At 60.1% G+C, this 57,671-nt stretch carries 46 protein-coding genes and 4 pseudogenes (1 of these 50 running past the window's edge); 13 read left to right on the top strand and 37 right to left on the bottom strand.

What is annotated here, in order from left to right; all coding sequences use genetic code 11:
• On the bottom strand, positions 1-666 hold the 5' portion of the coding sequence (locus ACIP1X_RS11740; protein WP_400752165.1) for an MFS transporter. 609 nt of this gene lie to the left of the window's left edge; 666 of the gene's 1,275 nt are visible here — the first part of the coding sequence; the start codon lies at positions 664-666; its stop codon lies off the left edge, out of view.
• 118 nt (positions 667-784) lie between these two features.
• On the opposite strand from ACIP1X_RS11740, the gene ACIP1X_RS11735 reads away from it, so the two are divergent.
• Complete coding sequence (locus ACIP1X_RS11735) at positions 785-1,687, top strand: LysR substrate-binding domain-containing protein (protein WP_400752162.1); 903 nt, start codon at positions 785-787, stop codon at positions 1,685-1,687.
• A gap of 143 nt (positions 1,688-1,830) precedes the next feature.
• Here ACIP1X_RS11735 and ACIP1X_RS11730 read toward each other — a convergent pair whose 3' ends face one another.
• Positions 1,831-2,268 carry an excinuclease gene (locus ACIP1X_RS11730; RefSeq protein WP_400752159.1) on the bottom strand — a complete coding sequence of 146 codons (438 nt, stop codon included), beginning with the start codon at positions 2,266-2,268 and terminating at the stop codon, positions 1,831-1,833.
• 260 nt (positions 2,269-2,528) lie between these two features.
• Between ACIP1X_RS11730 and ACIP1X_RS11725 the strand changes: the two genes are divergently transcribed.
• The gene (locus ACIP1X_RS11725; RefSeq protein ID WP_178124146.1) at positions 2,529-2,780 is read left to right on the top strand and encodes a DNA-binding protein; all 252 of its coding nucleotides are present in this window, start codon (positions 2,529-2,531) and stop codon (positions 2,778-2,780) included.
• Between the two features lie 172 nt (positions 2,781-2,952).
• Here the strand turns inward: ACIP1X_RS11725 and ACIP1X_RS11720 are convergent, their stop codons facing one another.
• From ACIP1X_RS11720 to ACIP1X_RS11620, 21 genes are all read right to left on the bottom strand, one after another.
• Complete coding sequence (locus tag ACIP1X_RS11720; RefSeq protein ID WP_159811642.1) at positions 2,953-3,756, bottom strand: hypothetical protein; 804 nt, start codon at positions 3,754-3,756, stop codon at positions 2,953-2,955.
• 25 nt (positions 3,757-3,781) lie between these two features.
• On the bottom strand, positions 3,782-5,008 hold the full coding sequence (locus tag ACIP1X_RS11715) for a beta-ketoacyl-ACP synthase (protein ID WP_159811643.1): 1,227 nt from the start codon (positions 5,006-5,008) through the stop codon (positions 3,782-3,784).
• Complete coding sequence (fabG, locus tag ACIP1X_RS11710; RefSeq protein ID WP_400752157.1) at positions 5,008-5,736, bottom strand: 3-oxoacyl-ACP reductase FabG; 729 nt, start codon at positions 5,734-5,736, stop codon at positions 5,008-5,010. The genes ACIP1X_RS11715 and fabG overlap by 1 nt, the downstream gene beginning before the upstream one ends.
• Positions 5,729-6,193: a hotdog family protein gene (locus tag ACIP1X_RS11705; protein ID WP_400752155.1), complete on the bottom strand. Its 465-nt coding sequence runs from the start codon at positions 6,191-6,193 to the stop codon at positions 5,729-5,731. Before ACIP1X_RS11705 ends, fabG begins: the two co-directional genes overlap by 8 nt.
• Positions 6,190-7,386 carry a beta-ketoacyl-[acyl-carrier-protein] synthase family protein gene (locus tag ACIP1X_RS11700; RefSeq protein ID WP_400752152.1) on the bottom strand — a complete coding sequence of 399 codons (1,197 nt, stop codon included), beginning with the start codon at positions 7,384-7,386 and terminating at the stop codon, positions 6,190-6,192. Before ACIP1X_RS11700 ends, ACIP1X_RS11705 begins: the two co-directional genes overlap by 4 nt.
• Complete coding sequence (locus tag ACIP1X_RS11695; RefSeq protein WP_400752149.1) at positions 7,383-7,979, bottom strand: hypothetical protein; 597 nt, start codon at positions 7,977-7,979, stop codon at positions 7,383-7,385. Before ACIP1X_RS11695 ends, ACIP1X_RS11700 begins: the two co-directional genes overlap by 4 nt.
• Complete coding sequence (locus ACIP1X_RS11690; protein ID WP_400752146.1) at positions 7,979-8,704, bottom strand: class I SAM-dependent methyltransferase; 726 nt, start codon at positions 8,702-8,704, stop codon at positions 7,979-7,981. The genes ACIP1X_RS11695 and ACIP1X_RS11690 overlap by 1 nt, the downstream gene beginning before the upstream one ends.
• The gene (locus ACIP1X_RS11685) at positions 8,701-9,948 is read right to left on the bottom strand and encodes an NAD(P)/FAD-dependent oxidoreductase (RefSeq protein WP_400752143.1); all 1,248 of its coding nucleotides are present in this window, start codon (positions 9,946-9,948) and stop codon (positions 8,701-8,703) included. The genes ACIP1X_RS11690 and ACIP1X_RS11685 overlap by 4 nt, the downstream gene beginning before the upstream one ends.
• Positions 9,935-11,098, bottom strand: coding sequence for a sodium:proton antiporter (locus ACIP1X_RS11680; protein ID WP_400752140.1), 1,164 nt, complete (start codon positions 11,096-11,098; stop codon positions 9,935-9,937). Before ACIP1X_RS11680 ends, ACIP1X_RS11685 begins: the two co-directional genes overlap by 14 nt.
• A complete protein-coding gene (locus ACIP1X_RS11675; RefSeq protein WP_400752138.1) occupies positions 11,095-13,434 on the bottom strand; it encodes an MMPL family transporter in 2,340 nt (779 codons plus the stop codon). The genes ACIP1X_RS11680 and ACIP1X_RS11675 overlap by 4 nt, the downstream gene beginning before the upstream one ends.
• Positions 13,418-14,020 (bottom strand): outer membrane lipoprotein carrier protein LolA, encoded by a 603-nt coding sequence (locus ACIP1X_RS11670; RefSeq protein ID WP_400752135.1) that lies wholly within the window; start codon positions 14,018-14,020, stop codon positions 13,418-13,420. The genes ACIP1X_RS11675 and ACIP1X_RS11670 overlap by 17 nt, the downstream gene beginning before the upstream one ends.
• The gene (locus ACIP1X_RS11665; RefSeq protein WP_400752133.1) at positions 14,017-14,442 is read right to left on the bottom strand and encodes an acyl-CoA thioesterase; all 426 of its coding nucleotides are present in this window, start codon (positions 14,440-14,442) and stop codon (positions 14,017-14,019) included. Before ACIP1X_RS11665 ends, ACIP1X_RS11670 begins: the two co-directional genes overlap by 4 nt.
• Complete coding sequence (gene hutH, locus ACIP1X_RS11660; RefSeq protein ID WP_400752130.1) at positions 14,435-15,979, bottom strand: histidine ammonia-lyase; 1,545 nt, start codon at positions 15,977-15,979, stop codon at positions 14,435-14,437. Before hutH ends, ACIP1X_RS11665 begins: the two co-directional genes overlap by 8 nt.
• A complete protein-coding gene (locus ACIP1X_RS11655) occupies positions 15,960-16,907 on the bottom strand; it encodes a glycosyl transferase (protein WP_053116682.1) in 948 nt (315 codons plus the stop codon). The genes hutH and ACIP1X_RS11655 overlap by 20 nt, the downstream gene beginning before the upstream one ends.
• Positions 16,904-17,638 carry a glycosyltransferase family 2 protein gene (locus tag ACIP1X_RS11650; protein WP_400752127.1) on the bottom strand — a complete coding sequence of 245 codons (735 nt, stop codon included), beginning with the start codon at positions 17,636-17,638 and terminating at the stop codon, positions 16,904-16,906. The genes ACIP1X_RS11655 and ACIP1X_RS11650 overlap by 4 nt, the downstream gene beginning before the upstream one ends.
• 119 nt (positions 17,639-17,757) lie before the next feature.
• Complete coding sequence (locus tag ACIP1X_RS11645; RefSeq protein ID WP_400752124.1) at positions 17,758-19,437, bottom strand: AMP-binding protein; 1,680 nt, start codon at positions 19,435-19,437, stop codon at positions 17,758-17,760.
• A complete protein-coding gene (locus tag ACIP1X_RS11640) occupies positions 19,434-19,979 on the bottom strand; it encodes a hypothetical protein (RefSeq protein WP_159811654.1) in 546 nt (181 codons plus the stop codon). The genes ACIP1X_RS11645 and ACIP1X_RS11640 overlap by 4 nt, the downstream gene beginning before the upstream one ends.
• Positions 19,976-20,230, bottom strand: coding sequence for an acyl carrier protein (locus tag ACIP1X_RS11635; protein WP_053116686.1), 255 nt, complete (start codon positions 20,228-20,230; stop codon positions 19,976-19,978). The genes ACIP1X_RS11640 and ACIP1X_RS11635 overlap by 4 nt, the downstream gene beginning before the upstream one ends.
• Positions 20,231-20,239: 9 nt before the next feature.
• The gene (locus tag ACIP1X_RS11630) at positions 20,240-20,515 is read right to left on the bottom strand and encodes a phosphopantetheine-binding protein (RefSeq protein WP_053116687.1); all 276 of its coding nucleotides are present in this window, start codon (positions 20,513-20,515) and stop codon (positions 20,240-20,242) included.
• A complete protein-coding gene (locus tag ACIP1X_RS11625; RefSeq protein ID WP_400752121.1) occupies positions 20,493-21,305 on the bottom strand; it encodes a lysophospholipid acyltransferase family protein in 813 nt (270 codons plus the stop codon). The genes ACIP1X_RS11630 and ACIP1X_RS11625 overlap by 23 nt, the downstream gene beginning before the upstream one ends.
• The gene (locus tag ACIP1X_RS11620) at positions 21,281-22,006 is read right to left on the bottom strand and encodes a beta-ketoacyl synthase chain length factor (RefSeq protein WP_400752118.1); all 726 of its coding nucleotides are present in this window, start codon (positions 22,004-22,006) and stop codon (positions 21,281-21,283) included. Before ACIP1X_RS11620 ends, ACIP1X_RS11625 begins: the two co-directional genes overlap by 25 nt.
• Before the next feature lie 356 nt (positions 22,007-22,362).
• On the opposite strand from ACIP1X_RS11620, the gene ACIP1X_RS11615 reads away from it, so the two are divergent.
• The gene (locus ACIP1X_RS11615; RefSeq protein WP_053116690.1) at positions 22,363-23,133 is read left to right on the top strand and encodes a ParA family protein; all 771 of its coding nucleotides are present in this window, start codon (positions 22,363-22,365) and stop codon (positions 23,131-23,133) included.
• A 131-nt stretch (positions 23,134-23,264) separates the two neighbouring features.
• Here the strand turns inward: ACIP1X_RS11615 and trxC are convergent, their stop codons facing one another.
• Positions 23,265-23,699 (bottom strand): thioredoxin TrxC, encoded by a 435-nt coding sequence (gene trxC / locus ACIP1X_RS11610; protein WP_400752116.1) that lies wholly within the window; start codon positions 23,697-23,699, stop codon positions 23,265-23,267.
• Between the two features lie 235 nt (positions 23,700-23,934).
• On the opposite strand from trxC, the gene ACIP1X_RS11605 reads away from it, so the two are divergent.
• Positions 23,935-24,204 (top strand): AbrB/MazE/SpoVT family DNA-binding domain-containing protein, encoded by a 270-nt coding sequence (locus tag ACIP1X_RS11605; protein ID WP_400752113.1) that lies wholly within the window; start codon positions 23,935-23,937, stop codon positions 24,202-24,204.
• Positions 24,204-24,566, top strand: a complete 363-nt coding sequence (locus ACIP1X_RS11600; protein WP_159811659.1) for a type II toxin-antitoxin system PemK/MazF family toxin — start codon at positions 24,204-24,206, stop codon at positions 24,564-24,566. Before ACIP1X_RS11605 ends, ACIP1X_RS11600 begins: the two co-directional genes overlap by 1 nt.
• Positions 24,567-24,572: 6 nt before the next feature.
• Here the strand turns inward: ACIP1X_RS11600 and selO are convergent, their stop codons facing one another.
• The 5 genes and pseudogenes from selO to ACIP1X_RS11575 all read right to left on the bottom strand — a co-directional run.
• Entirely contained in the window at positions 24,573-26,036 is a 1,464-nt protein-coding gene (gene selO / locus ACIP1X_RS11595) for a protein adenylyltransferase SelO (protein WP_400752111.1), read from the bottom strand.
• Between the two features lie 48 nt (positions 26,037-26,084).
• Positions 26,085-29,438 (bottom strand): mechanosensitive channel MscK, encoded by a 3,354-nt coding sequence (mscK, locus tag ACIP1X_RS11590; protein ID WP_400752108.1) that lies wholly within the window; start codon positions 29,436-29,438, stop codon positions 26,085-26,087.
• Positions 29,439-29,472: 34 nt separating this feature from the next.
• Positions 29,473-31,214, bottom strand: a pseudogene (locus ACIP1X_RS11585) (potassium/proton antiporter).
• 275 nt (positions 31,215-31,489) lie between these two features.
• Positions 31,490-32,089, bottom strand: a pseudogene (locus ACIP1X_RS11580) (methyl-accepting chemotaxis protein); the annotation flags it as partial.
• A 303-nt stretch (positions 32,090-32,392) separates the two neighbouring features.
• Positions 32,393-33,049: pseudogene (locus ACIP1X_RS11575) on the bottom strand (MCP four helix bundle domain-containing protein); the annotation flags it as partial.
• 341 nt (positions 33,050-33,390) lie between these two features.
• Between ACIP1X_RS11575 and ACIP1X_RS11570 the strand changes: the two are divergent.
• The 3 genes from ACIP1X_RS11570 to ACIP1X_RS11560 all read left to right on the top strand — a co-directional run bounded on the left by ACIP1X_RS11570 (position 33,391) and on the right by ACIP1X_RS11560 (position 35,957).
• Positions 33,391-33,621, top strand: a complete 231-nt coding sequence (locus ACIP1X_RS11570) for a hypothetical protein (RefSeq protein ID WP_159811663.1) — start codon at positions 33,391-33,393, stop codon at positions 33,619-33,621.
• Complete coding sequence (locus tag ACIP1X_RS11565) at positions 33,618-33,920, top strand: cell division protein ZapA (RefSeq protein ID WP_053116699.1); 303 nt, start codon at positions 33,618-33,620, stop codon at positions 33,918-33,920. Before ACIP1X_RS11570 ends, ACIP1X_RS11565 begins: the two co-directional genes overlap by 4 nt.
• Positions 33,921-34,019: 99 nt before the next feature.
• The gene (locus tag ACIP1X_RS11560) at positions 34,020-35,957 is read left to right on the top strand and encodes a methyl-accepting chemotaxis protein (protein WP_400752105.1); all 1,938 of its coding nucleotides are present in this window, start codon (positions 34,020-34,022) and stop codon (positions 35,955-35,957) included.
• A gap of 201 nt (positions 35,958-36,158) precedes the next feature.
• On the opposite strand, the gene ACIP1X_RS11555 is transcribed toward ACIP1X_RS11560, so the two are convergent.
• Positions 36,159-37,961 carry an acyl-CoA dehydrogenase gene (locus tag ACIP1X_RS11555; RefSeq protein WP_400752102.1) on the bottom strand — a complete coding sequence of 601 codons (1,803 nt, stop codon included), beginning with the start codon at positions 37,959-37,961 and terminating at the stop codon, positions 36,159-36,161.
• A gap of 283 nt (positions 37,962-38,244) precedes the next feature.
• A pseudogene (gene putA, locus ACIP1X_RS11550) lies at positions 38,245-42,197 on the bottom strand (trifunctional transcriptional regulator/proline dehydrogenase/L-glutamate gamma-semialdehyde dehydrogenase).
• 460 nt (positions 42,198-42,657) lie between these two features.
• Here putA and putP point away from each other — a divergent pair.
• The 4 genes from putP (at position 42,658) to ACIP1X_RS11530 (ending at position 47,866) form a co-directional block, all read left to right on the top strand.
• Entirely contained in the window at positions 42,658-44,142 is a 1,485-nt protein-coding gene (gene putP, locus ACIP1X_RS11545; protein WP_400752101.1) for a sodium/proline symporter PutP, read from the top strand.
• A gap of 349 nt (positions 44,143-44,491) precedes the next feature.
• Positions 44,492-46,507 carry a type VI secretion system tip protein VgrG gene (locus ACIP1X_RS11540; protein WP_400752098.1) on the top strand — a complete coding sequence of 672 codons (2,016 nt, stop codon included), beginning with the start codon at positions 44,492-44,494 and terminating at the stop codon, positions 46,505-46,507.
• On the top strand, positions 46,497-47,210 hold the full coding sequence (locus ACIP1X_RS11535; protein WP_400752096.1) for a DUF4123 domain-containing protein: 714 nt from the start codon (positions 46,497-46,499) through the stop codon (positions 47,208-47,210). Before ACIP1X_RS11540 ends, ACIP1X_RS11535 begins: the two co-directional genes overlap by 11 nt.
• Before the next feature lie 335 nt (positions 47,211-47,545).
• A complete protein-coding gene (locus tag ACIP1X_RS11530) occupies positions 47,546-47,866 on the top strand; it encodes a hypothetical protein (RefSeq protein ID WP_400752094.1) in 321 nt (106 codons plus the stop codon).
• Positions 47,867-47,963: 97 nt separating this feature from the next.
• Here ACIP1X_RS11530 and ACIP1X_RS11525 read toward each other — a convergent pair whose 3' ends face one another.
• Complete coding sequence (locus ACIP1X_RS11525; RefSeq protein ID WP_400752091.1) at positions 47,964-48,380, bottom strand: hypothetical protein; 417 nt, start codon at positions 48,378-48,380, stop codon at positions 47,964-47,966.
• Positions 48,381-48,710: 330 nt separating this feature from the next.
• Between ACIP1X_RS11525 and ACIP1X_RS11520 the strand changes: the two genes are divergently transcribed.
• The gene (locus ACIP1X_RS11520) at positions 48,711-49,550 is read left to right on the top strand and encodes a 23S rRNA (adenine(2030)-N(6))-methyltransferase RlmJ (RefSeq protein ID WP_053116708.1); all 840 of its coding nucleotides are present in this window, start codon (positions 48,711-48,713) and stop codon (positions 49,548-49,550) included.
• Positions 49,551-49,659: 109 nt separating this feature from the next.
• Here the strand turns inward: ACIP1X_RS11520 and msrA are convergent, their stop codons facing one another.
• The 5 genes from msrA to ACIP1X_RS11495 form a co-directional block, all read right to left on the bottom strand.
• On the bottom strand, positions 49,660-50,325 hold the full coding sequence (msrA, locus tag ACIP1X_RS11515; protein WP_053116709.1) for a peptide-methionine (S)-S-oxide reductase MsrA: 666 nt from the start codon (positions 50,323-50,325) through the stop codon (positions 49,660-49,662).
• A gap of 205 nt (positions 50,326-50,530) precedes the next feature.
• Positions 50,531-53,227 carry a putative bifunctional diguanylate cyclase/phosphodiesterase gene (locus ACIP1X_RS11510; protein ID WP_400752088.1) on the bottom strand — a complete coding sequence of 899 codons (2,697 nt, stop codon included), beginning with the start codon at positions 53,225-53,227 and terminating at the stop codon, positions 50,531-50,533.
• 253 nt (positions 53,228-53,480) lie between these two features.
• Positions 53,481-54,878, bottom strand: coding sequence for an alkaline phosphatase D family protein (locus ACIP1X_RS11505; RefSeq protein ID WP_400752085.1), 1,398 nt, complete (start codon positions 54,876-54,878; stop codon positions 53,481-53,483).
• Positions 54,879-55,144: 266 nt separating this feature from the next.
• Complete coding sequence (gene aceF, locus ACIP1X_RS11500; protein ID WP_400752083.1) at positions 55,145-57,106, bottom strand: dihydrolipoyllysine-residue acetyltransferase; 1,962 nt, start codon at positions 57,104-57,106, stop codon at positions 55,145-55,147.
• Positions 57,107-57,117: 11 nt separating this feature from the next.
• The coding region (locus ACIP1X_RS11495; protein WP_400752080.1) for a transketolase-like TK C-terminal-containing protein at positions 57,118-57,671 on the bottom strand (554 nt) is incomplete at its 5' end.

Below are 57,671 nucleotides of genomic sequence, written 5' to 3'. Positions count from 1 at the left end.
ACGTGAACGGAAATTGCGCGACTCCGGAAGAATCTTCCAGAACACCGCTGCGGCAATCATCGCCAGACCGCCGATCACCAGCATCGCCGTGTGCCAGCTGACGAAGTCGATCAACACGCCGGTGATCAAGCGCCCGCTCATCCCGCCAATCGCGTTGCCGCCGATGTACAAACCCATCGCCAGGCCGATGTGCTGCGGGTGAATCTCTTCGCTCAGATAAGTCATCGCAACGGCGGCCAAACCGCTCAGCGACAGGCCGATCAGCGCACGCATGATCAGCACTCCTTCCCAACTCGGCATCATTGCACTGGCCATGGTGCAAATCGCTGCGGCGAAAAGCGCAGTCACCATCACCGGTTTGCGCCCGACCCGATCAGAAATCGGTCCGGTGATCAGCAGACCAATAGCGAGCATGCCGGTGGCGACCGAGAGGATCAGGCTGCTCTGCGCGGCGTTGATCGAATATTCGTGGGACAGCAGCGGCATCATCGGCTGCACGCAATACAACAGCGCAAAGGTCGCGAAACCGCCGCTGAACAGCGCCAGCACCGTGCGCATGAACATCGGCGTGCCTTTCTCGATGTAGATCTCTTGCAGCTCGGCGACGACATCGTCCGCTGCGGCAGGCGGAACTTCATGGGCTAGGGGCGCGACAGCAGTTTTCACTTCAGACCTCGGAGGGCACAGCCAGGCAGGCAATGAAAAAATCATATAGCTGGCTATTGTTTCTATCCAATATATTGTTCGACCTGTTTGATAGCTTTTACGACCTAATGGGGTTTTCATGGAATTGCGTCATCTGCGCTACTTCATCGCCGTCGCCGAAGAACTGCACTTTGGCCGCGCCGCACAGGTGTTGGGCATCTCGCAGCCGCCGCTGAGTCAGCAGATTCAGGCGCTGGAACAGGAAGTCGGCGCGCGGCTGTTCGAACGTACCAATCGTCGGGTCGAACTGAGCGAGGCCGGGAGATTGTTTCTCGAAGAGGCGCGGCTGGTGCTGGCGCAGGTCGATAAGGCAGCGGATGTCGCCCGACGTGCACAACTCGGTGAACTGGGCGAATTGAAGATTGGCTTCACCTCGTCGGCACCGTTCAACTCGACGATTCCGCAGGCGATCTTTTCCTTTCGGCAGCGTTTTCCGGCAGTGCACCTGAACCTGCGCGAGATGAGCAGCACGATGGTTGCCGATGCGTTGGTCGATGAGTCGATTGAAGTCGGCATCATGCGCCCGCTTGGATTGCCGGATTCGCTGAGCGTGGTCGAGTTGATGCGCGAACCGTTGGTCGCGGTGCTCAGCTCGAAACATCCGCTGGCGCAGGGCTCGGAGGAGGGCTTGTTTCTCGCGGCGTTGGCGCATGAGCCATTCGTGTTCTTTCCGCGTAGTTACGGCAGTGGTCTATATGCGCAGTTATTGAGCCTGGCGCGTGACGCGGGGTTCAGCCCGCATTTTGCGCAGGAGGCGGGTGAGGCGATGACCATCATCGGCCTGGTGGCGGCGGGGTTGGGCGTGTCGGTGATGCCGGCGTCGTACCAGCGCATGCGCATTGACGGCGTGGTCTATCGGCCGTTGCTCGATCCGGAAGCGGTGACGGCGGTGTGGCTGGTGCAGCGCAAGGATCAGAAGTCGCCGATGGCCAAAGCGTTTGTTGAACTGCTGACGCGTAAGGTTGAGCCATTGAATGGGTGATGGCTGCCGGCCTCTTCGCGAGCAAGCCCGCTCCCACATTTGGAATGTGTCATGCACAAAATTTGTGTTCAATGAAGAACCAGTGTGGGAGCGGGCTTGCTCGCGAAGGGGCCGCTAGCCACACCAAAAACGTCTCGGAATGTCTACGGCAACCGCACCAAATCCCCTTTCAACGCCACCCGTGTCACAAAAATCCCCGCCCGACACTCATAAGTATTCAAATCCTTGCGCACATGCTGGTCGTAATAACTGACGATATTGGTCACCGCGTTCGCCCCGACCCGCTTGGCATCGGCCTGCAGCTTGATCAGATTCGACTGCAACACCCACTCGCAGGAATCGTGATCACTCTTGTTGAAACCGTTGGTGCTCAAATCACTGACCACACCCCGGCGCAGCAACTGCTGAGTGCCCTGCGGGCCATTACCGACCAGATAAAACTTCACACTGCCATCCAGCCGCCCGGCGCGAATCGCGTCCGAAAGCACGGTTTCGAATGGCATGTACATGAGGTTGGTGGCATGGCTGGCGCTGGGCAGCAGGCCAAAAAGCGCGACGGCGATCATGGCTTTCACTTGCATGGTCATCTCCTTGACGATGAAAGAGAACCGCGAGTGCTCGACCGACCGGGCCCGCCGTTCCGACAGGCGCGATGCGAAGGCCTGCGAGAACGAGTGTAGATGCTGAAAGAAATATTTGTGGTTAGGGGACAAGCTGGTGCGTGATTCCTGGACTACAGAGAGTCAGTGTTTTGCCTACAGAAATTCAGGAAACAGCTGTCTTGAGCTAATAGCTGAGCGCCCCTAGTTTGTCAGGTGTCAGTAATCATCCAAAAGTAGCCATGACTGAAGAATTCAAAAATTGGGACTCTGCCGATTATTTGCTGACGGATGAGGACTTTGAGGCTTATCTGGAAGTCTGTTTGGAAGAGGCCGGCGGCGATGCTGCGATTATTGTTAAAGCGTATGAAACGATTGAGCGCGCGCGTCGAAGACTTCAGCCACTAAGTGTTCCCTTTGGGGCTTGTGAGACTCTGAGGAATTCTGGTCAACCAGCCATCTCAGAGCCAGACAGGGAGTCGACCTGTTTGTGAAAGTGCACCCCTGTGGCGAGGGGATTTATCCCCGATGGACTGCGAAGCAGTCCCCAGAACTGGGGCCGCTACGCGACCCATCGGGGCGGTGCGACGTTTCGCTAAATCCCCTCGCCACAGGATTGCATTCATTCAGCCACCCAGCCGTTCAACCACTGAGCCACTCACTCAGTCAGTCGACGTGAGCAAGGTCACCCCTCAACGCCACACTCGACACCACCATCCCCGCACGGCACTGAAACTTCTCGGTGTCTTTGTACAGATCCCGCTGATCCACGCTGGCGATGTTGATCACCGCGTTGGCGTCGGCTTTTTTCGCGGCGTTCTGCAGGGTGGCCAGTGCCGATTGCAGGGCCCAGAAGCAGGCGTCTTCGTCGGATTTGTTTGAACCGTTGGTTTTGCGGCTGCTGCTCACGGTGTCAAGTTTTCGTACTTGCTTGGGCAGGGTTTCGCCGGCCAGGTAGAACTTCACGCTGCCGTCGAGCAGGCCGGCGTCGGTGGCGCGTTTGACGCCTTCGCGAAAGCTCAGGTAGGTCGGTTCGTCAGCGCCTTGTTTGATAATGCCAAGGTTGTTGACCGCTTCGATGTCCGGGTTGATCGACAGCTCTTTGAGCACGTTGTCGCGCAGCCGATTGACCCAGCGGTTGTAGTTGCCGTGGATCTTGCCGTCCTTGGCGTCGAGGCCGTAGCTGCTGCGGTAGTCGATTTCGAACGAGGTCGGGGTAAACGGGATATCGACTTCGGCGTGATGGCGACCGCGCACGGTGATCGCCGCTTTGATCATGCCCGGGCGCACCGATTGCACCACCCACTGACGATCGTTCAGCGCGGTGACGATGGCGCGGCTCATCTGTTGCTGGGTGAAACCGAGGTTCGGCGAAAACTCTTCTTTAGCGTTGTACACCGGTTTGCTGGTGCAACCGCCGAGCACAAAGGCCAGTGCCAGCAGTGCGGCGATGCGGTGAAACTGAGTCATTCCCTTTACTCCAAACGTGTTGCGGTCAGTGCCAGCGGCGGAAAATCAACGAGGTGTTGACGCCACCAAAAGCGAAATTGTTGTTCATCACGAACTCGTGGTGCATCTGGCGGAATTCGCCGCGCAGGTAATCGAGCTTGCCGCAGTGCGGATCGACCTCGTCGAGGTTGAGCGTGTGCACGTACTGGTCGCGGTTGAGCATTTCGATGCTGAACCACGACTCCAGCGCCCCGCAGGCCCCCAGCGTGTGACCGAGGAAGCTTTTCTGCGAGCTGATCGGCATGCGTTCGCCGAACAAACTGCTGGTCGCTATTGTTTCGGCAATGTCGCCCTGTTCTGTAGCCGTGCCGTGACCATTTACATAACCGATGGCGTCCGGTGTCAGCCCGGCGTCTTCCAGCGCCAGCTCCATGGCGCGGCGCATGGTCACTTGCTCGGGGCGAGTGGTGTGCTGGCCGTCGGCGTTGCTGCCGAAACCGACGATCTCGGCGTGGATGTGCGCACCGCGTGCGAGGGCGTGTTCCAGCTCCTCAAGCACCAGCATGCCGCCGCCTTCGCCGATCACCAGACCGTCACGGCCCTTGTCGTACGGGCGTGGGCTGGTCTGCGGTGCGTCGTTTTTCAGGCTGGTGGCGTAGAGCGCATCGAAGACCATCGCTTCGGTCGGGCAAAGTTCTTCGGCACCGCCTGCAAGCATCAGCGGCAAACGGCCAAACTTGATCGCCTCGTAGGCATAACCGATGCCCTGGCTACCGCTGGTGCAGGCGCTGGACGTCGGGATCAGGCGCCCGGTGAGGCCGAAGAAGATGCTGATATTCGCGGCGGTGGTGTGCGGCATCATCCGCACGTAGGAGTTGGCGTTCAGCCCCTCGGCCACCGAGTTGAGCAGCATGTTGCCGAACGCTTTGATCTCGTCGGTGCTGCCGGTCGACGAGCCGCAAGCGACGCCCATTCGGCCGTCCTTGATCATCGCGTCGCCGAGCAAACCAGCATCGGCCAAGGCTTTTTCCGCCGCGCCGACCGCCAGTCGCGAAACCCGGCCCATGCTGCGCAGCTGCTTGCGCGTCCAGTGCGCTGGCACGACGAAATCATCGATTGGCCCGGCCAGACGCGTGTTGAGTTCGCTGAAGCGATCCCACTCGTCCATCCGGCGAATGCCGCTGCGGTTGGCCGCGAAGTTGCCGGCGATGGTCTGCCAGTCGCTGCCCAGCGAAGTGATGCCGGCCATGCCGGTGACGACGACGCGCTTCATCAGCACAAGCCTCCGTTGACCGCCAAGACCTGGCGGGTGATGTACGAGGCTTCCGCCGACATCAGGAAATTCACCGCACTGGCCACCTCTTCAGGGGTGCCCATGCGTTGCGCGGGGATCATTTTCATCAGTTCTTCCACCGGCACGTTTTCGTCGAGCATCGCCGTATCGATCAGGCCCGGCGCGACACAGTTAACGGTGATTTTGCGCTTGCCCAGCTCGATCGCCAACGCCTTTGCAGCGCCGATCACGCCAGCCTTGGAGGCACTGTAATTGACCTGGCCACGGTTGCCGATCAGCCCCGACACCGAGGTGATGCAGACAATGCGACCGGCGGCGCGGCGGCGGATCATCGGCATCATCACCGGGTGCAGAACGTTGTAGAAACCGTCGAGATTGGTGCGCAGCACCACGTCCCAATCATCATCGCTCAGCGCCGGAAAGGCGCCGTCGCGGGTCAGGCCGGCATTCAGCACCACGCCGTAATAGGCGCCGTGGGTTTCGACGTCGGCTTCGAGAATGGCCTTGCAGGTTTCGCGGTCGGCGACGTCGAATTGCAGGATGCGCGCCTTGCGCCCCAGCGCTTCGATTTCAGCCTGAACGCCTTGCGCCTCAGTCACGCCGCTACGGCAATGCAAGACGATGTCGTGCCCGGCCTGCGCGAGGCGCAAGGCGATGGCGCGGCCGATGCCACGGCTGGAGCCGGTGACCAGTACGGATTCAGTCATCGTTCGACTCCTTTGTCTGTTGCAGATATTGAGTGGCTTCGGGCGGGCGAAACACGTTGAGCCGGGCGCTGGCATGGATGCCGTCACCGTGGATATGGCATTCGAAGACGCCCATGCCGTTGTCGTCTTCCAGCGAGCGCAGGCCATGAATGGACAGCTCGGTACCGGCAGGAAACGTCTCGACATTGCACTCGAATTTGCGTGTGCCGAGCAGAAAACCCAGCTCCACCGGATTGCCTTTTTGTCGCGCGTGGCAACCGGCGAACGCAGCGACGCTTTGCGCCATCAATTCGACGCCGACCCACGCCGGCAGGCTGCCGTCGTGCAGGTTGAACAGGCCTTCGGACTTGACCGTGAGGCGGGTGTAAATCTGCTCATCGTCGAAGCGCTCGATGCTGTCGATCAGAATCATGTCGCCGGCATGGGGCAGCAGTTCGGCGAGCGGCCAGTCGGTCATGGGGCGTCTCCGAGAATCAGGCTGACGTTGTTGCCGCCGAAGGCAAACGAGTTGCTCATCAGGTAGCGGGGAGCAATGGACGTCAGGCGTTCGCTGGCGGTCACCCACTTCAGCGCTGGCAGCGCAGGATCGGCCTGACCGTCCCAGACGTGCGGCGGCAACGCGTGATCCGGGTTGTCGGCGCTCAGGCTCAGCCAGCAAAACGCCGCTTCGAGCGCACCGGCCGCGCCGAGGGTGTGGCCGGTCATCGGTTTGGTCGACGAGCAGGCGACACCTTCGGGGAAGAGTGTGGCGACGGCCAGACTTTCCATGGCGTCGTTGTGTTGGGTGGCGGTGCCGTGCAGGTTCAGATAGCTGATTTGCGTGGCTTGCAGCTGCGCGCGGCTCAGGGCTTTCTGCATCGCTTGCAGAGCGCCGCGACCGCTCGGCTCCGGCGCGGAAATATGGTGCGCGTCCGAGCTGGCACCGGCGCCGAGCAGGGCAATGGCGGGGCCGTCGTGAGCCTGTTTGCTCATGACGAACAACACCGCCGCCTCGCCGATATTGATGCCGTTGCGGTTGGCCGAGAACGGATTGCAGCGTTCGCCCGACACCGCTTCCAGCGACGAAAAACCGTTCAACGTCAGCTTGCACAAACTGTCGACGCCGCCGCACAACACGGCGTCGCACAAGCCCAGATCGAGCAGGCGCTGGGCGCTCATCAAGGCGCGGGCGCTTGAGGTGCAAGCGGTGGAGATCACGTACGCCGGGCCGCTCAGTTGCAGCCAGTCGGCGAGGAAATTCGCTGGCGCGCCGAGTTCCTGCTGACGGTAATCGTATTCCGCCGGGAACTGCTGCTCGCGAATATAGTGCGCCAGGCCACGGCTGGCCTCGTCGATGCCCGAGGTGCTGGTGCCGAGCACCACGCCGATGCGGTCGCGGCCGTAGGTCTGGATCGCTTGATCGATGTCATCGCGAATCTGTAGCGCCGCTTCCAGCAACAACTGATTGTTGCGGCTGCTTTGATCGGCGAGTGCTGGCGGGATCGGCGCCAGTTCACCGTGTACGGCGGCCACCGGCAATTCACGCTCCGCCACCCAGCCGGATTCGCGGCGCATGCCCGAGCAGTCGCCGGCGAACAGGTTGCGCGCGACTTCTGACTTGTCGCGACCCAGCGCGCAAATCACGCCGAGGGCATTCAGGTAAGCGGTCATGGCGTCGAGTCACCGAGCGGAGAAACGCGATAGTGCGGGCCTTGGGGCAGGTTCAATTCGAAGCTCAACGGTTGTGAATAACGGATGTCCCAGCGCGCTGGCAGGGAACGTTGCCCGGTCTGCTGTTGGGCAGAAGGGTAATTGCGCAACAGCTCTGCGGACGGGGTCAGGGCGAACAATAGCGCGGCGAACAGCTCGCGGGCCTCCGGGTTCGGCGGCAGCAGACCATCGGCCTGCCAGCGACCGTCGATCAATTGCTGACGCGCCTGAGGAATACCCAGCGGATCCATCATCGACCAGCGAATACCGGGGCCTTCGCGCTGGATTACCAGCAGCCAGTCCTGGCGTTCCTCGGCTTGTTGGCGCTCGATGTGCAGTTGCAACGGCAGCGGCAGAGTCGGGTTGCCCGCCGGCAGCGGCGCCTGGCTGGCGCAGGCACTTAACAGAAATATTGCGCCGACCATCACCATCCGCAGCACTGCGATCACTGTGGGAGCGAGCCTGCTCGCGAAAGCGTCGGCACATCCAACATAGAGGCTGGCTGACCCGCCGCCTTCGCGAGCAGGCTCGCTCCCACAGGTTATGTGTCGCATCAACGATCACCTTCACGCGGTTTACGCGCTACGACGTTGACCAGCGTTTCCTCTCGCTGCCCGAACGGTTTCGGTTTGCGCACCCCAAACCGCTCCAGCAAGCCAAAATCCTTCGACCGGCTCCACCACAAATACGGGTACGACACATTGCGCTGGGCAAACTCAAACCCTTGCCCGCGAATCATCTCCAAATACTGCGCCGCACTCTTCTGCACATGCATCGGATGGCGGAACAACCAGCGAATCACCCAGGTATCAATGTAAGCCTCGGTCGATTCGGCAAACAGCAGATAACCGCCCGGTTTCAGAACCCGGTAAAACTCGGCCAGCGCTTTTTCCTGTTCAACCAGATGATGGAACGTCTGATGACAGAACAGCAGATCAACACTCGCGTCCGGCACATTCAGCGTCGCGCAGTCGCTGCCGATCAGCTCAACATCGAGGCCCAGACGCGCCGCTTCTTCGCCGCTCAACTCCAGGCTGTGCGGATCGGCGTCAACACCGATCAAACGCTGTGGGGCGAAGGTCTGGCGCAGGTGGCCGAACGACTTGCCCTGACCGCAACCGGCGTCGAGCAGCACCGGATGCTCCGGCAGCGCTTCGCTGAACAGTCCGCGCAAATCATTGATCGCCACGCGCAACACATGGTGTTGCCAGGTGTGGCTGCGCAGGAACCAGAAACCGAAGCGGGTTTCCTCGACGTAGCTGTCGCTCAAGTAATTCATGTGGCGTCCTTTGCACAGAGTTCGGAAATCATCTTCAAGCGGCGACGGGCTTCGCTGACGAACGGGTTGCGTTCGTCCCAGGCGTAACCGGCGAGGATCGAGCTGATCATGCGGCGGATGTCGGCCTGGCTGTCTTCATAAAAAATCACGTCCTGAAAGGTGCCGGCGTACCAGCCCTCGACGTAGCAGCGGAACGTGTCGACGCCACGTTTCAGCGGTTCGGCGAACTCGCGTTGCCAGTCGACCGCTTCACCTTGCAACTGACGGTGCAGCACGGCGGCGGCCATGCTCGCCGAACGCATGGCGATGGTCACGCCAGAAGAGAACACCGGGTCGAGAAATTCGGCGGCGTTGCCGAGCAAGGCAAAACCCGGCCCGTGCAGGGTTTTCACGTTCGCCGCGTAGCCACCGAGGGTGCGCGCCGGGGTGTCCCACACCGCGTTGTTCAGCACGCCGGCAAGGCTCGGGGTTTCAGCGATGAAGCTGCGCAGGCAGGCATCGAGATCGCTGTCACGGCCCTTGAAGTGTGCTTCGGCCGCGACCACGCCCACCGAGCAGCGGCCGTTGCTGAACGGGATCGTCCAGAACCACACATCGCGATGTTCGGGATGGGTGGTGACGAGGATTTTTTCGCGGTCGAAGGCCGGGTTGTCGATGTGATCTTCGACGTGGGTGAACACCGCTTGGCGCACCGGAAAATTCGACGGAGCTTCCAGATCCAGCAGTCGCGAAAGCACACGGCCATAGCCGCTGGCATCTAGGACGAAATCCGCTTCGACGCGGTATTCACGGCCGTCCTCGCGACGCACGTCGAGTTGCGGTTTCGGCCGGTCAAAATCGACACTGACGATGGCATCGCCGTAACGGATTTCCACACCTTGCAGCGCGGCTTGATCGGCCAGCAACTTGTCAAAGTCGGCGCGCTGCACCTGGAACGTGGTGGGCTTGCCGTTGGTAAAGGTGTCGCCAAAGTCGAAAGCGCTGTAGCGCTCACCCCAGGCGAAAGCAGCGCCGTTTTTGCGCTGGAATCCAGCGGCATTCACCGCGTCGAGCATGCCCGCTTCTTCGACAAAATCGAGGCAATGGCACAGCAGGCTTTCGCCGATGGAGAAACGCGGAAAGTGCTGGCGTTCGATCACCAGCACATCGTGGCCCTGGCGTTTGAGCAGGGCGGCAGCGATGGCGCCGGACGGGCCGGCGCCGATGATCACGACCTGACGGGATTCCATTTCAACGATTGGCACGTGAACTCCGGGGCAGGTGGTTTTTGATGTCCAGCGGTGCACGGTGCAGGCCGATCAGCGCCGGCAGCAGCGTCGCCATCAGGCCCATCAGCATCAGCGCGAAGTACAGCGCCGGGGTGATGAGCTGTTGTTGCAAGAGCAAATTGAGAAATACGATCTCGCTCAGGCCGCGAATGTTCAGCAGTACGCTTTCACGCCAGCGGCTGGCGCCTTCAAACGAGGCGCCGGCCCAGCCGAGGCCGAGCCAGTTGCCGAGCAGTTTACTGGCAATCGGCAACAGCAGCAGCGCCGCCCACTGCAGCGGGCCGAGGCTGGCGAGGGCGCTGTGCACATCGATCTGCACGATGCCGAAGGTGAGGATCAGCGGGATCGCGATCCACGTCTGCAAACGGTTCATCCAGCGCGCCGGCAACGGCAGCACCAGCGGGATTTTCAGCGCGGCCATGCACAGCAAATAACCGATGCCGAAAATCAGCGCGTTGAGTTTGTAATGCTCGGCCATCACCAGCAGCGCGAAGAAACCGAGGCTGTAGGTCAACGGTCGGCGCACGCCGAACAGGCGCAGCACCAACGGCACACCAGCGAGCGCCAGCGGCAGCAACAGGCTGCTCAAGTGCAGGCTACCTTGGGCGAGGCCGAACAGCGTCCAGCAAGTCAGATCGATGAGGATCGCGGTTTGCACCAGACGCCGGGTGGCGGCGGGCGGGTAATCGATGTGGCGCAAGTACAGGTACAGCACCGGAATCGCAGTAATTGCGAACACCAGGCCGATCGCCAGCGAGTTGAGCCACGGTTGCGCCGGCAGCAGCCAGTAAGCCGCCGCCAGTCCGCAGATGAATGGCACGAGAAAACTCGGCAGGGCGATTTTCACGCTCTGGCGATCGAGTTTCAGATCGATCACATCGCTGAGGATATGCCCGAGCAGCAAGGCAAAACTCAGGCTGTAGAGGTTTTTCAGCCACTCCGGCGCGATCAGTTCCGCACCGCTCAGTTGCCAGCCCGGTTCGATCCAGAAGTACATCAGCAGCGGCAGGCCGAAGCTCGCCAGCAGCAACTGGCTGACAATCGGGATCAGGCCGAAATATCGACCGACACGGGTGGCCACGGCGAACAGCGCCAAGGCCAGCAGCCAAAAGCCGACGACCATCATGCTGCCGACTCCGCGACGGTTGCCGTGTGGGCGTGACGCCCGGCCCACGGCGCGAGCATGAAACTGAAGGCCAGCCCAAGGCTTACCGACAAACCGAAATTGCTCACCGCCGGGGTGCTGGAGACCGCGAGCAAACCGAACGACAGCCACGTCGTCAGCGCTGCCAGCAAGGTGCCGAGCAGGCTCACCGCGGCGCCGCCAACCTGTTCACGCATAAGGATCGCGTAGTCGACGCTGATCGCCGTCACCAGCAGCAGGCCGAACAGGCTGAACAGGGTCAGCGGCTGACCGAGCCAGCCAAGACTGGCCAGACTGCACAGCGCCGCGAGCAAGGGCAGGGCGACGATGCGCAGCGCACCGCCGAGGCCGAACGGCAGCATCAGCACCAGCACGATCAATGCGCAGGAGGCGAGTTTCAGCTCCGCAGCGCTGATCTGCGTGGCGGCGAAAACGTCGTTTAATTCACCGAGGCGATCGACCAGTTGCACCCCCGGCAGATCCAGCGCCTGCACGCGCAACAGCGCCGGATTGTTCAGGCCTTGCAGGCTGGTCATCGCCGCCACGCCGTCCTCGGTCGGGCCGAGCCAGAGCGTGCGATAAGGTTCGCCGAGCGGGCCGGCTAGGGCGGTGTCGATGTCTTCGGCCGGCACGGTTTGCAGCTGTTGCAGTTCGCTTTGCAGCGCAGCGAGCGGCACGCCGAGGTCGAGCAGCGGCTGCCAGTATTGCGGCAGTTGATTAAGCGCCTGGCGGACTTTTTCCTGCTCGCTCGGCGGGCTGACCAGTTGATCGAGGGCCAGATAGCCTTGCAGCTTGTCGAGGTTGACCAGTTGCTCCAGACGCTCGCTCAGCGCTGCCTGACGCTCGAGCAATTGCTGCTGATTGGCGGCGCGTACGAGGAAAAACTGGCTGGTCGGCTGATAACCGGTGATGCGCGCGATGGTCTGCGCCTCATCGGTCAGACGCTGCGGTGCGCCAACCCATTGGCGAATGTCGTTCTTGCTTTGCAGCTGCACCAGACCGCCAACACAGAAGGCGATCAACAGCGCCAACAGCACTGGCGTGCGCACGCGTTCGAGGAGTTTTTCCCGTAGCGTGATCAAGCGCTCGGCGAGCGTCAGCGGCCATTGCGCCGGGCGTAACTCGAGGTTGTTGAGCAGCGCCGGCAGCAGGCACACCGCTGACAGATAAGCACCGAGCAACCCGGCCGCGGAGAACACAGCGATTTGCGTCAGCGCCGGGAACGGTGTCCACGCCAGCGCCAGATAACCGATGGCGCTGGTGATCAGGCTCAAGGTCAGCCCGGACAAGGTCAGGCGCAAGGCCGGCCAACTGCGCCACGGCTTCAGGCTCCAGCTCTTCGACAGGTAGTGCAACGGATAATCCACCGCCACGCCGATCAGACTGGAGCCGAGCACCAGCGTCATCACATGCATATGACCGAACAGCGCCACGCAAGCGACGGCACCGAAAAGCATGCCGACCAATACCGGCACAAATGCCAGCAGCACACGCCAGCGCCGAAACGCCAGCAGCAGCAACAGCAGAATGCCGACCGTTGCCCCGCCGCCAACCCAGGTCATTTCGCGCGTCGCTTGCTGCTGACCGTTGGCCGCGTAAAGCAGACCGCTGGCGGCCAGCAATTGCACGTCATTTTTCGCCGCTTGTTCGCGGCTGTGCTGCAGCAGATCCGCGACTTTAAGCGGCAGGTTCATGTCAAACGCATCGCCAGTGGTGCGCGCACGCAGCATCACCCAGCTCTTGCCGTCGGCATCGGCAATCAATGCGCCGCTGCCGATGTCGAGTTGCACCGAACCGTGTTGCGGCTGGCTGTTCTGGATACGCCCGGTCAGGCCCAGCCAATCGTCCGGACTCGGCACCAGGCTGAAACCGCTGAACGGATCGAACAGCGCCTGCACCCGCTGATGAATAAATACATCGGGATGTTCGGTGAGCAGTTGCTGATCGTCCGCCGAGAGCATCGCCAAGCGTCCTTGCAACAACTGCGTGCGCAGCGCCGGCAGATCCGCTTGCAGGTTCCACTGCACTTTCTCGAACAGACCGCTGGCCTGCCATTGCTCGCCGAGCTTCTGCGCCATGTTGACCGCTTGCTGGCGATCGGCGTGGCCGACCAGCACCAGCATTTCGCGATTCAACGGTTCCTGCATGCGCTGTTCGGCGCGCAGTTCGAGGGCGTCCGGGTTAGTGCCGGGCACCAGTTCCATCAGGTTCGCCGACAGCGGCGCACCGTCGCGCCACTGCCAACCGGCCAGCGCAACAACAGCGAGCAGCAGCATCAGAAACAGCCAGGGCAACCTGCGTTCACTCGGCAAAGTCATGTTGCTCCGTGTCGCTCAGCGGTTGGGCGGCGCTGCTGTCCTGCATGCGCAGCACGGTGCTGTCGCCCTGGGTTTCCAGCAGTTCGATGGTTTGCACCAAGGCGCCACCGTCGATGTTGATCTGTTTGAACACTTGCTTGAGCAGCAGCGAACGCGGGGTCAGTGACAGTTTCCACTGCTGCGCGTCGCCGCTCAGGGCCAGTTCGAAATCCCGTTGCAGGCCGCTGCTGTCACCTTGCAGCACCGCGAGAAACAGCCGGTTCTGATCGGCCCCGGCGCTCTTGTTTGGCAGCATTTGCCAGCCATTGTCGTCGCGGCGGGCGATGCCGTTGGCGGTGATGCGGTAGTCCTGCTGCAGCGGGGTTTTTAGTAGCCAGAGCAGGCCGTGATTCTTCGCCAGCACAAAACTGCCCTTGCTGATCAGCGGTTGCGGCAGGGCGCGCAGGTGTTTTTCCTGAATGAACTGGCCGTGGATCACGTCCGGTTTCGCCAGTTGTTCGCTGAGTTGTTGCAGGTCGAAGGCGTTGGCCAGTGCCGACATCGACAGCAGCGCCACTACGCTCAGGCTTTTCACAAAAACATTCATCGCAGCATCCTTTCCACGGCGTCGGTGAAGACTTTCGGTGAAGCCAGCTGCATTTCGCGGCTGCTGACTTCGACGGCGACCTGCACCGAGCTGGCGCGGGTCAGGCGTTCGCCGCTGTGCAGGTCGGTGATCAGGTAATTGATCTTCAGACGGTTTTCCCACTCGACCAGACTGGCGCGCACATTCAGGCGCTGCCCAAACACCGCGCCGCGCACGTAGCGCAATTGCAGGTCGATGATCGGCCAGGCGTAACCGGACTCGACCATGTGCGTGTAGTTGTGGCCGATTTTGTCCAGCAGCGCGCAGCGCGCGACTTCCAGATACTTGACGTAATGCCCGTGCCAAACCACGTGCATGGTGTCGACGTCAAAAAACGGCACGAAGATTTCGGTGTCGGCGTGAAGCACTCCGGCGCTACGCATGCAGCCTCCAGTGTTGAGCGGCGATGCGTTGCAGGCACAGGCGCAGTTCGCCTTCCAGCGCACGATCCTCGATGACCGGCGGGAAGTCTTTGGCCAACTCTTCGTGCATTGCCGCCAGCGACGGTGGCAGCGGTCGTGCGTCTTCGGCCTGAGCGCGTAGCCACACGCCTTGATTGGCGGCGAGCAGGGTCGCGGCGGCGACTTGTTCGGTCAGCTCCAGCACGCGAATCGCATCGCGGGCGGCAATGGTGCCCATGCTCACTTTGTCTTGGTTATGGCACTCAGTGGAACGCGAGAACACGCTGGCCGGCATGGTGTTTTTCAGCGCTTCGGCGGTCCAGGCGCTGGTGCCGATCTGCACGGCTTTGAAGCCGTGGTTGATCATCGCGCGATCTGCCGGCGCGCCGGACAGGTTGCTCGGCAAACCATGGTTGTAGCGTTCGTCGACCAGCAGCGCGAGTTGCCGGTCGAGCAGGTCGGCGACGTTGGCCACGAGGTTTTTCAGGCTGTCCATGGCGAACGCGATGTGGCCGCCGTAGAAGTGCCCGCCGTGCAAAACGCGCTCGGCTTCGGCGTCGATGATCGGGTTGTCGTTAGCGCTGTTCAGTTCGATTTCGATGAACGAACGCAGCCAGTTCAGGCTGTCGGCCAACACGCCGAGCACGTGCGGGGCGCAGCGCAGCGAGTAGCGATCCTGCAAGCGATGCAGTGGCGCCGTCGGTGCGTCGATCGCCAGATCCTTGCGCAGCCACGCGGCAACCTGCATTTGTCCCGGATGCGGTTTGGCGGCGAACAGACGTTCGTCGAAATGCTCCGGATTGCCTTGCAGCGCGACGACGTTGAGCGCGGTGATCCGTGTGGCCAGTTGCAGCAGATAATCGGCGCGGGCGAAGGCGAGGCAGGCGAGGCCGGTCATCACGGCGGTGCCGTTCATTAGCGCCAAGGCTTCTTTCGGGCGCAGCACCAAAGGTGTCCAGCCGAGTTCGCGGTGCACATCGGCGGCCTGACGGCGCTCGCCACGGAACATCACTTCACGCTCGCCGGAAAGTGTCGCGGCAACGTAGGACAGCGGCGTCAGATCGCCGCTGGCGCCGACCGAACCTTCTTCAGGAATCAGCGGCAGAATGTCGTATTCGAGAAACGCGTGCAGCCGCTCGAGCAGTTCCACGCGCACCCCGGAAACGCCGTGACACAACGACTGCAAACGCGCCGCCAACACCGCGCGGGTTGCTTGCGCGTCGAGCAGTTTGCCGAGGCCGCAACCGTGAAAGGTGTAGAGGTGACGCGGCAACGCTTCGACGTGATGCAGCGGCACCGCGACCACGCAGGAATCACCGTAACCGGTGGTCACGCCGTAGATCACGCCTTCCTTGTCCAGCAGCGAATCGAGGAACCGCGCGCCTTTGGCGATGCGCTCGCGATACTCGGCGTCGCTCTGCAAGTGCACGGGCGCCTGACGATTGGCCAGGGCCAGCACGTCTTCGATGCGCAAAGGGCGTTCGCCGAAGGTTACCGGCTCATGGGTTGGCGTCGTCATCGGTCTTCCAGAAAGGGTAAAAGTTGAACCATTGGCGCGGTGCTTCGAGGCAATAGTGACTCAGGCGCTGGGCATAGCGGGTGGCCCACTGATGAATGACCTGCTCGCGCTCGCTGCGCTTCCAGGTTACCGCGTCGGCGAACGGTTCGAGGGTCAGGCGATAGTGACCGTCCGCTTGTTTCAGGCACATCAGCAGATTGACCGGGCATTTCAGCAGGCCGGCCAGCAGCCACGGTCCTTGCGGAAACGGCGCCGGGTGACCGAGAAAATCCACGGTCACGCTGCGCCCGCCGTGCAGCGGCACGCGGTCGCCGGCAATCGCCAGCCACTCGCCGCGCTCAAGACGTTCGTGCAGTTGCAGCATGATCACCGGGTCGAGTTCGCTGACCTGAATCAGGCGCAGATTGGTCGCTCCAGCCTCGCCCAGCAAACGGTTGAATTGCTCGGCGTGCTTGGTGTGCACCAGCACGTTCATGGTGACCTTTTCGCCGATCTCCGCCAGCGCGCGGCAGACTTCGAGATTGCCCAGATGCGCGCCGACCAGCAGTTGCCCGCGTGTGCCGCGCAACTGATTACGCAGCAGCGCCGGGTCGATGATTTCGATCTGTTCAATGCTGAGCTTGCCGTTCCACACGTCGAGTTTGTCGAGCATGGAGTCGGCGAACGCCATGAACTGACTGAACACGCGCCAGTGGCTTGGGCGCAAGTCATCGCGCTGGCTCCACTCGGCCAGACGTTGCTGGAATTGCCAGGCACTGCGCCGCGCGGTGCGACCGAACAGGAAAAAGTACAAAACGATGCCGTAGAGCAACGGGCTGAGCAGGCGTCGACCGAGGACTTTGGCGGCGAACGCGGTGAATTTCATCAGCAGGAAGCTGCCGCGTTCTTCGCGGTCGGCCCAGTGCTTCTTGTCGGTTTCGCCGGTCATGCGCGCCACCGTCGCCAGAGGATCACGGGAAAGCGCAGCAACATGCCGAAGAACAGCCGTGTGTGCATGCTCGAAATCAGCGCGTTGTCGTGGAACAGGCGGAAGTGCGACACGCCGTCGAGCGGGTAATGCACGCTGGTTTGCAGCCAGCGCATCGGCTGATTCCGCCACGCCAGGCGGACGAGAATATCCGAGTCGAAATCCATGCGTTTGCCGACTTTTCTTGAGTCGATCACCGCCAGTGTCGGGGTCAGCGGATAGACGCGAAAGCCGCACATCGAGTCGCGGATTTGCAGCGACAACGTATTGATCCACACCATGACGTGGGTCAGGTAGCGCGCGTACAACCGGCCCTTGGGCACGCTTTCGTCGAACAGCGGATAGCCGCAGATCATGGCGTTGGGATGTGCGCGGGATTCTTCAACGAAGCGGGCGACGTCGTGCAAGTCGTGCTGGCCGTCGGCGTCGACCTGCAAGGCATGGGTGAAACCCAGCAGCGCGGCTTCACGCAGACCCGTCATCACCGCACCGCCCTTGCCTTGGTTGGCGGTCAGGCGCACCAGATGCACGTTGTCGCGTTCGGCCAGAGTATCGAGGAGTTTTGCGCAGGAGGGCTTGCTGGCGTCGTCGACCAGAATGCATGGCAGATCTTGCGCAAGCAGAGCATCGACCACGGTACCGATGGCAGTTTCGTGGTTATAAACCGGGATCACGGCGCAAGGGTTATGCATGCCGTTTCTCCACTGGAAAATTGCAGTGATTGCTTCGCGAGCAGGCTCGCTCCCACATGAGATCGCGGTTTCTGTAGGAGCGAGCCTGCTCGCGATTGAGTGCGCAGCACTCACCAAGGTCAATCATGCTCTACACCCAAAAGAATCCGCCCACTGGAGCACGTCGCCGTGTCATTGCGATAAGCGAAATACACCTTGCTGCGCTCCGGATCAAAACGCAGGTGCAGCTGAATCTCATCACCCGGCCGCACCAGTTGCTGGAACTTCAGCACTTCCATCCCGGCAAACGGGCCGCTCAGATTCAGCAACTGCCGCCCAAGGTTAAGTGCCCATTCCACCTGCACCACGCCCGGCAATACCGGCGCCTTGGGGAAGTGGCCGCTGAAATAAGCCAGATCCGCCGGCACGCTCAGTTGCAAACTCCATTCACCCTCAGTCTCGACCTGCGACAGCACTTCCGGCGCTTTCGGACGCGGCGCCATCAACAGTGCTTCAACCTCGGCCTGGGGCAGTTTGCCCTGGCTGTTCAGCGGCAATTGCCGCACCAACCGCCAGCGTCGCGGCAGGGCCAGCGCTTCACAGTGTTGGCGCAAATGCTGGCGCAAAGTTTCGGTGAGGCTGCGGCGGCCATGTTCACGCAACGCAAACAACCCCGAATCGCTGAGCACCAGCAAGGCGCCAAGGGACGCGCGGTTTTCCTGCACCACGCCAAGCCGCGCTTCGGCAACCCAGTCGTGAGCGACCAAGGCCTGTTCCAGCATCGGCAAAGAAATACGTTTTTCTTCGAGTTTGACGATGCGATCCAGCCGTCCCAACAACTCGAAACGACCATCGGCAGCAATGCGCGCCGCGTCGGCGGTGTGTTCGACATGGCCGGCAGGCAGATAAGGCGAAGCGATCAACAGCGCGCCCTCGCTGTCCTGGCTCAATTGGACACCGGCGAATGGTTGCCAGAGTTGTTCACCCTGACGCCAGGCAATGCCGCCGGTTTCCGAGCTGCCGAGGATTTCCGTCGGCCATTGCTGCAAGCGTTTTTGCAGACTTTGCGCAGCCTCAAGTGGCAACGCGCCACCGGAGGAAAATACCCGCCGCACCGCGCTCAATGCAGGCCAATCAAGGTTGTCGCCCATGCGCTTGAGTAGCGCCGGGCTCGCGACCCAGGCGAAGGTCGGATGTTCGCGGCTGGCGCGCTGCATGTCTTCCGGGAAGGCCAGTTGCTTGCGCACAAACGGGCGCCCGGCGCACAGCGGCCACAGCACGCGAAACAGCAAACCATAGATGTGTTGAGTGGCGACGCTGCCGATGATGCAGGCTTCACCAAGATCCGCGCCCCACAGTTGCTCCAGCGCTTCAACTTCATTGGCCAGTTGGCGCAGGGTTTTGTCGATACGCTTGGGTTCGCCGCTGGAGCCGGAGGTACACAGGCTCAGCTGACATTGTTCGAGATCCAGCGCCGCAGCGGGTAATGCCCGCTGCTGAAAGTCAGTCAGGTGCGCGTCTTCGGCGTGATCGGTCAGCCACAGATCGACTTCGCTCGACCAGCGCTGGCGAGTTTGCGGTTGCAAGTCCGACGGCAACAACACGCTGACGCCGGCGCGCCACGCTCCGAGCAGGGCGATGGCGAGATCGGCGGCGTCTTCCAGGTGCACGGCGAGGCGCTTCACGCCCTGCGCTTGCAGGCCGGCGGCAACGCTCAGCGCCTGTTCGCACAGTTGCGCGTGATCGAGTGCCGGCGCAGCGCAAATCGCCCGCGCCGGCAGGGCCTTGAGCAACAACTGCTCAAGTTTTATCCAGTTCATGTACGGCCTCTTACCCGTTGTCGTATTAGCCATTCAATGGCAAACATCAGGCCGATCAATCCGTAGGAGATCAGGCCGGTGTACAACATCCACCAATTCAGCGGCGCCCACAGGGTCAGGAGGGCGGCGCACAAACCGTTGCAAAAGAAAAACACGCTCCAGGCCACCGTGACCTTGCGTGTGTAGCGAATCGCGATGTCCGGCAGCTCTGGCTCACGCAACCGCGCCAGTCGCTCGACCATCGGCGGCCCGTATTTCAGGCTCAGGCTGAACAGCACCAGCATGAAACCGCTGATCAGCACCGGGTACCAACGCAGTAACAGCGGACTGTCGAACAGCGCCAGCAACAGGCAGAACACGATCGCCACGCAAGCCATCCACAGGCTGCCGGGTTTGCGCTCGCCGGTCAGGGCGCGCGCGAGCCACAAGCCGCCCAATAGCAGACCGAACTGCCACGGGGCGAAGTGCTCCATGCCGAAATACACCGCAAAGGGGTACAGCAGACCGGCCAGCAGCAGGCCCAGGCCGATCAATCGGCTCATGCGGCCGGTTGAACCAGACGGTAAACCGCCTCGACCACGTCACCGACGGTGCGCACGGTCTTGAACTCTTCGGCGGCGATTTTCTTGCCGGTCTGGCGTTTGATGTGATCGATCAGATCGACCGCGTCGATGCTATCGATTTCCAGATCCTGATACAGGTTGGAATCCAGGCTCACGCGGGCCGGATCCAGTTCGAACAGCTCGACCAAGGCATCGCGCAGGGTGTTGAAAATGTCGTCACGAGTTTGCATGGTCCGGTCTCAAGCTGCCTGTTTTGCCGTGACGAAGGCCGCAAGGCTCGCCACGTTGGTGAAATGGTTGCGGGTGTCTTTGGCGTCGGCGTCGATTTTGATGCCGTACTTTTTCTGGATCGCCAGACCCAATTCCAGCGCGTCGACGGAATCCAGGCCCAAGCCTTCACCGAACAGCGTTTGTTCGTCACCGATGTCGTCGGCGCTGATGTCTTCGAGGCCGAGGGCGTCGATGATCAGCAGTTTGATGTCACGCACCAGGCTAGGGGTGTTCAGTTCGCTCATCTTCGGCGAGCTCCTTGATAAAGTAAGAATGCAAATAATCGTTGAGCTTGCGCGAGGCTTGCGGGGCGGGCCCCTGCGCGGCGAAGGTCTGTGGATCTATATCGGCCCCGACCCGAAAACTGAAGTGCACACGACGGCGCGGGATGCGATACCACGGCTCGGCTTTGGTCAGGGTGGTCGGGTTGACCTTGATGATTACGGGCGTGAGGATTTTCGCACCGCGCAGGGCAATGGCTGCGGCGCCCCGATGAAAGGCTGGCGGCTGTCCCGGCTGAGTGCGGGTGCCTTCGGGGAAAATGATCAGGCTCTGGCCGTTTTGCAATGATTCTGCGGCGGCGTCGAGCATGTCCATGCTGCCGTCATTGCTGATGTATTCAGTACGGCGCAGCGGGCCTCGGGTGAAGGGGTTTTCCCACAGGCTTTTCTTCACCACGCAATTGGCCTGGCGCACCAGGCCGATCAGAAACACCACGTCGATCAGCGACGGATGGTTGGCGATGATCATTTGCCCCGGTCGGCCGAGGCGTTCGGCGCCTTGAATGTCGTAGGTCAGCACGCCGGTGCGGGCCATGAACTGCACAAAAAACCAGAACAGGCGACTGACCATCTGCCGCGCGCGTTGGCGATGAACCAATGCGTCGCCGGGCAGGCAGCCGAGAATCGGGAATACCACCAGGCGCAGGCACAGCCCGCCGAGCCCGAACAGGGCGAAGCTTGCGGCGGTGGCCAGCAACCGCCAGTAATAGGCGTCGCGGTTTTTCTCGGTCACGGGTTGCGTTGCCAGGTCCATACACGATTTTTCCAGGCATGTTGGCAAAGGGTTTGCTGGCCGAGCAGGGTACGCAACAGATTGAGCGCGTGGGGCCACTCCGATTTGGACAGTGCTTGCGGGGTGCTGTTCAGGGTCAGCCGCCAGTCGGTACCGGGGGTTAGCAACAGACCCAGCGCGTAAGGGAACGGCACGTCATCAATCCACTGCGAATAGGCTTGCGGCGGTTGTTCCTCGGTGATCACCAGCAACACGGCCGGGGCGCCTTCATTCAGCAGTGCCGCCGCTTCGAGCATGCCGTGTTCGAGGCCGTCGCCCGCTGCGGCAAGGGCGGTCATTTCGCTGGTTTCGCCGCGCATGATCGACCACAGACCGATGATCGCGTTGTGCACTGACAGGCTGAACTGGGTGGGGGATAGCGGCTGGTCGGTGGCCAGATCGCTGAGAATTTCGTACGTGCGCGGGGTTTCGCCGTGGCGCGAGACAAATACCAACGGCAGGTTTTCCCGCCCGTCGGCGAGTGGCCAGCCAACGCTGAACGCCATCCGCGCCAGTCGACTGAGACGGCGCCGCTGCATGGCCGGTAAAAACGACACATCGGGCGCGGCATCACTGCTCTGAAGCACGACCGGTTGTCGGCTCCAGGCCTGCCAAGCGTCCACGCTGTCGAGCCCGGGAGCCCACGCGCGCCATTGGGCGATGTTGAAGTTGATCACGGACATTCATCCCGCCCCTGCGGGCTTTTGTTGACGCATTTAGCCACCAAAGCCGCAGCGGACTTGGCGTGGCGCTTGGCGCCGGGTGGCGCGCATTATCCCGGTGCGACGGGCGTGTAGCAAATGCTGGTTACATTTTGCGCAATGAAATGTACTGGCTGGTTTGCGGTAAAACTGTCATTTGGCCATTATCCAGATTGGCGCGGGCCTGTCTGTCGGGGATCTCGTCAATCGTCGGCAGTTTTTACTGAGACTGCAGACGGAAGTTTGCACCTGACTGTGTAGTCCATGTCCGATGAGGTAGCGAAGCGAGGCCGCGCGCATCTACACTCGGTCATTCTTTGATACACGGAGGTTTTGTCATGCGGCGCGTGGTGTTCAATCAGAAAGGTGGTGTAGGCAAATCCAGCATTGCCTGCAATCTGGCGGCGGTCAGTGCCAGCGAGGGTTATCGCACGTTGTTGGTGGATCTCGATGCCCAAGCCAACTCCACTCAGTATCTGACCGGGCTCACCGGCGACGACATCCCGATGGGCATTGCCGATTTCTTCAAGCAGACGCTGTCTTCCGGGCCGTTCTCGAAGAAAAACCAGGCGGATATCTACGAAACCCCGTTCGACAACCTGCACATCATCACCGCCACCGCCGAACTGGCCGACTTGCAGCCCAAGCTTGAGGCCAAGCACAAGATCAACAAGCTGCGTAAGTTGCTTGATGAGCTGTCCGAGGATTACGACCGGATTTATCTCGATACGCCGCCGGCGCTGAATTTTTACGCGGTATCAGCACTGATTGCCGCTGATCGTGTGCTGATTCCCTTCGATTGCGACAGCTTCTCGCGTCAGGCTTTGTATGGGCTGATCGCGGAAATCGAAGAGTTGAAAGAGGATCACAACGAAGGTCTGGAAGTTGAAGGCATCGTGGTCAACCAGTTCCAGGCCCGGGCCAGCCTGCCGCAGCAGATTCTCGATGAATTGATTGCCGAGGGATTGCCGGTGCTGCCGGTGTACTTGACCAGCTCGGTGCGCATGCGCGAATCCCATCAGGCCAGCACGCCGCTGATCCACCTCGATCCGCGACACAAACTGACCCAGCAATTCGTCGAACTGCACAACCTGATCGAAGGGCACTGATCTTTCAAACAATCCACAAATCCCCTGTGGGAGCGAGCCTGCTCGCGAAGAGGCCGGTACTTTCAACACATATGTTGACTGAACGGACGCTTTCGCGAGCAGGCTCACTCCCACATTCGATCTACGGTGGGTCAGATGCCCTGGCTACGCAGCCACGCCAGCAACTGCGGCAACGGCAACGCGCCACTCTGTCGCGCCAGCTCTTTGCCGTTCTTGAACAGAATCAAACTCGGAATCGAGCGAATCCCCAACTGCGCCGACAACTGCTGATTCGCCTCGCTATCCAGCTTGGCCAACCGACACTTGCCCGCCAACTGCACCGCCGCCTGCTCGAACACCGGCGCAAACGACTTGCACGGCCCACACCACTCCGCCCAGACATCCACCAGCAACGGCAGATCACCTTTGATCTGACTGGCGTAATCGCCTTGCTTGAGTTCGAAGGGTTTGCTCAATAGCACCGGGGATTTGCAGCGACCGCATTTCGGTTGATCGGCGAGGCGCTCGGACGGGATGCGGTTGAGGCCGTTGCAGGCGGGGCAGGGGATGAGGAGTGGGCTGGTCATGATGGGTTCTCTAATAGGCAGTCTATAGGGCTGATTTGGAGTCGATCTGCCAATTTATCAATGTCTCAACTGCTCACAGTTTTCTCAAAGCATTCCGGGATCGATGGCTAGTCTGAAGGCCAATTCAGCGTTTTACGCTTGTCGTGAGGAGATCGCTTTGTCTTTATCTGCGTGCTACTTTTGTTGCACTAACCGAGAGTTCGATGATCTCTCTGCATCAAATCGGAGCGACATAATGTCCGTAACTTCCAAAATTCGCCGCCAAGGTGGCGCTGCCATCATTACAATTCCGCCGACGCTGTTGAAGCTATTGCATTTGGAGGTGGGGGCGCAGCTTGAGCTCAACGTCGTTGACGGTGAATTGATTGCCCGTCCCGCTGCGCCTCCTGCTCGTAAGCGTTATACCTTGTCCGAGTTACTCGAAGGCGCAGAGGAATTGCAGAAACTGAACGTCCAGACTGCTGAAGCTCTTGATGGTGGCCCTGTTGGCCGGGAGCTGGGTTGATGGTGCGCAGACAGCCTCCACAGCGGGGTGACGTCTACTGGATTGATCCAAATCCCGTCGCAGGGCGGGAAATGAAGGACAGGCATCGCTTTGTGGTGATTACGCCCAGAGAAATCAACGCATTGGGTGTCAGCATGACGGTGCCTGTTACTAGTGGTGGGAATTTCAGCCGGAATTTGGGTTTGGCAGTGGCCATTACTGGCCACGAAACCAATGGTGTAGCGGTGTGTAATCAGGTTCGGAGTTTTGACATCGAACAACGGGTGCGAGACGGCACGGCCAAATTCATTGAGCGATTGGATGACGTGACAATGTCTGACATTGTCGACCGTGTGATCAGTGCAATCGATCCGCTAAGCTGAAACGCCTCACGAAGAACAACTAATCTCCAAATGCTTCCCCCACTCCGGTGGCCGCTCGGCATAACCTTCCATCCCCGGCTGTTCTTCAAACGGTTTGCTCAGCACCGCGTGCAGCCGGCGCACCTCTGAGTAATCCCCTTGCTCCGCCGCGTCGATAGCTTTTTGCGCCAAATAATTACGCAGGATGTACAGCGGGTTAACCGCATGCATCCGCGCGCGGCGCTGTTCTTGATCAGGAACGCCATCGCGGGCAACCCGGGCGATGTAGCGTTCGCCCCAGGCGTCGAAGCCTTTGATGTCGACGAAGTCGTCGCGCAACTGAGCGACTGCCTGCGGAGGTGAGTCCTCGCCGAGTCGGCGGAAGAACAGCGTGTAGTCGACGCCGCTGTTTTGCATCAGTTGCAGCAGATCTTCGAGCAGTTTCTGGTCGTCGTCTTCTGCGCTGGTGAAGCCGAAGCGGCGGCGCATCAGGTCGAGGTAGTGCGCTTGGAACAGTGGCAGGTACAAGCCGAGGGTTTCGCGCAGGGCTTCGACGCTGATGAATGGCGTCAGTGCCTGGGCCAATGCGCTGAGGTTCCACTGGCCGACCGGCACCTGATTGCTGAACGAGTAGCGGCCCTGATCATCCGAGTGGTTGCAGATGAAGTTAGCGTCGAAGTCGTCGAGGAAGGCGAACGGGCCGAAGTCGAAGGTGATGCCGAGGATCGACATGTTGTCGGTGTTCATTACCCCGTGGCAGAAGCCGTAGGCCTGCCATTTGGCGATCAGTTCGGCGTTGCGCTCGACGATCTCGCGGAACATCGCCAGATACGGTTCCGGCTGCTCGAGGCATTCCGGGAAATGCATGGCCAGCACGTGCTCGCCGAGTGCTTTCTGCTGTTCGGGGCGTTTGGTGTAATAGAAATATTCGAAGTGGCCGAAGCGGATATGGCTCGGCGCCAGACGCAGCACCATCGCCGCGCGTTCCTGCTTTTCGCGCCAGACCGGGGTGTCGGAGCCGATCACGCAGGCTGCGCGCGAGGATGGAATGTTCAGCCCGAACAGCGCTTCAGAGGCGAGGAACTCGCGGATCGACGAGCGCAGCACCGCGCGGCCATCGCCCATACGCGAAAACGGCGTCTGACCAGCGCCCTTGAGGTGCAAGTCCCAATGCTCGCCCGCTGCGTTGTAGACCTCGCCCAGCAGCAGTCCGCGACCATCGCCCAGTTGCGGCGTGTAGCCGCCGAATTGATGCCCGGAATAGACCATCGCGCGCGGCTCGGCATCGGCCCACAACTTGTGGCCGCCAAACAGTTCAGCAAATTCCTGGGTTTCAGCGGTGGCCGGATCGAGATCCAGCAGGGCCAGGGCCGCAGGGCTCGCCACGACCAGACGCGGATTGTCGATCGGCTCGGGCAGCACATGGGCGGAAAACGCGTCACCGAGGCGGGCGAAGCGATTGTCGAAGGTCAGTTCGTCGAGGGCTTTCAAGGGCCTGCTCCAGCAGAATGTCCGAGCATTCTGCTGGGAATAGACCGGTTAGTCGAGTTTGGCCGGCGGCGGCTCTTGCAGCGGTTTCTGATCGTCGGCGACCGGCACGATGGTTTTCGTTTCAGCCTCGACCGGCACCAACTTGTATTCCTGACCGTGGAGGTTTTTCAGGTAGACCTCCATCTGGCGGAACGAGATGTTGATGTGCTGCTTTTTGAACTCGCGGTTGATGAAGCGGTTGACCTCATCGAGCACCGGGTTACGGTCGCCGAGGTCGCGCACATGCATGCGCAACTCATGGTCGAGCGTGCTTTCGCCGAAGTTGAGGAAGTACACGTGCGGCTCGGGTTCCTTGAGCACGCGTGGGTTTTCGCGGGCAGCCTTGAGCAGCAATTCTCTGACCAGATCGAGATCGGAGCCGTAATCGACGCCGAGTTTCAACGTGACCCGAGTGATGGTGTCGGTCAGCGACCAGTTGATCAGTTGCCCGGTGATGAACGTCTTGTTCGGGACAATGATGTCCTTGCGGTCGAAGTCAGTGATGGTCGTCGCACGAATGCGGATCTTGCTCACTGTGCCCGACAGGTTGCCGATGGTGATGGTGTCACCGATCCGCACCGGACGTTCGAACAGAATCATGATGCCGGAGATGAAGTTCGCGAAGATCTCCTGCATACCAAAACCGAGGCCGACCGACAGCGCCGCCACCAGCCATTGCAACTTGTCCCAACTGACGCCGAGGGTCGACAGCGTCGAGACGAAACCGACACCGGCGATCACGTAGGACAGCAGCGTCGTGGTGGCGTAAGCACTGCCCTGCGCCAGATTGAGCTTGGACAGCACGAACACTTCGAGCAAGCCCGGCAAGTTGCGCGCGAGGGCGAAGGTAATGCCGATGATGATCAACGCGCCGAGCATGTCGCCGATGCTGATCGGCACCATGCTCATGTTGGCACCGGTGCCGCTGGTGTATTCGTAGAGGGTGATGTTGTCGAGGTACGAGAACACCGAAATCAGATCCGACCAGACCCAGTACAGCGCCGCGATAAAGCCGCCGAGCAGGGCCAGACGGATCAGGCGCAGGGATTGTTCGTTGACCTTTTCGATGTCCAGCGTCGGCTCTTCGATCACCGCTTCGCCGTCGCCAGCCTCTTTCGCTGCCTGACGTTTGGCCAGGGCGCGCTGGTAGGCCAGGCGCCGTGCGGCAACGCTCAGGCCACGGACGAACGTGGCTTCGATTACCAGCCAGAACATCAGCAGGTAAAGAGTGTTGATCAAGCGGTCGCTGAGTTTCAGCGCGGTGTAGTAGTAGCCGAAGCACACCGCGACAAATAGGGCGATCGGCAGCAGGGTGAACATCACCCCGACGGCTTTGCGGAACAGCGAAGCGTTCTCATGGGTCGGGCTGCTGATCAGCAAACGACTGAGCAACCACGCCATCAGCGCGTAGCAGGTCAGCACCACCGGCATGCCGAGCACGTCGTCAGCCAGCGCCGCCGGTTGCAGTTCGGCGACCGCGACAATGGTCACCAACGCCATCACCACCAGGCCAAGTCGACGAATCCAGCCCTGAAGGAATTCGACTTGAGGTTTTTCCCAGCGGAAGTGCAATTCCGCCACGCCACCCGGCGCCAGAATCCGGTAGGCGGTATAGAACACCAGCCACGCCTGACCCATTTGGAGCAGCGCCGCGCCCATGTTGGCGTTCTGTCCGCGCGCGTCGATCTGCAGCGCCAGGCCGCACAGCGCCAGACCCAGCGCCACCGGCATTGCCAGCAGAATATTGATCAGGATCGCCTGCGGCGTGTGCCATTGACTGTCGCGCTTGAAGTGGCCGATGTCCTGGTGAACCTTATTCAGCTTGCCGTACAGGGCTTTGCGTCGCCACAGCAGGGCGCCGATCAACAGCGCCAGAGGCAAGAACAGCAGAGGCCGCTGGACGAGGCCTTCGGTCAATTCGCTCAGGCTTGATGCCCACGGCAGCGTATCGACCTGGCGCTTGAGACGCTCCGACACACCGCGCATCCATTCAAGATCCAGCGGCTTGTTGCTCGGGATCCAGAACATCTGCTCATCAAGAGTTGCGCGCAAGCTTTGCGCGGTGCTCAGCAATTGTTTCTGGTTGAGTTGCAGGGTGATCGATTCGTTGAGCACCGCGCTCAATTCGCGGTTCAGCCGCTCGAGCAGGTCGGCGCGGGTATTGGCCAGTTCCAGCAGGCTTTTGCGCAGTTGCGGGGTGACCTGATCCGGCGGCTGAGTGGCGAGCAGGTTGTCGACGTAGGTAGTCGGACTGCTGAGCAATTCACGCTGCTGACTGACTTCGAATTGATACAGACGGATGTCGGCGATCTGATCCGCCAGGTCGCGGTCAACCTTAAGGCGCGGCAGGGCCTGTTTCTGCTTATAGAGGATTTTCGACAACAGCAGGCTGCCCTTGAGCACGTTGATCTGCTCGTCGAGGGCGGAATCGCTCTGGGTCAGGCTGTCGAGCTGCTGTTTGGTCTGCAGGTTCTGCTGAGTGACTTCGTTGAGGCGGTCGGTACTTTTCAACAGGTAGTCGGAGAGCTTGAGGTTGGCCGTGCTTTCGCTGGCGAGCAGGCTGCTGCCGCCGGCCTTTTGCGCTTCGATCGACTGCTGGGTCACGGTCTCCTGCGACTGCGCCAGACGCTTCTGGTTGATCAGGGTTTGCAGTTCCTGAATCTCACGGTCGAGGCGGTCGGACTTCTCCGAGAGCAAGTCATGCTGGGCATTGCCCAGATCCTGCAACTGGCTGTTGCCCGCCAGCTCCTGACGACGCAACGGGATCAGCGCGTTCAGTGCGGCCAGTTCAGCGTTGAGTTGATCACGCTGCTCGGCGCTGACGGATTTGCCCGCGTCCTTGCCGGACTTGAGGATGTTGTTGATCTGCTGAATGCGCGTCTGGCTGGCGGAGATTTCCCCCTGCGCGCGCTCCGGGCGAGTCTGCGCCGTGATGATCAGGCTGTTGGCGTCGGCCAGAGCCTTTTGCAGATCACTTTGCTGCGTGGAGCGATCGGTGAGGATTTGCTCCAGCTGCGGGATCGTTTCGCGGGGGAAACGCTGCGCTACCGGCACCACGGTCGTGGCTTTGAGGCGCGTCAGTTCGCGGGTGTTTTCGATGGTCTGCTTGGGTGCGGTCGCCAGTTGCTGCTTGAGGTCGATCAGCTTCTGTTCGTAATCACGCTGATTGTTCAGCTGATTGAGGGTGTTCTGCAGAACGGTTTGCAGGGTCTTTTTGTCGGCATCCGGCAGTTTGCTGTCGGCAAGTTTGTCCAGGCTGGCCTGGACGGCATCGCTGGACGGTGGTTCGGCGGCATACAGCGGGCCGACAGTAAGACTCAGGCCCAGCAGGGCCGCGGCGAAAAAGGAGCGCAGGGTAGGCATAGAGACCGGTCAAGCAAGTGATAGTGGACGCAGTTTAGAGGAAGAGTCCGGGGCCCGGGCGACTTCCTTCGGGAATCTGACGCCCACTTTGCCGATCTTGTTCCCGTCCATGACCGCAACCGTCCAGTGGGTGTTGTTCCACTCCACCTGGTCGCCAACGATCGGTGCGCCGCCGACTTTCTGCGCGATGAAGGCGCCCAGGGTCATGTCCGGATCGATGCCCTCGGCCGGCAGGCCATACAGCGCTGCAACCGCTTTAAGCTGGGCGTCTCCTTCGAGCACGAAGTCGCCGAAGAAACGCAGATCGAGACCGCGTTGTGGCGCCTGGCTGAACAGTTTTCCGAGGGCCGGCAAGTTGTGTTCGTGGCCGATAACACACAGCAAATCATCGACTTCCAGCACCGTACTACCCGACGGATGGAGCAGTTGCTGACCTCGAAACAGGGCTGCGATGCGGGTGCCTTCGGGCATTTTCAACTCGCGCAGGGGTGAACCGATGCACCATTTCTCCGCGCCGAGCTTATAAACGAACAGCTCCCACTCGCTGGTGACATGGACTTCCAGCGCCGCCCGGGAAATCGGCGCAGGCTCCGGCGGCACCGTCACCTTCAACAATTTGGCGACCCACGGCAGGCTTGTGCCCTGCACCAACAGCGACACCAGCACGATAAAGAAGGCGAGGTTGAAGTACAGCTGCGCATTCGGCAGCCCGGCCATCAGCGGGAACACCGCCAGAATGATCGGTACCGCGCCGCGCAGGCCAACCCAGGAAATAAAGGCTTTTTCGCGACCGTGGAAGGCTTTGAACGGCAGCAGACCGACCATCACCGACAGCGGTCGCGCGAACAGAATCATCCATAGCGCCAGACCGAGGGCGGGCAGGGCGATCGGCAGCAAATCATGCGGCGTCACCAGCAGCCCCAGCACAAGGAACATGCCGATCTGCGCCAGCCACGCCATGCCGTCGAGCATGTGCAAAATACCGTGACGGCTGCGCACCGGGCGGTTGCCAATGACCAGCCCGCACAGATACACCGCGAGGAAACCGCTGCCGTGCAAGGCGTTGGTCAGGGCGAACACTACCAGACCACCGGCGATCACCAGAATTGGATAGAGACCGGCAGCCAGGTTGATGCGGTTGACCAGTTGCAGCATCAGCCAGCCACCACCAAGACCGATCACGCCACCGATGCCGAACTCGCGAATCAGGTGGGTCAGCAGGCTCCAGTGCAGGCCGGTCTGGCCGCTGGCGAGCATGTCGATCAGGGTCACGGTGAGAAACACCGCCATCGGATCGTTGCTGCCGGATTCGATTTCCAGGCTGGCCGTAACCCGTTCGTTCAGGCCTTTGCCGCCGAGCAAGGAGAACACCGCTGCGGCGTCCGTCGAGCCGACGATGGCGCCGATGAGCAGGCCTTGGATCAGGTTCAGGTCGAACAGCCATGCGGCGGCCATGCCGGTCAGCCCGGTGGTGATCAACACCCCGACCGTCGCCAGCGATAACGCCGGCCACAACGCCACGCGGAAACTCGAGACCCGTGTGCGCAAGCCGCCGTCGAGGAGGATCACCGCCAGTGCGAGGTTGCCGACCAGATAGGCCGTTGGGTAGTTATCGAAAATAATCCCGCCGCCATCAACCCCGGCGGCCATGCCGACTGCGAGGATAATGACCAGAATCGGGATGCCGAGACGGGAGGAAAGTGAGCTGACGAGAATGCTTGCACCTACCAGCAACGCGCCGATCAAGAACAGGCTGTTGATGGTCGTCGCATTCAAAGGCAGTACTCCAGAAGCGTAAAGACGGGCACAAACTGACCATGCAGTCTGCGTGCCAGCGATTCTAACCTGTTGAAATGTGATGCTGTCAAAAAAACCCTCACCCTAGCCCTCTCCCAGAGGGAGAGGGGACTGACCGAGGTGTCTGTTCGAGGTACGCCGACTTGCAATATCGAGTCGAACTCAAAATCTGAAAGGCCCCCAATCTGCTCCCTTTCCCCCTCTCCCTCTGGGAGAGGGCTGGGGTGAGGGTGCTTTTGCTTTTGATCAGTGAGTCAGAGGCTAAACCGCCCAACCATGTTGTTCAGATCCAGCGCCAACCGCGACAGCTCATTACTCGCCGCGCTTGTCTGATTGGCCCCGGTCGCTGATTGCACCGACAAATCACGAATATTCACCAGATTACGATCCACCTCACGCGCCACCTGCGCTTGCTCTTCCGCCGCGCTGGCGATCACCAGATTGCGCTCGTTAATTTCAACAATGGCAGTGTTGATCGTATCCAGTGACATCCCCGCGCCGCGAGCAATGTTCAGCGTCGACTCCGCACGTTCGGTGCTGTTGCGCATCGAATCCACCGCGTGTTCGGTGCCGCTCTGAATGCTGCCGATCATCCGCTCGATTTCGCTGGTCGACTGCTGCGTGCGATGCGCCAAGGCGCGCACTTCATCCGCCACCACCGCAAACCCACGACCCGCTTCACCAGCACGCGCCGCTTCAATCGCCGCGTTCAGCGCCAGCAGGTTGGTCTGATCGGCCAAACCACGAATCACGTCCAGCACCTTGCCGATGTCTCGGGATTCATTGGCCAGATCACCGATCAACGATGCTGTGCTCTGCACATCGGCGCTCATGCGTTCGATGGCGCTGACGGTTTCCTGCACCAGATCACGGCCATCGCCGGCCGACGTTGTAGCGTTCTTCGAGGCTTCCGAGGTGCTCACCGCGTTGCGCGCAACTTCTTCCACGGCGCTGGTCATTTCGTTGACCGCGGTGGCCGCTTGTTCGATTTCGTTGTTCTGCTGCACCAGGCCGCGTGCGCTTTCGTCGGTGACGCTGTTGAGTTCTTCCGCTGCCGACGCCAGTTGCGTGGCCGACCCGGAAATCCGCTGCAAAGTGTCGCGCAGCTTCGATTGCATCTTCGCCATCGCTGCCAGCAAGCGCCCGGCTTCGTCGCTGCCATCGGCCTGAATCGGCTGCGTCAGGTTGCCTTCAGCGATGGTTTCCGCCGCTTCCAGTGCCTTGGCGATTGGCTTGGTAATGCTGGCGGTCAGCAACCAGGCGAACAACAACGTCAGTGCAGTGGCAATCACCAGCAGGGTGACAACCAGGTCGAACGCCGAAGAATATTGATCCGCCGCTTGCTGATTGGTGTCGACGGTTTGCCGGGTGTTGATCTCCAACAAACGGTTGAGCACGGTGTTGACCGCTTCGGAGTTGGTCAGCAAGTCGGTGTTGAGCAGGTTGCGCAGTTCATCCACCTGATTGTTGCGCGACAGGGTTCTCATCCGGTCTTCGATCTGGCGGTACTGGCTCAGCAACTGTACGTATTGATCGTACGCCGCACGTTCGTCGGGGCTGCTGATAAACGGCTCGTAATCGCTCTGGGCCTTGCGGATCTGCTGGTTGCGCATGTCCAGCAAGTCCATGGTTTTCTGCTGCACGTCCGGTTCGCGGTTGACCAGCAAACGGTACGACAGCACCCGCAGGCGCAGGGTCAGTTGGGTGAATTCGTCGAGGCTCTTGATGCTCGGCACGCTGCTGTTGGTGATGTCTTCGGTGGCGCCGCGAATTTTGCTCATCTGATTGAGCGCGAACACGCCGAGGATCAACATCAATGCGCCAATCAGGGCGAAACCGGTGAACGCCCGTGGGGCGATGTTCATATTGCGAAGGGACATGGAGGGTACCGAGAAGGGCCGCATCCATGCGGGCTAAAACTGCTGAATGGATGACTTATCGGTCATGCGACTAAAGTCTTGAGGGGCTGCGCGTATTTGTCGCAGAGGGCGCTCGGCGACGAAGTGCAGGAACAAGATCGGCAAATCACAGTCTTTAAAGCTCGCGGGAACGCTCGCCCGCCAGGAAAATCAAGGCCTTGCGCCGGTTTAACCCTGGCATCCGTGGTGACTTTTCTTTATCGTACGCGCCCTTTGAAAATGCCTGGAAGATCAAAATGTTGGAAGCATCCCTCAGCCAATTGGAACAGCTCGTCAGCGACCTGGTGCAGCAGAACCAGACCCTCGCGCAAACCAATCAGAACTTGTCCACCGAACTGGCTCAGGCCAAGGATGAAAACGAAAGCCTGCAACTGAGCCTGATGGAACAGGAAGAAAAGCACGGCACCACCGCCGCCCGCATTCAGGCGCTGGTTGATCGCGTCAACGCCGGTCCCGTCAGCGCATGAACCACGGCACAGCAGGGGTAAAAGTCATCTCCATTCTCGGGGAGGACTATTCGATCAAGGCACCGGCCGGGGAAGAACAGACCCTGCTGGACGCAGCATTGATGCTTAAAGCCGCTTTGGCCGACACCAAACGCAAATACCCGACGCTGATCGGTGATCGCTTGCTGGTGCTGGCCGCGATGAATCTGTGCTCGCAGCAGATCGACATGAAGAAGCAGCATCAGGAAGAACTCGACCGTTACCAAGAGCAAGTCAGCGCCACGGTCGACACCATCGCCAAGACCATCAATCAGGGTTGACGGCGTTGCGCACAACCAAAGAATAGATTGTCGATCGGGTTGTATACAATCGGCACGGCTGTTGCATTGCTTCCGCCACTTATTCTTTGGGGGTGCTCCATGCAGTTGTGGCGACGCAGTATCCAATGGCAACTGATCCTCAGCATGGGCACCGCTCTGCTGGTCAGTATCCTGATCGTGGTTGGCATTTATACCCTGGTGGTCAACCGCCTCGCCCAGAGCTATCTGGTCGAACAAGCCTTGCCGTCGAGCATCGAAGCGACGCGCAACGACATCGAGCGCATCCTCGTCCAGCCCCTCACCGCCGCGAAAGACATCGCCAGCAACACCATGGTGCGTGACTGGTTGGCGTCTGGCGAAGACAGCAGCAAAACGGCGGGCTTCGCGCAGTATCTGGAAGGCGTCCGCGCCGAACACAAGGCTTTCACTGCTTTGATCATCGGCACCGAATCCAATCATTACATCACCGAAAAAGGCCTGGATCGCACCCTCAGTCGAACCAAACCCGCCGATGCCTGGTTCTATTCCTTCCTCGACAGCAACCAGTCGCGCACCCTCAATATCGACAACGATGGCGCCACTGGAGAATTGGCGCTGTTTATCGATTTGAAGGTCGAGCAGGCCGGCAAAGTGGTCGGTGTGGCCGGTCTCGGGCTGAGCATGAAAGAGCTGTCGGAGCTTATTCACAACTTCAGCTTCGGCGAGCGCGGCAAGGTCTATCTCGTGCGTTCCGACGGTTTGATTCAGGTGCATCCTGAAGCGCAGTTCAGTGGCAAACGCACGCTTACGGAGCAGATTGGTGCTACGGGGGCGCAAGCGGTCATGGGTCAAAAAATTGCCACGAACAGTAGCTTCCAGCGCGATGGCGAAGACTATCTGGCCTTCAGCCTGCCGTTGCGTGATTTGGGCTGGACGCTGGTGGCCGAAGTGCCGCAATCGCAAATCTACGCCGAAGCGCGCAAAGCGATGTGGATGAGTGGCGGCATCGGTCTGGCTGTAGCGCTGGTGTGCCTGGCCTTGGTGGTGTGGCTGGCGCGCGGGCTGGTGCGACCGATTCGTCAGGTAACAGCGGCGCTGGTAGCAATCGGTAGCGGCGGGGGAGATTTGACCCATCGGTTAGATTCCAGCCGTGCTGATGAGCTGGGTGACCTGGCGCGCGGCTTCAACCGCTTCCTCGACAGTCAGCGCGGCATGATTGCGGAAGTGCTGACCACCAGCGAGCGTCTGCGCACGGCGGTGGGGCAAGTGGCGAAAGTGGTTGAGAACACTGCCGAGCGCTCCGGTCGTCAGCAGGAAATGACTGACATGGTTGCCACCGCGGTTCACGAAATGGGCCTGACGGTTCAGGAAATTGCGCAGAACGCCGGCAACGCGGCGCTCGCTTCGCAGACTGCGCGGGATGAAGCGATGCAGGCGCGGGAAGATGTTGGCGGGTCGATCCGGCATATCGAAAGCATGTCGGACGAAATTGGTCTGGCGGCGGGCGCAGTGGGTGAACTGGCGCATCAAGTGGCATCGATTGACTCGGTGTTGGCGGTGATTCGCGGGGTGTCTGAGCAGACGAATTTGCTGGCGCTCAATGCGGCGATTGAAGCGGCGCGTGCCGGGGATATGGGGCGTGGGTTTGCCGTTGTTGCTGATGAAGTGCGCACGTTGGCGCGGCGGACTCAGGCCTCCACTGATGAGATTCAACAGATGATCGGCAGCCTCAAGCAGGGTGCGGAAAACGCTGTGTCGTCAATGCGTACCGGGCAAGCGGCGACGGGTACCGGGGTTGAGTCGAGTCAGCGTACGGGCGCGTCTTTGACCGCGATTACCGGGCAGGTCGAGCGCATCAGCGACATGAACCATCAGGTGGCGACGGCGACCGAGGAGCAGTCGGCGGTGACGGAGGAGATCAACCGCAATGTGCAGGGGATTTCCGATCTGGCGCGGGCGACGGCGGGGGAGGTTCGCGCTTGTCGCGAGGATTGTCAGATGTTGCAGAAACTGGCGGATGATCTGGCGCGGCAGATGGGTGGGTTCAGGTTGAGCTGAGTGTTGAGCCAGAAAAGCCCCTCACCCTAGCCCTCTCCCGGAGGGAGAGGGGACCGACCGAGTGGTTTTGCGTCATGCGCCGACCTGAAAGACCGAGTCGATTATGGATTCGGTACGGCACTTTCAGGTCGGTGTACTTCTAAAATATCCCCCTTTCGGCCCCCTCTCCCTCCGGGAGAGGGCTGGGGTGAGGGTAAGTTTTTAAAACCACGCATCCTGCATCGCCAGGCACGTATCATCCCGCGCCTCCAGCAACGCCAATTCATGGTGGCAACCCGGCACTTCCCACGTCAGAAAATACCGCGCCGCCTGCAACTTGCCTTTATAGAAGTCAGCATCGGCCGCATTGCCCTTGGCCAAGCCTTCCTCCGCACGAATCGCCTGTTCCAGCCAGCGCCAGCCAATTACCGCGTGCCCAAATACCTTCAGGTACAGCGCCGAGTTCGCCAGACTGCTGTTGACCTTGCCCTGCGCCAGATCCGTCAGCAAACCAATGGTCACGGTTTGCAGGCGTGCCACCAGTTTTTCCAGTGGCTCACGCATTGCTGTCAGCGAATCGTGCGCAGTCGAGCGTTCGGCCGTATTGGCAATCAGGCGAATCAGCTGCTTCAGCCCCGCGCCGCCGTTCTGCGCCAATTTACGCCCGAGCAAGTCCAGCGACTGAATGCCGTGGGTGCCTTCATGGATCGGGTTCAGACGGTTGTCGCGGTAGTACTGCTCAACCGGATATTCGCGGGTATAACCGTGACCGCCAAGAATCTGGATCGCCAGTTCGTTGGCTTTCAGGCAGAACTCCGATGGCCAGGATTTGACGATTGGCGTTAGCAAATCCAGCAATTCCTGCGCTTGTTTACGCTCGGTTTCGCTTTCAAGCGTCGTGGTGTCATCGAACAGGCGAGCGGCATACAAGCCGAGGTCAAATGCCCCTTCGACGTAGGATTTTTGCGTCAGCAGCATGCGTCTTACGTCGGCGTGCTGAATGATCGCCACTGGCGCGGTAGTCGGATCCTTGCTGTCCGGCACTCGACCTTGCGGACGTTCGCGGGCGTACTCCAGCGAGTACAGATAACCGGCGTAGCCGAGCATCACTGCACCCATGCCGACGCCGATCCGCGCCTCGTTCATCATCTGGAACATGTAGCTCAAACCGCGATGTGGTTCGCCGACCAGATAGCCGACACACTCGCCGTTATCGCCGAAGTTCAGTGCGGTGGAGGTGGTGCCGCGCCAGCCCATCTTGTGAAACAACCCGGCCAGCAGCACGTCGTTGCGTGGGCCGAGGCTGCCGTCATCGTTGACCAGAAACTTTGGCACGATGAACAGCGAAATGCCTTTCACCCCCGGTGGCGCGTCCGGCAGTTTGGCCAGCACCATGTGTACGATGTTTTCCGAGAGCGGGTGATCGCCGCCGGAAATGAAAATCTTGTTGCCCTTGAGTCGATAGGTGCCGTCAGACGCCGGCTCGGCGCGTGTACGAATATCCGACAGGGATGAGCCGGCATGCGGTTCGGTCAAAGCCATGGTGCCGAAGAAGCGGCCGTCGATCATCGGTTGCAGGAAGCGCTGCTTTTGCTCTTCAGTGCCGAAGCTTTCGATCAGGTTCGCCGCGCCCATGGTCAGGAACGGGTACGAGGTCGAAGCAGCGTTGGCCGACTGGAAATGCGCGAAGCAGGCTTGCGACAGCAATGTAGGAAGTTGCATGCCGCCGGCGTCGAAACTTCTCGCGGCGTTGAGGAATCCGGCTTCAAGGAAGGCATCCACCGCCGGTTTCACTTCGGGAATCAGAATCGCCTGACCGTCTTCATAGCGCGGTTCGTTTTCGTCGCCCTTGCGGTTGTGCGGGGCGAAGTACTTCTCGGCGATATTGCGCGCGGTGCCGATGGCAGCGTCGAAGGTCTCGCGGTTGTGTTCGGCAAAGCGCTCACGCCGGGTCAGGCCCTCGGCATCGAGGACTTCATACAGCTCGAAAGCCAGATTGCGGGAACTGAGCAGCGTCTCGGACATGGCGGCCTACCTGAAATTGGGGTTGGGCCGAGTCTAGGCGTGCTGATAAATGCTGAACAGGATGATTGATGGGCGTGATACAGAAGCAAAAGATCGCAGCCTTCTGTAGGAGCTGCCGAAGGCTGCGATCTTTTGATCTTAAATGTGGGAGCGAGCCTGCTCGCGAAAGCGGTGGGTCAGGCGACATTGATGTCGACTGACACTCCGTCTTCGCGAGCAGGCTCGCTCCCACATGGGGTCTACATTCCAGGCGACCATTGCGGTCGCCTGGAGTTACAGCGGTTTAGCCGATCGTCATCAAGCTGGCATTACCACCCGCCGCCGCAGTGTTAACGCTCAACGCGCGCTCGATCACCAGACGCTCCAGGGCAATGTTGGTCTCGCCCTGGGACAAACCCTGAACCCCAACGATGGCGCCCGCACGCTTGGCAATCTGCTGGCAAACGCCGCGTAACTGGTCGGAATGGCCGTGATGCAGAACCGCATCGAACACCACTTCGTCTTTGTTCCAGTCGGCAACCAGCTTGATCCGCGCCTGAATTTCCTTCGGCAGACGTGCGAACAATGCCTTGCTGATGTCGGACTCCGGCCACACTGCCGAACCGCCTACCGCCAGCACCGCCGCCAGTTGCGTCAGCAAATCACCTTCAACCTCCGCCAGGCACAGCACGTGCTCGCGCGGCAGAATGGCGTAGCTGTTTTTCTCGCCGGTCGGGCCGGCCAGCACACGGGTGATGCCGCTCTGCGATTGCGCCGCGTACTGCACGCACAGGGTGCTCAGGTCGGCGTACTTGTTGCTTTCAGCCCAGGCTTTCAAGGCGTTCAGCGGTTTGCTCATGGCGTCGCGCAAACGAACGTCCGGGGCGACAACAGCATCACCGCGAGCGAAGGATTGTTCGATGGCATCCGTAGGACGTGTCGCCAGCAAACGGTACAGGTACAGCGGGCCACCGGCCTTCGGGCCGGTACCCGACAGGCCTTCGCCGCCGAATGGCTGCACGCCGACCACAGCGCCAACGATGTTGCGGTTGACGTAGACGTTACCGGCGTTGACGTTGTCGATCACCTTGGCGATGGTCTCGTCGATCCGCGTGTGCACGCCCAGCGTCAGGCCATAACCAGAAGCGTTGATCTGAGCGATCAGTTGATCGATCTCTTTACGCTTGTAGCGCACCACGTGCAGCACCGGGCCGAAGATCTCGCGTTGCAGCTCGTCGAAGCTTTCCAGTTCGATCAGGGTCGGCATGACGAAGGTGCCGCGTTTGACTTCTTCAGTGTCAGCGATCGCCACTTGGTAAACGTTGCGACCTTTGTCGCGCATGCCCTGGATATGCTTGTCGATGCCAGCCTTGGCTTCGGCGTCGATCACCGGGCCGATGTCCACAGACAGGCGCTCCGGGTTGCCGAGACGGCTTTCGGCCATCGCGCCTTTGAGCATTTCGATGACACGATCCGCGGAATCTTCCTGCAGGCACAGGACCCGCAGCGCCGAGCAACGCTGACCAGCGCTGTCGAAGGCCGATGAAACTACGTCGATGACGACCTGTTCGGTCAGTGCCGAAGAGTCGACGATCATTGCGTTCTGCCCGCCGGTTTCGGCGATCAGCGGAATCGGGCGGCCCTGGCTGTCGAGACGGCCAGCGATGTTGCGTTGCAGCAGACGTGCGACTTCGGTGGAGCCGGTGAACATCACGCCTTTGACGCGCTCATCGCCAACCAGACCGGCGCCGACGGTTTCACCGCGACCCGGCAGCAATTGCAGCACGCCTTCCGGGATGCCAGCTTCGAGCAGCAAGCGCACGGCTTGCGCGGCGACCAACGGGGTTTGTTCAGCCGGTTTGGCCAATACCGGGTTACCGGCAGCCAATGCCGCAGCGACTTGGCCGCTGAAGATCGCCAGCGGGAAGTTCCACGGGCTGATGCACACGACTGGGCCCAATGGACGGTGGGCGTCGTTGCTGAAATCGTTGCGCGCCTGCACCGCGTAATAACGCAGGAAGTCGACGGCTTCGCGGACTTCGGCGATGGCGTTGGCGAAGGTCTTGCCGGCTTCGCGAGCCAACAGGCCCATCAGTGGCTGGATCTCGCCTTCCATCAAGTCAGCGGCACGTTCCAGAATCGCTGCACGCTCGGCGGGCGGGGTGGCCTGCCAGATCGGTGCAGCGTTCAGCGCGCATTGAATGGCGTTGTCGACGTCTTCGACAGTGGCTTCTTGAACGTGACCGACCACATCACGGTGATCTGCCGGGTTCAGCACGGCTGCCGGAGTTTCAGTGCTGGAAGCGCAACCGAGCATCGGCGCAGCTTTCCAGTCGGTGTGGGCAGTGGCGAGCAGGGCGCAGGACAGCGAAGCCAGACGGTGTTCGTTGGCCATGTCGATGCCGCTGGAGTTGGCACGTTCGGCACCGTACAGGTCACGCGGCAGCGGAATGCGCGGGTGCGGCAGGCCGAAACCCCCTTCCACGGTCGCCATCTGCTCGATCTGCGCCACTGGATCGGCCACCAATTCCTGAATCGAAATCGACTGATCGGCAATACGGTTGACGAACGAAGTGTTCGCGCCGTTTTCCAGCAAGCGACGTACGAGGTAGGCGAGCAGGGTTTCGTGAGTACCGACCGGCGCGTACACGCGGCACGGACGGTTCAGCTTGCCTTCGGAAACTTTGCCTACAACCTGTTCGTAGAGCGGTTCGCCCATGCCGTGCAGGCACTGGAATTCGTACTGGCCGGGGTAATAGTTCTGACCGGCAATGTGGTAAATCGCCGACAGGGTATGGGCGTTGTGCGTGGCGAACTGCGGGTAGATGACTTCCGGCACCGACAGCAGTTTGCGTGCGCAAGCGATGTAGGAAACGTCGGTGTACACCTTGCGGGTGTAGACCGATAGCCTTCCAGGCCTTCGACCTGGGCGCGTTTGATTTCGCTGTCCCAGTACGCGCCTTTCACCAGACGGATCATCAGGCGATGACGGCTGCGACGGGCCAGATCGATCACGTAGTCGATCACGTATGGGCAACGTTTCTGATAAGCCTGAATGACGAAACCAATGCCGTTCCAGCCAGTCAGTTGCGGCTCGAAGCACAGGCGCTCAAGCAGATCCAGCGACAGTTCGAGGCGGTCGGCTTCTTCGGCGTCGATGTTCAGGCCGATGTCGTATTGCTTGGCCAGCAGGGTCAGCGACAGCAGACGCGGGTACAGCTCGTCCATCACACGCTCGTATTGCGCGCGGCTGTAACGCGGGTGCAGTGCCGACAGCTTGATGGAAATGCCCGGGCCTTCATAAATCCCACGACCGTGGGACGCTTTGCCGATCGAGTGAATGGCTTGTTCGTACGACGCCAGGTACTTCTGCGCGTCGTGTTCGGTCAGGGCCGCTTCACCGAGCATGTCGTAGGAATAACGGAAGCCCTTGGCTTCAAACTTGCTCGCATTGGCCAGCGCTTCGGCGATGGTTTCGCCGGTGACGAACTGCTCGCCCATCAGGCGCATAGCCATGTCGACGCCCTTGCGGATCATCGGCTCGCCGCTCTTGCCGATGATGCGGCTCAGCGACGAAGTCAGACCGGCTTCGTTGTGGGTCGAGACCAGTTTACCGGTCAGCAGCAGGCCCCAAGTCGCGGCGTTAACGAACAGCGACGGGCTGTTGCCCAAATGCGGGTGCCAGTTGCCGGTGCTGATCTTGTCGCGGATCAACGCATCACGAGTGCCCTTGTCCGGGATACGCAGCAGCGCTTCGGCCAGGCACATCAGCGCCACGCCTTCCTGGGACGACAAGGAAAATTCCTGCAGCAGACCCTGAACAATGCCCGCACGACCGCCGGCACTTTTCTGGTTACGCAGTTTTTCCGCGATGGAGGCGGCGAGTTTGTTGGTGGCTTCAGCCATGGCGACCGGCAGGCGAGCCTGTTCGATCAGCATCGGCACGACTTCCGGCTCAGGGCGACGGTAAGCGGCAGTGATCGAAGCGCGCAGAACGGACTGCGGCAGGATGCTTTCAGCGAATTCAAGGAAGCACTGGTGAGCGTGATCGTTGTGGACTTCGCCCGCCTCGTCGGCGTCCTTGGCGGTCAGACCGTTCAGCTCGGTCAGGGTTGCACCACCCTCGAGTTTCTCCAGGTAATTGAAAATTGCCTGCTTGATCAGCCAGTGCGGTGTGCGATCAATCGAGGTCGCGGCAGCCTTCAGGCGCTCGCGGGTCGGGTCATCGAGTTTGACCCCAAGGGTGGTGGTAGCCATATTTTTATCCTCATGGTTGCCACAGTTGCGTGGCATCAGCTGGCCGCAAGATTAGCCGTGCGCCGAAAGAGGTGCAACCGGGTGCAACCCTTTTTTTGCCGGAATAATAAGCAGCTCGTCAGGAATTATTTTCTGGTACGAAAGTACTGCTCCTGCTTGGTGCTTTTGCTTCTAGCAAATGGCCATGACTGCCACAAAAGGGAGCAAAAACGCGGTGATTGTCGATAAAACCGACTAGGTGCAACTTATTCTCACGAAACTGGTTGCACCTCTTTTGCTTTGTTGCATAGGATTCGCGCCCAAGGTGCAACCGGGAAAATAGTCCGGTGTATCGGCTGATGGCTTTCCTGGGGAAACATCAGTCCTAAATGCGCGGGATCCCGAATCGTCTGCCAAACGTCGTCGTTTGCGCGCGGTTCATCACCGCCGCTACATAAAAACAAAGCCAGGGCGTAACTTAATGAGCGTTAGCAATCCAACCTTGATCACGTTCGTGATCTACATCGCAGCAATGGTGCTGATCGGCTTGATGGCCTATCGCTCCACCAACAACCTTTCTGACTACATTCTGGGCGGCCGCAGCCTGGGTAGCGTCGTCACCGCGCTATCCGCCGGTGCGTCCGACATGAGTGGCTGGTTGTTGATGGGCCTGCCAGGCGCCATCTACATGTCCGGTTTGTCCGAAAGCTGGATCGCCATCGGCCTGATCGTCGGTGCTTACCTGAACTGGCTGTTCGTTGCCGGCCGTTTGCGTGTGCAGACCGAGCACAACGGCGACGCCCTGACCCTGCCGGACTACTTCGCCAGCCGTTTCGAAGACAAAAGCGGCCTGCTGCGCATTATTTCGGCGATCGTGATTCTGGTGTTCTTCACCATCTATTGCGCTTCCGGCATCGTTGCCGGCGCCCGTCTGTTCGAAAGCACCTTCGGCATGTCCTACGAGACGGCGCTGTGGGCCGGTGCTGCGGCGACAATTGCCTACACCTTTATCGGCGGTTTCCTCGCGGTAAGCTGGACTGACACGGTTCAAGCGACCCTGATGATTTTCGCGCTGATCCTCACGCCGATCATCGTGCTGCTGGCCACCGGCGGCGTCGACACCACGTTCCTGGCCATCGAAGCGCAAGATCCAAGCAACTTCGACATGCTCAAAGGCACTACTTTCATCGGCATCATCTCGCTGATGGGCTGGGGTCTGGGCTACTTCGGCCAGCCGCACATCCTCGCGCGTTTCATGGCGGCGGACTCGGTGAAATCGATCGCCAAGGCGCGTCGCATTTCCATGACCTGGATGATCCTGTGCCTGGGCGGCACCGTGGCCGTCGGCTTCTTCGGTATCGCGTACTTCTCGGCGCACCCGGAACTGGCCGGCCCTGTCACCGAGAACCACGAGCGTGTGTTCATCGAGCTGGCGAAAATCCTCTTCAACCCATGGATTGCCGGTGTACTGCTGTCGGCCATTCTGGCTGCGGTGATGAGCACCCTGAGCTGCCAGTTGCTGGTGTGCTCGAGCGCCCTGACCGAAGACTTCTACAAAACCTTCCTGCGTAAATCGGCCTCGCAACTGGAGCTGGTCTGGGTCGGTCGCGCCATGGTGCTGTTGGTTGCGTTGATCGCCATCGCACTGGCGGCCAACCCGGAAAACCGCGTACTGGGCCTGGTGTCCTACGCTTGGGCCGGTTTCGGTGCTGCGTTCGGTCCGGTTGTGCTGATCTCGGTGATCTGGAAAGACATGACCCGCAACGGCGCACTGGCCGGTATCGTGGTTGGTGCCGTCACCGTGGTGGTCTGGAAGCATTTCGAACTGCTGGGTCTGTACGAAATCATCCCGGGTTTCATCTTCGCCAGCCTGGCGATCTACTTTGTCAGCAAGGCGGGCGAACCGACTCGCAGCATGGTTGAGCGCTTCGAGGCAGCGGAAAAAGACTTCAATCTGAACAAGTAATGCGCTGAGCTACGGCTCACCTGAAAACGGCCCGTTTCCTACAGGAGACGGGCCGTTTTTTTGTGCCTGTGATTTCTTATTCACCGCAGATCCTTGTAGGAGTGAGCCTGCTCGCGATAGCGGTCTGACATTCAACATTGATGTCATATGACACAACGCCATCGCGAGCAGGCTCACTCCTACAGGGATCTGCTGTGGGGTTTAGGGATTTGTCTGTAGTCGTTTGCGCCAATTTTCTGTGGGTTTTTCGACAACAGAAGTAGGGCAAATCTGATTTTTCCGTCCCCCACTCAACACCCCTTGCCCCTCATGCAGAATCGCCCGCCCTCACTCTGCAGAGACACATCGGATGTTCGCGCCTGCCAATCAACCGCGTTTCACGTTGACCCTCGAAGGCGCCCAAATTGACCTCAAAGTCCTTGAGTTCACGGGCAAGGAAGCCATCAGCCAACCCTTTCGTTTTGAGCTGGAACTGGTCAGTGAACGACCCGATCTGGATCTCGAAAGTATGCTGCACTGTCAGGCTTTTCTGAGTTTTGATGCTGACGGCTCCGGCATTCACGGTCAGATTTATCAGGTCGGGCAGGGCGATTCCGGGAAACGTCTGACGCGCTATCACCTCAGCCTGGTCCCACGTCTGACCTACCTCGGGCACCGCATCAATCAGCGTATTTTTCAGCATCTCAGCGTGCCGCAAATCGTTGAGCAAATCCTCAAGGATCACTCGATCCTGCGCGATGCCTTCGAATTCCGCCTCGGCAGCGATTACCCGGTGCGTGAATATTGCGTGCAGTACGGGGAGAGTGATCTGGCGTTCATCCAGCGTCTGTGTGCGGAAGTCGGCATCCATTATCACTTTCAGCACAGCCTCGAAGGGCACTTGTTGGTGTTCGGTGACGACCAGACCGTTTTCCCCAAGCTCGCCGAGCCGACCTTGTATCTGCCCGGCAGCGGCATGCTCAGTGCGGCGCCGGTGATCAAGCGCTTCAACGTTCGTGTGGAAACCCGTACCAGCGTGGTCACCCGGCGCGACTACAACTTCGTAAAACCGCGTCTGCAACTGGAAAGTCGCATCGACAGTGAGCAGCGCCCGGTGCTGGAGGACTATCACTTTCCCGGCCAATTCAAAGATCGTGAAACCGGCAAGCACCTCGCCCAGCGCGCACTTGAACAGCATGTCTCCGATTACCGTCAAGCCGAGGGCCTCAGCGACGAATCCTCCTTGGTGTGCGGACATTTCCTGCAACTGGCCGACCATCCGCGCCAAGACTGGAATGACCTGTGGCTGCTGACTGCCGTCGAGCACCACGGCCGACAGCCGCAAGTGCTGGAAGAAACGGCGACCAGCGATGGGGAAGGTTTCCAGGGTTACCGTAATACCTTTCTCGCCACGCCGTGGGACGTGTTCTTTCGTCCGGCGCTGGGCCCGGAAAAACCGCGCATGCTCGGTTATCAACCGGCCGTCGTCACGGGCCCGAAAGACATGGAAATCCATTGCGACGAGTACGGTCGGGTCAAGGTGCAACTGGCCTGGGATCGTGATGGTGAGTTGAACGAACATTCCAGTTGCTGGCTGCGTGTCGCCAGCGGCTGGGCCCACGACGGTTATGGCAGCGTGCTGATCCCGCGAGTCGGCATGGAGGTGTTGGTCGGTTTCATCGACGCCGATGCCGACAAACCGCTGGTCATGGGCTGCCTGCCAAATGCCGCGACGCCAGTGCCACTGGATCTGCCCGCCGACAAAACCCGCAGCATCTTCCGCAGCCAGAGCAGTCCCGGCGGTGGCGGCTACAACGAACTGCGCATCGAGGATCGCAAAGGTGCCGAAGAAATCTACCTGCGCGCCCAGCGCAACTGGACGCAGCATGTGCTCAACAATCAACAGGTGCAGGTCGATAACCAGCGCAGCATTGTCGTCACCGGCACCGCGCGGCATGAATTGAAGGCCGATGAACAACGCATCACCCACGGCCAGCGGCAAACCGAAGTGCGGCAGGACGATCACCTGACCGTGACCGGCGACCGGCATATTCGTGTCAGCAGTCAGGCGCTCAGTGCCAGCGGGCAATTTCATGTCAGCGCTGGCCAGCAAGTAGTCATCGATGGTGGTGCGAGCGCAACGATTCAGGCCGGTGGGCAGTGGATCAACATCGGCCCCGGGGGAATTTTCAGCAGCGTGCCGATCATGGTCGGTGGCGCACCGATGGTGCCCATGAGTGCCGCGCCCGTTATGCCGGGGTTGCCGGAGAAACTGGCGGCAGCGCCCGCCGCCATGCTCACGCCGGCACAGATCATGAGCCTGAAAGGCGATGCACCGTTCTGCGAAGAGTGCGCGCGGTGTAAGGAGGGTGTTTGTGCCGTCTGAATGTCTAGCGCCGTCGGCGTGGCTGGCGAACGTACCGCTGAAACCGTCGGAGCAATTGTTCGCGATTTTCAGCAAAACCAGCGACGCCAATCCATCCACGGCTTGGCAAGGGGCGTCGAGCCCAATCTGGGCGGACACTATTTACGCCGAGTGGGATGCGGTGATGCCCTTCGTGGGAATTGTCGCTGTGGACAGTGAGTTTCTCGATTGGGTGGCGGCTACCGAGTCTGTTGATTGGGGGTGGCTGGCGGTTTCCTCGGCGAGCCTTGAAGCGGTGGTTGAGCATTTTCGCAGTCTGACTCAGGTGCTGATGCCGGACGGCAAAGCGGTGTTTTTCCGGTTTTGGGATGGGCGGTTTTTGTCGCCGATCTTGCAGTCCGAGGCGGTCAGCGCGGCGCAACTGTTGCCGGTGATCTCGCGTGGACTGATTAATGGTCAGGCCATTGATGTCGGGGGGAAGGCGCTGGTTTCCGGGCAGGTGTTTCCATGGTGGAAAGTGCCGGAATCGGTGTTGGCAGCGGACGGAGTTGATGTTCAGGTCGGTAATGCTGTGCAGTGGCTGAGTGAGGAATATCCGGCGTTGTTCGAGGCATTTCCCGAGCCGGTTTTGCGCTGCAAGGTCAGCCAGTTTTTTCTAGTTACAGCGTCGGAAGATTCGACGCAATCGGCGTTATTAGCGTTTTTGCTGACAGAGTCGGAGTGAGGTTTCCGGGCGAAGGCTTCGGACGTTTCCTTCGAGTTGCGGCGGTTTTCATGAACTGGTGGGCGGTGGGTTGCAGGGATAGTCTTTTCGTTGTCACTGCGAGAGTGGTGGCGGGTGTAGGAACCCTGACAAATTCACCGTGCATCAGCGTCGACGTTTGATTACGGCACTTAAATTAGTGCCCGTAATATCTTTTGCGGCGGCCGTGCGCGGGAACGCTTCGGCGTAGCTGAGTTTGGTGGGTTTCTCAGTTTCCTACTCTCGCGTACGGCTGCCACCCAAACCTGTAGGAAGGTCATTGGCAGGCTCATTTAACCTATTGAGGTGCAACTGATATGGCTAGGCTTAAACCCGATCCACCCTACGAAAAGATCACTCCCCATCCCGCCAACCGCTTCATGGCCCTGACCAGCAATTGCAGCGATATGCCCACCCTGTTCGTCGACACCCACGCGCCCCTCGACATCCTCCTGGACGCCGCCAACTACCGCCTCCGCGCCGTGGTTCAAGTGTTGGAGAACCTGTGCATGCGTGGCTCGGTCGAGTGCGACTCGATCATCCTCAGCGACTTCGCCATGCTCTGTGCGATCCCGTTGCGCGATGGCTGTGATGTGCTGGATGTGATTGGGCGCAGGTTGGGCGGCATGCCGTCCTGACGGCTCAAGATCAAAAGATCGCAGCCTGCGGCAGCTCCTACATCAATCGCCGTGTAGGAGCTGCCGAAGGCTGCGATCTTTTGACTCTCAAAAAGGCTCAATCAACAACGATGTAAGCATCCTGAGCCCGAATGAAACGCTCGAACGCTTCTGAGTTGTAAACCTGCAGGCAAGCATGGAAGACCATTTTTTCATCCGAGTATTTGCTGTTGGCGGAGGTCTGGGCATACGCCGCAGACACATGGTTCCTCGTCTCGTTATAGGGATCGTGCAGTACCTGCAGCGTGTCTTCATTTTGCAGGACTGTGTGCATGCCCTTGCCCATGAACGAGTAGGCACCGGCGGCCAATGCGATGTCTTTTCTCAGGGCGGATTGCTTATTGAATGGCGCCAGGAGGCAGTGGCTCAAGCCGTAATTTTTGAGGGTTTGCCGGGCTTGATCGGTGTGGTTTGCGTCGGCAAGTGCGAGGTATGGGCCTAATGCGCCGAGTAGGAAGATGAACGGGTGTCGCATGAGTTTTTGACTTCCTGTCTATCATGGTTAGCCAGTGTAACTGCATGATAGCGAAGCCCCTCACCCTAACCCTCTCCCGGAGGGAGAGGGGACTGACCGAGTCGGCTGGGTGAGGTACGCCGACTTGCGACTTCTGCAGCGTACTTTGCCCGGCCACGCTTGAGATCGCGGTGGTCTTTCAGGTCGACATAAGCCGCAAGATCACCTCAATCAGTCCCCTCTACCTCTGGGAGAGGGCTAGGGTGAGGGCGCGCATTTGTCCGCTCAGCCGCCAACCCCTGACTTGCCGCGCGGTAAAAGGTAAACTTTGCGCCCTTCGCAGGAGCAGCCATGAATTATCGTCACGCCTTCCATGCCGGCAATCACGCCGATGTGTTCAAACACCTGACCTTGACCCGCCTCATCGCCTTGATGTCGCGCAAGGAGCAGCCGTTTGCCTATCTCGACAGCCACGCCGGCATCGGTCTGTATGACTTGCAGGGTGATCAGGCGAATCGCACCGGCGAGTACCTGGAAGGCATCGCGCGCTTGTGGGATCAGCCGGATCTGCCGGCGCTGACCGCCGATTACATGAAAGTGCTGCACGAGATGAATCCGGATGGCCAGTTGCGCTACTACCCGGGTTCGCCGGAGCTGGCGCGGCGTCTGACGCGGCCGCAGGATCGGGTGATGCTCAACGAGAAGCACCCGGAGGACGGCGTGCTGCTCAAGGACAACATGGCCGGTGATCGTCGGGTCAAAGTGCACCTCGGCGAGGGTTGGCATGTGGCGCGGGCGATGTTGCCGGTGCAGGAAAAGCGCGCGGTGATGCTGATCGATCCGCCGTTCGAACAGCTTGATGAGATGCAGCGCTGCGCGGCGTCGTTGAAAGAGGCCATTGGCCGCATGCGCCAAACGGTGGCGGCGATCTGGTATCCGGTGAAAGACCAGCGTGCGCTGCGTCGTTTCTATCAGGATCTGGCCGGGAGCGGCGCGCCTAAGTTGCTGCGCGTGGAGTTGCTGGTGCATCCGCTGGATACGCCGAACAGTCTGAACGGTTCGGGGATGGCGATTGCCAATCCGCCGTGGGGGCTGGAGGAAGAGTTGCGTGAGTTGCTGCCGTGGTTGTCGAAGAAACTGGGGCAGACTCAGGGTGGCTGGCAGATGGATTGGTTGATTGCCGAGAGCTGATCCGTTGGTTTGATGGTGGCTGAACGGACGCCTTCGCGAGCAAGCCCGCTCCCACATTTGGAACGCATTTCAAATGTGGGAGCGGGCTTGCTCGCGAAGCTTCTACGCTTTAATTACCCGCCAGACTCGGTGGCATGCACACGCCGGTGCCGCCAATCCCGCAGTAACCCTCAGGATTCTTTGCCAGATACTGCTGGTGATACGTCTCGGCGAAGTACACGGTCGGCGCCTGTTCGATCTCAGTGCTGATTTCACCCAGGCCAGCCTTCGACAATTCAGCCTGATACACCGCTTTGCTCTTCAGCGCCGCGTCCAGATGCTCAGGCGAAGTTGCGTAGATCACCGAGCGGTACTGCGTGCCGATGTCGTTGCCCTGACGCATGCCTTGCGTCGGGTTGTGCAGTTCCCAGAACATCGCCAGCAGCTCTTCGTAGCTGACTTTATCCTTGTCGAACACCACCAGCACCACTTCGGAGTGGCCGGTCAGACCTGAACAGACTTCTTCATAGGTCGGGTTTGGCGTGAAGCCGCCAGCGTAACCGACGACCGTGCTGACCACGCCTTCGCGCTGCCAGAAACGGCGTTCTGCACCCCAGAAGCAACCGAGACCGAAGATCGCAAAATCGACGTCCTGAAAAAACGGGCCGAGCAGCGGGGTGTCTTCAAACACGAAGTGTTTTTCAGGCAGGGTCATCGCGGTTTCGCGGCCGGGCAGAGCTTGTTCTTTGGTTGGAAGCACGTTTTTGTTCACCAGAATTTCCGAGCGCAGAACCATGATCAGTCCTCTCAGTCAGGTTGGATGTAAAAAGTCAGACCGCCAGTGTGCCCAATGATGCCCGACTTCGCACTATCAAAACTGTGGGAGCGGGCTTGCTCGCGAAGGCGGTGTGTCAGGCAAGAGAAATATTGACTGATGCACCGCATTCGCGAGCAAGCCCGCTCCCACAGGAGGAAGTCATCCATAGAGAGGGCGGCGGGGGTTAGAGGGCGAGCGGACCGCGTGGGTAGCGTTTCAGCGCCTGAATCAGCTCGCCGCCGGGGATCGGGCGGTCGAACAGGTAGCCCTGGCCGACGTCGCAGCGATGGCGACGGAGGAATGCCAGTTGCTCGGCGGTCTCGATGCCTTCCGCCACAACCTTGAGCTTGAGGTTGTGCGCCATGGCGATCACCGCTGAGGTGATTTCCATGTCGTCCTGGTTGTCGGGGATTTCGTGGATAAAGCTGCGATCGATCTTGATGATGTCGATCGGGAATTTCTTCAAATAACTCAGCGACGAATAACCGGTGCCGAAGTCGTCCATGGCCAAGGTCAGGCCCAGACGCTTGAGCTGATCAAGCTGCAAGTGCGTGTCTTCAGTGGCTTCCAGCAGCAGACCTTCGGTCAGTTCCAGTTCGAGCAGATGGGCCGGCAGCGCTTCTTCCTTGAGGATGTTGGCGATGGAGGCGACCAGATCCGGGTCGGAGAACTGCTTCGGCGAGAGGTTGATCGCCACTTGCAGATTGCCCATGCCGGCAGCGGTCAGCGCTTTACTCATGCGGCAGGCCTGACGCGCGATCCACTTGCCGATCGGAATGATCAGCCCGGTCTCTTCGGCGACGCTGATGAACTGATCCGGGCGGATCATGCCGCGTTCCGGGTGATTCCAGCGCAGAAGCGCTTCCATGCCCAGCAAGCGACCGCTGCGCAGGCACAACTTGGGCTGGTAGAACACGTCCAGCTCGTTCTGGGTGAGGGCGCGGCGCAGGTTGTTCTCGACGAACAGTTTGTAGCTGGCCTCGGCATTCAGCGCTTCGGTGAAGACTTGCACCTGGTGTTTGCCGTTGGCCTTGGCCTTATGCAGTGCCAGACCGGCATTACGCATCAGGGTTTGCGGGTCGCGGCCGTGCAACGGCGCGCAGGCCAGACCGACCGAGCCGGTGACGCTGATCAACTGGTTGTCGACGAACATCGGTTTATCCAGCGTCGCCAACAATTGGTTGGCGATCTGCTGACCGGTCGCCAGATCGGTGTCGTCGAGCAGTACGGCAAATTCGTTACTGGCGAATCGCGCGAGGCTGCCACTCGGGCTGAGGCTGTTGCGCAGACGCCGGGCCAGACTGATCAGCAGTTTGTCGCCGGTCTGGTGGCCGAGGCTGTCGTTGATGCGCTTGAAGTTGTCGATGTCGACCAGCAACAGGCTGATCGGGGTATCGCTATCCCGGGCGAAGCGTTCGTCCAGATTGCGGATAAACGCCGGGCGGTTACCGAGGTTGGTCAGGTTGTCGGTGTAGGCCAGGCGCTCGATGCGCTGTTGCGCGAGCTTGGTCTGGGTGATGTCTTCGTAGATGCCGATGTAGTGCGTCAGCTCACGGTTGTCACCGTAGACCTTGGAGATCGACAACTGGCCCCAGTACGGTTCGAGGTTTTTCCGGCGGCTCTTGAATTCGCCCTGCCAACTGTTGCTCTTGGCCAGTGCGGAAGGGGCATCGAACAGCAGCTCGCTAAGGTTTTCCAGCGCCGGCAACTCGGACAGTCGCTGGCCGTGGACTTCCTCGGTGGTGTACTGGGTGATCGCGGTAAAGCTCGGGTTGACGTACTCGACCACGCCGTCGCAATTGACCAGCAAAAACGCGTTGGCGCTTTGCTCGACCGCACGCTGGAACAGGTGCAGGGCGCTGGTGGCGGTGCGGCGGTTGTGGTTGTTGATGACTTGCGCGAACTGGTCGGCCAACTCGCCGGCGAAAGCGATTTCGTCGGACTGCCAGGCGCGAGTGACGCCGGTTTGTTCCAGACACAACACGCCGACGACCTGGCCATCGACACGGATACTGGCGTCGAGCATCGCATTGACGTCGCGCGGGCGCAGGGCTTCGGCCATTTCGCGGGTACGCGGGTCACGCATCGCGTTGTGCGCATCGATGGCGCGGCTGCTCTGCAACGCTTCCATGTAATCGGGAAAGGTGCTGACGTCGATCACGTCCGGCAGGATGTAGTCCTGCGTCGTGCGGTGGTACGCCGAGATCGGCACCAGTTGCTGGCCTTCGAGGTTCCACAGGCTGGCGCAGTCGATTTCATAGATATCGCAGGCGCAGCGGGTGATCAGTTCGGCGGCTTCCTGCAAGGAATTGTGCGTGCTGTAGCGCTGACGGGCGAGCAGCAGAATCAAATCCTGCTGGGCGCGGACACGCTCCAGATGCAGCAGTTGTTCCTGCTGCGCGCGCTGATTCAGTTCGAGGGCGATTTGCAGGCGCGAATTTTGGGTTTCGAGATCGACCGAGGGTTGCAGCGGCGCATCGTCGAAGACGTCATCGACCGCCAGCAGATAGCCGCGCAGCAGGTGGCGATTGTGTTGTTTGTAGGCTTCGCCCAGTTCAAGAATATTCAGCGCGCCGGCCGGGGTGTGCAGGGTGTAACGCACCAGATAATGCGGGCTGGCGCCGAGTTGTTGCTGGATCGCGTCGTGCAGTTGATAGCGCGCTTCCGGCTCCATCAGGCTGGCGTAAGGCGAGCCGACCAGAGCGCACAGCTCGACAGCGGGCTGGCCGAACTGGCGTTCGCAATTCGGATCGAGAAAGAGCATCGCCCAACTGGCTTCATTCAAGCGCTCGAAACGCAGCATGCCGAGCCGCGAGGGCACAGGCAACTGCGTCACTACCTCGGCCACCATACGGCTGGCGGCATCGGGTTGGCTCTTCATGAAGGGAACTCGCTTGGAAATATGCTGAACGCGCCGGGCTCTCGCCCTCTTAAACGTTGCCTGCGGCAAGGTTGCATCATTGCAGCACTGACTGACAAGAGTGATGAAGGCCAAGTGCTATAAGAATATGTCGGCTGGAGTGAACATTTCTCCAGCGTCTATTTGAAAACAGCAAAAGATCGCAGCCAGCGTACGCATTTGCAGGGAAATACGATCCTTGTAGGAGCTGCCGAAGGCTGCGATCTTTTAAGGTTTAGCGCAGATCTATCGCAATCGACTGCAATGGCTTCCCATCGCGATCATGGTAATTCACCACAATCCGCTCAGCCTCGACCACCATGTGCGCAAAGTTGTCCTGACTGATCACCTCGCTGGTCAACTCATGCACATAATCGCCCGCCGCCGTGCGCACCAGTGGCTGATCCAGAATGAACGTGGATGCCTTGGCATACGGCAGCAGTTTGCTGTTGCACAGCGGCGATGACACCACGGTGTGCACTTCGAAATCAGGATCTTCACTGTGCGTCAGACGTGCAGTCATCGAGCCATGCACGTCGCCGGAAATAAAGATGACATTGCTGATCCGCCGGGTACGAATGGTTTCCAGCAAGCGCAGACGCTGCTCCGGAAAGGCTTTCCACGCATCTTCGCCAAGACCTTTGCCGTCCGGGTAGAACATCACGCTGGTGACGACGAATTTGACCCGCGCCGTGCTGTTGATCAGCCAGTCCAGCAGCGCTTGCTCCTGTTCGACGTCGAGGATGCGTCGATCATCGGCCGACAAGTTGCGTCGGGTGCGGCTATCGGTGACAAACCATTCGAGATCGCCGTCGCTGAATTGATACCAGTAATGCTGGATAGATGAATGATCAACTTGGCCGTTAGTTGCCAAAGAACAGGCCGGGCTATGGCTGGCTTGATACAGTTCATAGGCTTTGGTGGCGTTGTTATATAACGCGTCGTCACCTGCTTCGGCATTCGCTGGCCAGTTGTCCTCGATTTCATGGTCATCGAGAATCATATACGTCGAAGTTTCCGACATTAAGCGCTTTATGTTGGGTTGCGAAAAAGCTGCGCGGTACTTTGCGAGAATATCTTTGTATTCGTGATCAGGCGCAATCAAGTTGAGATCGTCGACATAGATCTGATCGCCGGTCATCAGCATTGCACTGATGGACGGTTGTATCCCTTCGATCAATTGACGGATTGAAGCAAAGATTCGGTCACCCAACTGCGGCAGCACCGCAACACCCGCCGTCATGCGCAGGTAACGGCACGAACCAACGATGTAGGCGCGCGGCTGCAATGGTTCGCCGGAGCGGGTGCGAAAACGGTGAGTCTCGCGCGGCCATTGCAGCGGCAGTTCAGCGACACTGTCGACGGTGTGTACCGGACTCATCGGGCTGAACCAGCCGGTTTGATATTCGTACTCGGTGTCTTCATCCAAGTTATTAAGTGCGATCACATTGGACATGTCGCGAGATTCGTCGAGTTTGGCAAAAATGCCTCTAGTCCATTGTTGCGTGTCGCTGGCCCGATAACGAATGCCGGCGAACACCTGAAGATCTTTTTGAAACTCGCCGCGAATAAATATCCGCGCCTGGTTAGTTGTAACGTGGCCAATAATCGGGCCGATAGTCGGTTTTAACATGTTCGAATCCATTCGAATGAGTGTCAGATAAAACTAAAAGGTAGTTTGACTGTGCTGTGCCAAGACTAGTTGGCGTTTGGATAAAAAGATCGGCACGAAGTTGACTCGGGCTGTAGCCGATGTCAGCGCAATGTGTGGGAAAAGTATAAGAGACGAATTTCAGGCAAAAAAAAGCCCCGTCAAACTGACGGGGTTGAGGTACGAGCGTGTGGCGCTCGAAAACGTGAAACACAAGCTGCCCTCCATTGCTGGAGGGCCACCTGGGATTACAGCAGGATGGTGCGGATGTCCGCCAGCAGGCTGCCCAGACGCTGGGTGAAGCGTGCGGCAGCGGCGCCGTTGATCACACGGTGATCGTAGGACAACGACAGCGGCAGCATCAGTTTCGGCTGGAAGGCTTTGCCGTCCCAGACTGGCTGAATGGTTGCCTTGGAAACACCGAGGATCGCCACTTCCGGCGCGTTGACGATCGGCGTGAAGCCGGTGCCGCCAATGTGGCCGAGGCTGGAAATGGTGAAGCAGGCGCCTTGCATGTCGTCAGCGGTGAGCTTCTTGTCGCGGGCTTTGGCGGCCAGCGCAGCGGCTTCGGCTGCCAGTTGCAGCAGGCTCTTCTGGTCGACGTTCTTGATGACCGGTACCAGCAGGCCATCCGGAGTGTCGACGGCGAAGCCGATGTTGATGTACTTCTTGCGGATGATCGCTTTGCCGCTTGGCGCCAGCGAACTGTTGAAGTCCGGCAGCTCCTTGAGCATGTGCGCGCACGACTTGAGCAGCAGCGGCAGGATGGTCAGCTTGACGCCGGCCTTCTCTGCAACGGCTTTCTGTGCCACGCGGAAGGCTTCCAGCTCGGTGATATCAGCCGAATCGAACTGAGTCACGTGCGGGATGTTCAGCCAGCTGCGGTGCAGGCTCGACGCGCCGATCTGCATCAGGCGAGTCATCGGCACTTCTTCGATTTCGCCGAAACGGCTGAAGTCGACGACCGGAATCGGCGGGATGCCCGCGCCACCGGTTGCGCCAGCAGCAGCGGCCGGTGCTTCCTTGGCCTTCTGCATCATCGCTTTGACGTAAACCTGCACGTCTTCTTTCAAGATACGACCGTGCGGGCCGCTGGCGCCGACAGCGTTCAGCTCAACGCCGAACTCACGGGCCAGTTGACGCACGGCTGGGCCGGCGTGAACTTTGGCGCCCGGCTTGGCCGGGGCGGCTGGAGCGGCAGCAGGTGCAGCGGCAGCCGGAGCAGCAGTGGCAGGTGCCGGAGCGCTCGGAGCAGCAGCGGCGGCAGCTGGCGCCGGGGCAGCAGCAGGGGCCGCGCCTTTGACTTTCAGCTTCAGAATCAGGTCGCCGGTACCGACTTCGTCATCCAGCTTGATGGAAACGCTTTCCACCACGCCAGCGGCAGGCGATGGAATTTCCATGCTCGCCTTGTCGGATTCCAGGGTGATCAGCGACTGGTCAGCTTCAACGGTGTCGCCAGCCTTGACCAACACTTCGATGATCTTGGCTTTGCCCGACGAACCGATGTCCGGAACGTGGATGTCCTGAACGCTGTCAGCAACCGGAGCGGCTGGCGCGGCTGCCGGAGCAGGCGCAGCGGCGGCGGCCGGTGCAGCAGCCTGAGCCGGAGCGGCCGCAGCAGGGGCCGCAGCACCCGCCACTTCCAGATCCAGAATCAGGTCGCCAGTGCCGACTTCGTCGTTGAGCTTGACGCTGATGGCCTTGACCACGCCAGCGGCAGGCGACGGGATTTCCATGCTCGCCTTGTCGGATTCCAGCGTGATCAGCGATTGATCAGCTTCGACGGTGTCGCCGACCTTGACCTGAATCTCGATGATCTGTGCCTTGCCCGACGAACCGATGTCCGGCACGTGCACTTGCTGAACCGAAGCGGCAGCAGGGGCAGCGGCTGGCGCGGCAGCAGCAGGAGCGGCGGCCGGTTTCTCTTCAGCCTTTTTAGCCGGTGCAGCAGCCGGAGCAGGGGCCGCTTCAGCGGCGCCCTCGACTTCCAGCTCAAGCAGTTCGTCGCCTTCTTTCAGACGGTCGCCCAGCTTCACTTTCAGGCTTTTGATGACGCCGGCTTTCGGGGCCGGCACTTCCATGCTGGCCTTGTCCGATTCCAGGGTCAGGATGCTCTGGTCGGCTTCGATACGGTCGCCGACCTTCACAAACAGTTCAATTACTTCACCTTCACCGCTGCCGATGTCAGGTACGCGAATGAGTTCGCTCACAAAATGTCTCCTCAGCAGTCCAGTGGGTTGCGTTTTTCCGGGTCGATGCCGAACTTGGTGATGGCTTCAGCCACAACCTTAGGTTCGATATCACCACGGTCAGCCAGTGCTTCCAGGGCTGCCAACACCACGAAATGACGGTCAACTTCGAAGAAATGACGCAGTTTCTTGCGGCTGTCGCTGCGGCCGAAACCATCGGTGCCGAGGACTTTGAATTCCTTCGACGGTACCCACTGACGGATCTGCTCGGCGAACAGCTTCATGTAGTCGGTAGAGGCGATGACCGGACCTTTACGGCCGTTCAGGCACTCTTCGACGTAGCTCAGCTTAGGCTTCTGGCCCGGCTTCAGACGGTTGCTGCGCTCGACAGCGAGGCCGTCGCGACGCAGTTCGTTGAAGCTGGTAACGCTCCACACGTCAGCGCCAACGTTGAACTCTTCACGCAGGATCTTCGCCGCTTCACGGACTTCACGCAGGATGGTGCCGGAGCCCATCAGCTGTACGTGGTGCGCCGCATCGCGGGTGTCTTCTTCGAGCAGGTACATGCCTTTCTTGATGCCTTCTT

Origin of the sequence: Pseudomonas sp. NPDC088885 (assembly GCF_044750025.1) — a bacterium.
GTDB classification, from domain to species: domain Bacteria; phylum Pseudomonadota; class Gammaproteobacteria; order Pseudomonadales; family Pseudomonadaceae; genus Aquipseudomonas; species Aquipseudomonas rustica.
The sequence above is the reverse complement of the archived record's forward strand: the minus strand, read 5'-3'. Positions and strand labels throughout refer to the sequence as shown.

Excerpts from the sequence above, each read along its gene's own strand:
- msrA (WP_053116709.1), bottom strand. The coding sequence starts at position 50,325 with ATGGTTCTGCGCTCGGAAATTCTGGTGAACAAAAACGTGCTTCCAACC.
- ACIP1X_RS11640 (WP_159811654.1), bottom strand. The coding sequence starts at position 19,979 with ATGAGCCGATTGATCGGCCTGGGCCTGCTGCTGGCCGGTCTGCTGTAC.
- ACIP1X_RS11520 (WP_053116708.1), top strand. The coding sequence starts at position 48,711 with ATGAATTATCGTCACGCCTTCCATGCCGGCAATCACGCCGATGTGTTC.
- ACIP1X_RS11625 (WP_400752121.1), bottom strand. The coding sequence starts at position 21,305 with ATGGACCTGGCAACGCAACCCGTGACCGAGAAAAACCGCGACGCCTAT.
- ACIP1X_RS11735 (WP_400752162.1), top strand. The coding sequence starts at position 785 with ATGGAATTGCGTCATCTGCGCTACTTCATCGCCGTCGCCGAAGAACTG.
- ACIP1X_RS11635 (WP_053116686.1), bottom strand. The coding sequence starts at position 20,230 with ATGCAAACTCGTGACGACATTTTCAACACCCTGCGCGATGCCTTGGTC.
- ACIP1X_RS11630 (WP_053116687.1), bottom strand. The coding sequence starts at position 20,515 with ATGAGCGAACTGAACACCCCTAGCCTGGTGCGTGACATCAAACTGCTG.
- trxC (WP_400752116.1), bottom strand. The coding sequence starts at position 23,699 with ATGACCAGCCCACTCCTCATCCCCTGCCCCGCCTGCAACGGCCTCAAC.
- ACIP1X_RS11645 (WP_400752124.1), bottom strand. The coding sequence starts at position 19,437 with ATGAACTGGATAAAACTTGAGCAGTTGTTGCTCAAGGCCCTGCCGGCG.
- ACIP1X_RS11725 (WP_178124146.1), top strand. The coding sequence starts at position 2,529 with ATGACTGAAGAATTCAAAAATTGGGACTCTGCCGATTATTTGCTGACG.
- ACIP1X_RS11705 (WP_400752155.1), bottom strand. The coding sequence starts at position 6,193 with ATGACCGACTGGCCGCTCGCCGAACTGCTGCCCCATGCCGGCGACATG.
- ACIP1X_RS11695 (WP_400752149.1), bottom strand. The coding sequence starts at position 7,979 with ATGCGACACATAACCTGTGGGAGCGAGCCTGCTCGCGAAGGCGGCGGG.
- ACIP1X_RS11730 (WP_400752159.1), bottom strand. The coding sequence starts at position 2,268 with ATGCAAGTGAAAGCCATGATCGCCGTCGCGCTTTTTGGCCTGCTGCCC.
- ACIP1X_RS11620 (WP_400752118.1), bottom strand. The coding sequence starts at position 22,006 with ATGTCCGTGATCAACTTCAACATCGCCCAATGGCGCGCGTGGGCTCCC.
- ACIP1X_RS11530 (WP_400752094.1), top strand. The coding sequence starts at position 47,546 with ATGGCTAGGCTTAAACCCGATCCACCCTACGAAAAGATCACTCCCCAT.
- putP (WP_400752101.1), top strand. The coding sequence starts at position 42,658 with ATGAGCGTTAGCAATCCAACCTTGATCACGTTCGTGATCTACATCGCA.
- ACIP1X_RS11655 (WP_053116682.1), bottom strand. The coding sequence starts at position 16,907 with ATGACCGGCGAAACCGACAAGAAGCACTGGGCCGACCGCGAAGAACGC.
- ACIP1X_RS11555 (WP_400752102.1), bottom strand. The coding sequence starts at position 37,961 with ATGTCCGAGACGCTGCTCAGTTCCCGCAATCTGGCTTTCGAGCTGTAT.
- ACIP1X_RS11510 (WP_400752088.1), bottom strand. The coding sequence starts at position 53,227 with ATGAAGAGCCAACCCGATGCCGCCAGCCGTATGGTGGCCGAGGTAGTG.
- ACIP1X_RS11680 (WP_400752140.1), bottom strand. The coding sequence starts at position 11,098 with ATGATGGTCGTCGGCTTTTGGCTGCTGGCCTTGGCGCTGTTCGCCGTG.
- ACIP1X_RS11560 (WP_400752105.1), top strand. The coding sequence starts at position 34,020 with ATGCAGTTGTGGCGACGCAGTATCCAATGGCAACTGATCCTCAGCATG.
- hutH (WP_400752130.1), bottom strand. The coding sequence starts at position 15,979 with ATGACGACGCCAACCCATGAGCCGGTAACCTTCGGCGAACGCCCTTTG.
- ACIP1X_RS11700 (WP_400752152.1), bottom strand. The coding sequence starts at position 7,386 with ATGACCGCTTACCTGAATGCCCTCGGCGTGATTTGCGCGCTGGGTCGC.
- ACIP1X_RS11670 (WP_400752135.1), bottom strand. The coding sequence starts at position 14,020 with ATGAATGTTTTTGTGAAAAGCCTGAGCGTAGTGGCGCTGCTGTCGATG.
- ACIP1X_RS11665 (WP_400752133.1), bottom strand. The coding sequence starts at position 14,442 with ATGCGTAGCGCCGGAGTGCTTCACGCCGACACCGAAATCTTCGTGCCG.
- ACIP1X_RS11605 (WP_400752113.1), top strand. The coding sequence starts at position 23,935 with ATGTCCGTAACTTCCAAAATTCGCCGCCAAGGTGGCGCTGCCATCATT.
- ACIP1X_RS11570 (WP_159811663.1), top strand. The coding sequence starts at position 33,391 with ATGTTGGAAGCATCCCTCAGCCAATTGGAACAGCTCGTCAGCGACCTG.
- ACIP1X_RS11650 (WP_400752127.1), bottom strand. The coding sequence starts at position 17,638 with ATGCATAACCCTTGCGCCGTGATCCCGGTTTATAACCACGAAACTGCC.
- ACIP1X_RS11525 (WP_400752091.1), bottom strand. The coding sequence starts at position 48,380 with ATGCGACACCCGTTCATCTTCCTACTCGGCGCATTAGGCCCATACCTC.
- ACIP1X_RS11615 (WP_053116690.1), top strand. The coding sequence starts at position 22,363 with ATGCGGCGCGTGGTGTTCAATCAGAAAGGTGGTGTAGGCAAATCCAGC.
- fabG (WP_400752157.1), bottom strand. The coding sequence starts at position 5,736 with ATGACTGAATCCGTACTGGTCACCGGCTCCAGCCGTGGCATCGGCCGC.
- ACIP1X_RS11675 (WP_400752138.1), bottom strand. The coding sequence starts at position 13,434 with ATGACTTTGCCGAGTGAACGCAGGTTGCCCTGGCTGTTTCTGATGCTG.
- ACIP1X_RS11565 (WP_053116699.1), top strand. The coding sequence starts at position 33,618 with ATGAACCACGGCACAGCAGGGGTAAAAGTCATCTCCATTCTCGGGGAG.
- ACIP1X_RS11715 (WP_159811643.1), bottom strand. The coding sequence starts at position 5,008 with ATGAAGCGCGTCGTCGTCACCGGCATGGCCGGCATCACTTCGCTGGGC.
- ACIP1X_RS11505 (WP_400752085.1), bottom strand. The coding sequence starts at position 54,878 with ATGTTAAAACCGACTATCGGCCCGATTATTGGCCACGTTACAACTAAC.
- ACIP1X_RS11720 (WP_159811642.1), bottom strand. The coding sequence starts at position 3,756 with ATGACTCAGTTTCACCGCATCGCCGCACTGCTGGCACTGGCCTTTGTG.
- mscK (WP_400752108.1), bottom strand. The coding sequence starts at position 29,438 with ATGCCTACCCTGCGCTCCTTTTTCGCCGCGGCCCTGCTGGGCCTGAGT.
- ACIP1X_RS11540 (WP_400752098.1), top strand. The coding sequence starts at position 44,492 with ATGTTCGCGCCTGCCAATCAACCGCGTTTCACGTTGACCCTCGAAGGC.
- ACIP1X_RS11690 (WP_400752146.1), bottom strand. The coding sequence starts at position 8,704 with ATGAATTACTTGAGCGACAGCTACGTCGAGGAAACCCGCTTCGGTTTC.
- ACIP1X_RS11600 (WP_159811659.1), top strand. The coding sequence starts at position 24,204 with ATGGTGCGCAGACAGCCTCCACAGCGGGGTGACGTCTACTGGATTGAT.